Raw genomic sequence first — 57,671 nt, forward strand, 5'->3', positions numbered from 1 at the left:
ACTATATTCAACTAAGTATACGCATATAAAAATGAAATGAAACTGAAAAAAGTTCCTTCCTCCATTATTGTATTCCATACTTCGATAAGAGTTGAAGTTTTTCCTGTCTATAATGTTCTTAAACATAGAAATAGGGGGACAAATAATGAATATTTATAAATTTACAGCATTGTTAGTTTTAACGACCTTTTTAATGGGATCTTCGTTTGCCATTGTTAAATTGGGATTGCCTTATGCATCTCCACTGTTATTGGCTGCACTCCGCTTTCTACTGGCAGGGATTTTGATGGCTGTCGTCGTATTAGCGTTAAAAAGACCTCATCCTACTTCAAAAGAAGGCTGGATGAAAATTTTAACGATTGGAGCATTTCAAACTGCGGGTGTAATGGGCTGTATTTTTTTAAGCTTACGGACAATTACAGCAAGTGAATCTTCTATTCTAACGTTTACGAATCCTTTGCTTGTAGTTATATTCGCTACAATATTTACGAAAGCACGTTACCGATTGTATCAATGGTGTGGTGTTTTCTTGGGGTTAATTGGTGTTACGATTACAATGGGTATACAGATTGAAGGTGAAATCGGCATTCTTTTTGGTTTTCTTTCAGCTGTTTTTTGGGCAATTGCGACATTACTAGCTAAAAAGTGGGGAGTATCATTTGATACATGGGTGCTTTCAGCCTATCAAATGCTTTTTGGTGGTTTACTACTTTTAATGGCAAGTTTCGTGTTAGAACAACCATTTTTTACTGTGAATGTTCATTCAGTATCCATTTTATTATGGCTTAGCATTTTCTCGTCAATTGTTCAATTTGCCGGCTGGTATTATCTTTTACAAAATAGTGATCCTGGAAAAACGAGTGCCTTTTTGTTTTTAGCTCCTTTTTTCGGCGTGATAACAGGCTGGATACTATTAAATGAACCATTAAAACCATCGCTAGTCGTAGGAGGGCTGTTTATAATTGTCGGTATTTATTTGGTGAACCGTAACTTTACGGCTAACGCAAAAAAAATATCCGCGGGGAGTCGAATATAGACTGTCCGCGGAAAGTAGGCAGAGCCCTGTGCTAGTTTATACATCTAACTGAAAAACGTCTTTAAAGCCAGCCCTTCCTTTTTCAGTCACTTTAATGGCACGAATAGACGGGACACGAGTCACCCAACCCAAACTTAAAAAATGTGTAAGCATTCCTTGACCAAGAGCACCAGCTAGATGATAACGTCGTTCACTCCAATCCAAACATGCATGGGAAAATGATCGACGCTTTCTTTTTAAATCATCTAAATCAAGACCGAAATCTATAAAAAATTGTGCACCTTCAGCTGTTATGAGAAACTGCTTTTCTTCTAGTTTTAGATAGCCTGCGTTAACCAAAGAGTCTGTTAATTGAACACCTAGTTTACCAGCTAAATGGTCATAGCAAGTTCTTGCACCTTGTAGTAATTTCATTTGGCTTGATTGTTTTAATGAGCGTACTTCAGGTGGTGGAGAAATCGCTAGGAAGGATTCTAGTAAATGAGCAATTTCTTCGTCTGCTAATTGAAAATATCGATGACGGCCTTGTTTCTCTACTTTCACAAGTTTACCGTCTACTAACTTTGCAAGATGAAAGCTAGCTGTCTGGGGTTTAATGGCAGCCATATAAGCTAATTCACTTGCTGTATGAAAACGACCATCCATCATACTAGCTAGCATCGTAGCTCTTGAAGTTTCTCCAAGGAGAGAAGCAATTTCAGCCATATTTGGATTAATACTCATTTGTCACAATCCTTTCTGCATTCCATATTTCGATTTTCATAAAAGTATTTATCGTTTACAATAATACATAAAAAGGTGGGAGTAAATAGCTATGGAAACATATTATGCTGTAATTTTTACATCACAAAGAACAGATGAGGATGGGGAAGGCTATGCCAAGATGGCAGAAGTGATGGACGAACTAGCACAAAAGCAACCTGGATTTCTTCGTGTAGAAAGTGCTAGAGATGCTGAAGGGAAAGGAATTACTGTATCCTATTGGGAGTCACTAGAGGCCATCCAAGCATGGAAAGAAAATTCAAAACATCTAGTTGCACAGCAATTCGGAAAAGAAAAATGGTACATGGAATATAACGTGGAAATTTGTACAGTCATAAAAGATTATTCTTTTACAATGTAATCGGGAAACGTCAAAACCAAATTTAGGAGAATTTAATATATGACTATTTTAGAAGAATGGCATGAACAAAGAAGAAATTTTAATCCTTCTGATCCAGCCAGTATTAATCAAATGCATGAGTTTAAGGAAAAAGTGAAACTTCAAGAGCAAACTGAAGGTAATTTTAGGATACTCGCAGACATCTACTGTATGCTTAGGATGTATTCGGATGCCTATAAGATTTTCACTTTAGTTATGGATGTAGGGAACAAGAAAGATCAGAAAAAATTTGGATCAATAAAATATTACATAGATAATCCGAATTGTGTGAAACCTTTGTATCCTTGTAAAATTAGAGAGGATAAAATAATTAAAACAATAATACCTAAATTTAAGTATTTGCCAGACCCATTAAAATCTAAAATCTTTGAAGCGGAAGAAGATGTAACTTGTGATTGCTGCGAACAGGAAGTAGATGTTTATTATACTGGAAGTATTTATGCTGTTGAAGAGGTTGATTATCTCTGTCCTACATGTATACATAGTGGTGCAGCTGCTAAAAAATACGACGGTTCTTTCCAGCAGGACTTACTAAATGATGAGAATGTTATAAATTCCAGTTTTACTGAGGAAGTAATGTGTAGAACACCTGGTTTTATTAGTTGGCAAGGTAATAATTGGATGGCTCATTGCTCAGATTATTGTGCATTTATTGGCTATGTTGGCTGGAGTGAGTTAGTGGAGTTGGGCATTACAGAACAATTTGAAAATTATACTGGTTTTTCTATTGAAGAGTTATCAGAATCACTTATGAATAATGGGCATCATCAAGGGTATTTATTTCGATGCTTAGAATGTGGTCGCTATGTCCTTTATTCTGATTTTAGTTAAACGTGAAAAACAGTATATCTTCATTCAGTAGAAGACTCCTACCTCTTAAAGTGGTGAGATGAATGAGGATGTGGTTTCTTTTCAAGGTGTCCAAACATCTACTGAAATAGAGGAACTCAGTCTAAGAACGCCACGTCCTGTGGCAACGACTGAGTGACCAACATCGTATTGGCCTAAAGCCTCCGGTGGATGTTACGGATTTTTTAAAGGAATGAATAAAGGAAGTTAGCCTAAAACCTTCGCATCCAGCTAAAACGGCTAACTGACCTGCATCGGTAAAAACACCACGTCCTGTGGTATTACCGAAATGACCGACATCGTGTCGGCCCTCGTGCAGGCCTGGGCACAATTCAAAATCCTAACGCAATTACGCCGAGGCGAAATTGATCTGATGAGGGGGAGGAGAATTGGACAATTTTTTTCAACGTTATATAGATTCATGGCGTTTTAATGGTTGGTTTATCCACGATATCTTTTTAGGCATTGTCATTGGCGTTGGGCTTTTATTAGTATTGTATGCTTTGTTCAAACGCCGATTTAATTTTGCTCTTGTCATAACTTTTATCCTGTACGCTTTTTTAGGGAATCTTTTGATGATTGCCTTTGGTTTAGCTGGTCGAAGCTTCCCTATCAATTCAGAATCACCCATATATACAGATAATGCACAGAAAATTGCTGTCCAAATGGTTAAAGGATCTGAAAATAACGGTACAGGTAATGGCATTACGCAAATTATTTCACATCATCAAATTATTGCGATTAATTTGCAAACAGGTGAAAAACAGTGGACGAAATCTTCTTCAAGTAAAGAGACTTTAATAGGCAATTTTATGGGGGGACTTCTTGTTCATCATCGTGACGGTGAATACGGGAAACTTTCATTATTAGATATGAAAACGGGGAAAGAAAAGCTCTCTGAAAAAGAATTTACGGAAAAGCATAAACAGTTAATAGATGTTTTAGATATAGGTTCTCACAATATAGTTTTATTAGAGAATAATCTTTATTTAGAGGGTGTCGATGGGAACTTTTATCGCTTCGATGGCAAGAAATTAGCTGAAGATAACAAAGCTGAAAAATATCTTTCTACAAAATTTTTCATAGAATCCGATATTCCAGGTTATTTTGCTTCGCACAATCAACCGTTGGAGGATTATGAAGAGGTTCGAGAATTTAGCAGCAATGTATTAGCTGAACCTGCCATACAAGTATACAAGAATTTAGATCCTGCCGTATTAGATGTTGATTTGCAACAACAAACAGCTATTGTATCTTATCGACAAACGAAGCGAGAAAGTGCAGACAGTATCGTATTATTATATGACATGAAAAACCATCGCATTATTTGGGAAGAAAATATAGGTGTTGTTAACGCTGAGCAAAAAAATCCGGGTGTTCGTACATTAGAGAACTACTTTGCGATTCAAGCAGGAGATGAGTTTTTGTTGTTAGATAAGAACACGAAAAAAGAAATGTTCAGATATCAGCTACGTTGGAATCGCCCAGTTCAGTGAAAATTAAAGAGCGTAGAATTATTTATCCCCTCCAAGTAACGACTTGTGAGGGGGTTTTTTATAGAGTTGCTCTATATATCACAAAATGATATATTATTTAATGGTATATCATTTTGTGATATATTGGAGGTGTAGACAATGAAATCATTAGAGCAGTTAACAGATTCTGTTTTTTATATTATGGCTGCCTTAACGGAGCCTCGCCATGGTTATGCTGTCATGAGTTTAATAGAGGAGACAACAAAGGGGACTTTCGTAGTTGGTCCAGCATCCCTTTATACAATTATTAAAAAACTATTATCTGAACAACTTATTCAGCTACATGATGATTCGGATTCTCGGAGAAAGGTCTATGTCTTAACGGATAAAGGTCGAGAAATATTGCTCGAAGATATTGAAAGAAGAAAGGTCATGATTCAGTTGGCAGAGCAGGGACTACAAAGGGGGCAAAAATAGTGCGAAATAAGAGATATATGGCATCATATGGTTTAGCTTTTTTTGAGGAGCGCGATATGAAAGAATTAAGTGAAAAAGCGGCAAATGGGTGGCATTTAAAAAGATTTCGATGTGCTGGCTATGGGCTAGAGAAAGGTGAACCAGAAGACGTCATTTTTAGTATTGATTATCGTAAATTACCGAAGGATGAAGAAGAGGAGTATTTTGAGCTATTTGCTTACGGTGGCTGGACACATGTTTGTTCTAGTGCAGATATGCATATTTTTAAGGCAGCACCAGAAACTACACCCATATATAGTGACGCTGAGTCTTCTATTGATAAACTAGCGCGTCTTGCAAAGCCTGTAAACCTAGCTGCATCTATTTCTCTTGCTATAACGATGGTTTTGTGGATATTTATGATGTTTACCACTGGGACAATTCAACACGTTGCAGAGCAAGGATTTGAATATTCCTTTATTTTTACTGTTCCAGCAGTGATGACTTCTGGTGGAGTATACTATCATATGTGGAAGAACCTACGATTAAAATCAAAGCATATATAAAGAACGAACAGCTGAAGTTTATCAGCTGTTTTTTTCATGTTCGGTAAAATGAGGGGGTGGGTTTCTGTTTCAACTAGGCGATTTCGATGAGCCGCTTGGTCCAAGCGTAGTGTTATGAAGAAAAGATAAACTGAACCACAGGAAAAATTTGACTTCGTGCCGAAGTATTAGTATGTAGAATATAGATATCTAATTATTTCGAAAATAATTGGGGTGTTTTAGATCATTATATTACAATCTTGGCATGTCCAATGTTTGATGACAATATAATAGTACAGTTGCCTACATTAATTAGTAGTACACTTGCAAAGTAGGAAAACTATAACTAACTACTCAGTGAGAAAGGATAGGATGGAATGAATATTGGGAATAGTGTTGCGCTTATTGTAAGTCTGATTTTTTCAAGCATTTTGGTTCGGGCAATATATCGCGTTTTTGTGAAAAAGAAAGTACCTACTATGACCTATACACCATATGATGATGCCATGAATGGTAGAGGTAAACATGACAATTAAGTGAGTGGTTACAAACATCAAACAGTAAGCTGCAGGCTTCATGTAACTAATAGTATAAAATATGAGAATCTACTATTATTTCAATAAGAAATAATAGTAGATTATTTTTATTTTATCAATGATAAGATTTACGAAGGAATTTTATCCTGTATTTGGTATTATTTAATCAAGGGACAGTCAATAATTTTGTGTAAATGACAATCCAACCTTTTCGTATAGATCAAAGAATGATTTTGTTTTTAGGAAGGTTAGTTTCAGACATAGCCGAGGTTGATTATGTAGGTACAGCCCTTACTTTTCAAATGTGTATTGGTTTCTTACTTACTATATTTTCAATAAATCTAATCCCTATTATACTGAGGATCATTGGATGGGAGTGGATCTTTACAATATTAGCGATTGGACCTATTCTTGGAATTGGATTTATGTTCAAATATAGACGCTACGAAATAACTAATGAGAAAGTGTAATTGTAACTTTTAAGTATTATCTCTATCACAAAAAATGAATAGCCTCAAATAAAAAATCCAATCGTTTTGATTATTTCTTTCAAAACAATTGGATTATTTTAATGGTAAAACAATATTTTTTTTTAAGTGATGAAGCTCAGGCTTTCTTTTCTTTCGGGTATCCGATGAGGATAGCAATGGTTCCGCAAATTCCTATAAGGACTGGATAGAAAGAGTATTGCAGCATGCTCACTGGCGATATTCCGGCTACGCTTGCGGCTGCCAGGAATTGGGCTCCGTATGGCAGTAGACCTTGGATCGTACAGGAGAAAATATCTAATATACTTGCGGATTTTCTCGGCTCAATCTCATACTGTTCAGCAATATTTTTTGCAAGTGGACCAGCAATTAAAATAGCAATCGTATTATTGGCCGTAGATAAATTTGTTAAACCCACTAGGCCGGCAATGCCAAATTCAGCACCTTTTTTCGATTTAATCCTTTTTGTTGCAAGGTGAAGTAGAAAGTCAATCCCTCCGTTAAACTTAATAACCTCCACCATTCCAGCTATTAATATCGCAAGGAATGCCATTTCATACATGCCTGACATTCCTTCGCCGATCTTTTGAAAAAGGCTCATTAAGTGATAGCTGCCATCCGCTAAGCCAACAGCCCCGGCAAGAACAATCCCAGATGCCAGAACAAGGAAAACATTCATTCCAGCTAACGCTAAAATAATAACCAAAACATAGGGAACAATTTTTACCCAACTATAGCTTAAATGCTCCACTTGTGCAGTTTCACCCATTGTGATAACTCCTAAAATAAGGCTCGTTACAATAGCTGCCGGCAACACAATCCAAAAATTCACCTTAAATTTATCCTTCATTTGTGCACCTTGTGAACGAACGGCAGTAATTGTTGTATCTGAAATAAAAGATAAATTATCGCCAAACATCGAACCGCCAACAATCGCTGCCATTACTAAAGCCATGGAAAGGTCGATATGCTCGCTTATCCCAACTCCAATTGGAGCCAGTGCAACAATCGTTCCCACCGATGTACCCATTGATAGGGAGATAAAGCAGGCGATGATGAACAAGCCTACGACAAGTAAGTTTGGCGGAACGACCGATAAAGCAAAGTTTACAGTGGAGTCCACTGCCCCCATGCCTTTTGCTACCGCTGAAAAGGCACCAGCCAAGAGAAAAATAATGACCATCAGCATGACATTTAAGTTTCCTGCGCCTTTGCAAAAAATATCAACCTTTTGCGCAAACGATTCTTTTCGATTCATTGCCAAAGCCACAGCGCCTGAAATAGAAATGGCTACAATGACAGGGAAGGCGTAAAAATCACCTGTAATAACCCCTGAACCAATAAATAAAATTAAAAAAACAACAAATGGGATCAGCGCCCATGGATTCTCTTTCTTCATGTCTACCTCCAAAAAATAAAATTGGACACGTCTTTTGTCCATTCTTTTTACGATAAAAAGGCCTCTTCTTGTAACAACAAGAAGAGGCCTTATATCTATAAAACACTCCTCTTATCTATCAAGCCTTTGCCTGCTGGATTTGGCACAGTAACTTAAATCATAAGTTCCGCTGCCGAGATTTCATCGGGCCAGTCCCTCCATCTCTCTTGATAAGAAGCAAATATATTATTTTTTTCACAATAATAAATATTATAATAAAAAGTCGATTTTTGCAACATATTTTTAATCAAGCTTGGTTTAAAAGCTATATTAATTAAGGAAATTGAACAAGTAAGAGGTTTAGAGGATAGGAAAGCGTGAATTTTTGGTGTCGCTGTTTTTACGCAGCACAACTTGATTTAACAACTGAAAGGGGGAAAAAGGAGGCGCCCTTAGAATTGGAGGGGCGCCTCACCTAAAACATTTGTGGTAAAAATTCCGTCATAAAGCGTTGATTTTTACGTAGCCATATTTTTAAAATCATACGATGTGTTAGGAGGCGTTGTCTTTTTTGTGGTCTAGCCTTTGCTTCTATTAAACTTTGTAGTAGAGTGCAGGTTTCTGTTGCCAATCCTTGAGAATCAACGAGGACGTCAAGTTTATAATCAATTAACTGAGTAGCCTGAACCTTTGCAAGTAATTGTGCAAAGCGAGTATTCATTTCTGGAAAGTTTTCTTCTAGTTCTAAGTCGATTAAAGTATATAATGTTTGTTCAATTTCAGCTTCGAGCGCTTGTAATTGTTCAATGGACGGCTGTGTCAAAAAATCACCTCTAGTATTTCAAAAATGCTGCTACACAAGGACAAAGCCAAGTGCCGCGAAAAGTAAACCGAATAAAACTGTAGTGCATATATAAATAATCGCTTGCCTCCATTTTTTCTGCTCTAAGAGTTGCAAACATTCAAAACCAAATGTTGAAAAGGTCGTATATGCTCCTAAAAAACCAAGCCCTATAAACTGCCAAATCCAATCATTTGGATGTAATGCAAATAGAAAGCCAAGTGCAAAAGAACCCGTTATATTAATAAAAAATGTTGCCCATGGGTATGTATGGACAATCAATCTTCCTAGATAAAATCTTGTTAGTGCACCCAAAAATCCACCGATACCAATCATTATCATACGAAGCGCCCCTTTGCTAGTTTAAATCCTAGCCATGCACAAGCTAAACCGCCAAAAACACTTACAAAAATATAAAGAACGGCTTGTAGCCATTTACTATCCTGCAAAAGTAATAGCGTTTCTAAAGAAAATGTTGAAAAGGTTGTAAAAGCACCAAAAAAGCCAGTACCAATTCCTATAATAACAGGTGTTCGCTTTGTAAACGTTGTAAATAGCCATGCTAAACAAAAGCAGCCAATTAAGTTCATACAAAGTGTCGCAAATGGAAAACCACCGTTATTTGAAAGTACTAGACCAAGGCTATATCGACAGATGGCACCCAAAAATCCGCCGATTCCAACAGCTAAAAATGATTTCAAAGTAAAGACTCCTTATTAAAATGTCTATATTAAAAAGTGTATCATGAGATACCCATTTTAGATAATAGTTAGGCGTTAAATTAAAGTTGGGTGATAAATTAAAAAAGTTAGGCGATAAATTTAAAAATTAGGGCGATAAACCTTGAAATTGTTCCGATAAATTGATTTGGACCCTATCGAACTAGCTTTGTTCGACAGGGTCTTCCAGCGATGTTTCAATAACATGTTTTAATTGAAAAATAGAAGATTGTTGACTTTCGCTCTTCTTGAAAATAAAGACAGTTTCTATTATTTCGTTTAACTGCGGCAAACCATAATAGTAAATGTTGGAGTAGTAGTAAAGGTTAATTAGTTAACACAGCCAATCGTATTGTCTATTTGTAGGAATCAAGGACACTTCTTACCGATTTTATTTCCTTCATCGTAAAAGGAACTTGATTCTTTTAGCCACTCTGCCATCGCACGTGTATACATATAGCATCTGCTTCACACAAGTAGTGTAACAGATGAACTTGTTTCTGCTGTTGCAATCATGTCATAATTTATTACTATGATTGATTATTAACATTGTCAATGACAGTATCGAAGTCTTTATTGGAATCGACACTTTCAGTTATTGTAAAAACATAACCATCTGGATCTTCTATCGTTAATTCTTTTGCATTCCATGGTTGAACTGTCGGCTGTTGAATGATTTTCGTTTTATTTTCTAGTGCAGCCAGATAAATACTATGAATATTATTAGAGAAAACATTAATAATGACAGAGTTAGAAGTGCTGACTTCTTCATCCTTTAATAACATTAAATCTTGATACTTGGCTCCTCTCAAATGTGTCATGGAAGTTGTTCCGTTCGCATCTGGGAAATCAAATACCGAATTGAAATTGAGTACGTTTGCATACCATTCCTTTGATTTTTCAATATTGCTTACTTTTAGCTTTACGAATAAGGGCATTTGATAAAATTCATTCATGTTTATTTCCTCCTTTAGGTTCATACAAACTAACCATAAAGGCTTACGTTGCGTTAAAGTCAATACAAAAAGTTATAGGTTTGAAATTCTAAATTTAAGGTGCCTAGTTTACTTTGTTCCAAGATTGTAATTGTAGTAATTCATTGCTTTAAAGCGTTAATTATTTCCTGAAAAACGTAAAAAATAACAGTTAGTTGGTTGACAAATATTTCTAAAGTGTGATAATCTTCAAGAACACTATAACAATCTTAAGTAGAGGAGGGCATGACGATGTTAATTTTACCAGTATCATATCAAAGCACAACTGCATACATTGTCCATGTCTTCTAACTTTTTTATTTTGCGTTGCAAATAAAGGGCATGGGTAACTCCTGACCTTTTATGAAGAGACACATGCTCTTTTTTTGGGTATGTGTCTTTTTTGTTGCAAAAAAGGGTTGTAGTGACAATGAAAAAGGAGTGCATGTGTATGCGAAACAAAGTACAAAAAATGATTTTCATCAAGGTATTTCTGGATAGTGGGTAGCACAGCTTTAACAGCACTAGAGAAAGAAGGTTATAACGTATGTTTGATGTTTTAAGTAAATTAGGCTGGTTTTTTAAGAAATATTGGAAGCAATATTCTATAGCTGTCGTGCTATTAATGATTGCGAGTGGCTTAGAAGTTGTTCCACCGTATTTACTAGGGTCAATTATTGATATATTGACTGCTGGAGAAATGACACCAGCTATTTTAACGAAGTATATTTTGATTTTCGTGTGTATCATTATTGGGGGTTATGCCCTTAATTTTGTGTGGCAATTCAGATTATTTGAAGGGGCTATTAACTTAGAGAAAATTTTACGTCGAAACCTTATGCAGCATTTTTTACGCATGACACCGACGTTTTATGAAAAAAATCGCACCGGGGATTTAATGGCACGTGCGACGAATGATTTAAACGCAGTGTCGTTGACCGCTGGTTTCGGGATTATGACATTGGTTGATTCCACAATCTACATGGGCTTTATTATTTTTGCCATGGGTTTTATGATTTCGTGGAAGCTTACTTTTTTTGCAATGCTGCCAGTACCGATCATGGCTATCCTTATTCAATATTTAGGGAAGATTGTGCACGAACGCTATATGAAGGCGCAGGATGTTTTTGGAGAGCTGAATGATAGTGTTCTAGAGTCGGTTGCAGGTGTGCGGGTTGTACGGGCATACGTACAAGAAAAAAAGGACGAAACAAATTTTGCAGAGATGAGCGAGATTGTGTATGAAAAAAATATGCATACCGCAAAAATTAACGCCTTATTTGGACCGATTACAAAGGTCGGTACGGGGATTAGTTATGTTGTAGCGCTTGGCTATGGTGCTCATTTAGTAGCAACAGAGGCTATGACAGTTGGGCAGCTTGTAACGTTCAATGTTTACTTGGGGCTAGCAGTTTGGCCAATATTTGCAATTGGGGAACTTATCAATGTGATGCAACAAGGTAACGCTTCTCTTGATCGTGTACAAGAAACGCTAAACTATGAGGCGGACGTTCGGAATATTGCGAATCCACGAATGATTTCGACACCAAGTGCAATTGGCTTTGATGATTTAACATTCCAATATCCAATGAGTCAGGTGAAAAATCTCCGGGAAATTTCGCTGTCATTGAAAAAGGGGCAAACACTTGGAATTGTTGGTAAAACAGGAGCGGGTAAAACGACCTTCTTACGACAATTATTACGCGAGTATCCAATCGGCGAAGGACAGCTATCGATTGATGGAGTCGATATTACTGCACAAACGAAGGAGCAGTTACTCGACTGGATTGGTTATGTTCCACAGGATCATGTTCTATTCTCACGTACTATTCGTGAAAATATTTTATTTGGGAAAGAGGATGCTACACAGTCTGAGTTGCAGCAGGCGGTTCGTGCAGCATACTTTGAAAAGGATTTAAAAAATTTACCAATGGGTCTTGAGACACTTGTTGGTGAAAAAGGTGTATCTCTTTCAGGTGGTCAAAAGCAACGTGTTTCAATTGCGCGTGCTCTTATTAAAGACCCTGAAATTTTAATGCTTGATGACTCGCTTTCTGCTGTAGACGCCAAAACAGAGGCAAGAATTATTGAGAATATACAGCGAGAACGACAAGACAAAACGACGATTATTACAACGCATCGTTTATCAGGAATTCAGCACGCCGATTTAATTATCGTGCTAGATGAAGGTCAAATTGTAGAGCAGGGAACACATGAGCAGCTTCTTTCACAACAAGGATGGTATAAAGAGCAATTTGACCGTCAGCAGCTAGAAGGAGGTGCCTCATGAGTACGAGTCAACGTTTAACACGCTATGCAATGTATTTTAAAAAACCGATACTACTTGGACTATTTTTCTTAACAATCGCCGTCTTTACGGAGCTTGTTGGGCCGTTTATTGCGAAGCATATCATTGATAATTACATGACAATTGGCCACATTGAATTAAAACCAATTACTTGGCTATTAGTTGTCTATTTACTTTTAGCAATAGCTACAGCTGTTTTACGCTATTTTATGTATATCTATTTACAAATGGGTGCCAACCGTGTTGTACAAAAATTACGTAAGGATGTATTTGAGCATATTCAAACATTGCCAATTCAATACTTCGATAATTTACCAGCAGGGAAAATTGTAGCCCGTGTCACGAATGATACCGAGGCTGTTCGTAATTTATATGTTCAAGTACTTTCAAACTTCGTTACGAGTTTAATTTCTATTGTAGGTGTTTATATCGCACTCTTCATTTTAAATTGGAAAATGGCATTCCTAGCGTTGACTATGGTACCAATCGTTTATTTATGGATGATTTTATACCGTAAAGTTGCTTCGAAATATAATGATGTTATTAGAACGAAAATAGCCGATATTAACGCAATGATTAATGAATCGATTCAAGGGATGACGATTATTCAAGCATTCCGCCGTGAACAGCAAATGACGAAGGAATTTGATGACATGAATAATGAGCATTATGCGTATGAACGCAAGCTGCTTTTCCTTGATTCGGCAACTTCCTTTAACCTTGTTAATGCATTAAGACTTACGATGTTTACTATTTTTATTATCTACTTTGGTACACAGTCATTTACGGCAACGGAAGTTATTTCTGCGGGGACATTATATGCCTTTGTTGATTATTTAACGAGATTATTTAATCCGATCACGAATATCGTCAATCAATTTTCTCAGCTTGAGCGCTCACTTGTAGCAGGAAAGCGTGTCTTTGAGGTGTTAGATATTAACGGGGAGCCGGTATCTGAAAAAAGTTTACCTCGATATAAAGGAAATGTGGTGTTTGAAGATGTTTCTTTTGCTTATAAAAATGATGAATACGTATTGAAAAACCTTTCATTTGAAGCACACCAAGGTGAAACCATTGCCTTAGTTGGTCATACAGGATCTGGGAAAAGTTCTATTATGAACTTATTGTTCCGTTTCTATGACCCATCTAAAGGGAAAATTACGATTGATGGAATTGATATCACTTCGGTTCCTCGTCAAACAATGCGTGAACATATGGGCATTGTTCTACAGGATCCATACTTATTTACAGGCACTATTGCTTCGAACGTTAGCCTGAATAATCCTAAAATTTCACGTGAAAAAATAGAAACCTCATTAAAAGCTGTTGGCGGGGAACGTGTTTTAGCGAACTTGCCAAATGGCTATGATGAGCCTGTTATTGAGAAGGGAAGCACACTATCGTCTGGGCAGCGTCAGTTAATTTCCTTTGCGCGTGCGCTTGCCTTTGACCCGGCTATTTTAATTTTAGATGAGGCTACTTCTAATATCGATACGGAAACAGAGGAGATTATTCAGCATGCGATGGATGTACTAAAAAAAGGACGTACAACATTCATTATCGCTCACCGACTTTCTACTATTAAAAATGCAGATCGTATTCTTGTCTTAGATCGAGGTAAGATTGTTGAGCGTGGCACACATGATGAGTTATTAGCGCAGGGCGGCATTTACGAAAAAATGTATCAAATGCAGGCGAATTCATTGCAATAAAATAAATGAAGCCCCACTCTATGAAAAAAGTGGGGCTTTCTATTTAAGATTTTACATTTTTAAAGACATTGACAACAAAGAACAGCACTGAAATTGCTACTGCGATACCGCCACCAGATACAAAGAGTTCAAATAACCAGCGCGGTACATCTATATAAACCATCATCATACCGACTAAGAGGAACGGCAATCCAATATTGTAAAACCAAAATTGTGCTTTGGCTAATCCTGTCTCGGCGGCATCTTTATATACGGAATAAATTAAACCGATTAAACCAGTTGTTAGCCAACCTACTACACCAATATGTGCATGTGTCGCCTTCCATTCGAGTTGAATTGTATAATGCATAAACAGTCCAAAGGCCAAAACAATCACTAAATATAAAACTGAAATCTTTATCCATTTAGCACCCATTTATAAAACAACTCCTTTCCCGAAATGATTTAGCTAGCTATTACAGTTTATTCTTGTCGAATAAAAAAGATGACACATTATTCTTTGTAAAATAAAAAAGTGTTTTATTGTAAAATGCTAATTTTTTCCGTAGAATAAAAGCGTGAAAAGTAGAAATTTGCCAATTGGAGGGTCTATGAAAAAGAAAATTAATTTTTTAATAATGATTTTAATGGTCTGTTACTCGACCATCATCTTTCCTGAGAAGGCAGGTGCTAGTGAGCAAATGATGACAACAAAAGTGAATAGCATTATTGCGAAGAATTGGAAGAACAACGAGTACAGCATTACCGTACGAGATATAGAAACAGGGAAAGTGCTCTACAATAATAATGGAGACAAAATGATACGTCCTGCTTCTACGCATAAGCTTTTAGTTAGTGCCGCTGCATTGGATTTATTAGGACCTGATTATCGCTTTGCTACGAAGACATATGTCGATGGATCAATTGAAGATGGTGTACTAAACGGTAATATTTATTTACAGGGCGGGGGAGATCCAACGCTTTTACCTAGTCATTTAGAGTCATTCGCCAATGGCCTGAAAAAAATGGGTATCTCTAAAATTACGGGTTCTTTAATCGGGGATGATACTTGGTTTGATGAAGATCGCTTACCGAAGGGTATTGTACCTCAAGAAGAGGATCAACCTTATGCTTCACGTATTTCAGCGTTAACGATTTCGCCAAATGATCAATATGATATTGCAAATGTGCAAGTGAAAGTGACAGGCTCAAAGGTTGGCACTACGGCTAATGTTCAGCTTGTTCCGTTTGCAAGTACTATCCCGGTTGTTAACAAAACAAAAATTGTTAAAAAGGGCGAGAAAAGTACTGTAAAAATTACAAGAGAATATGGTACAGATCGAATCATTGTAACGGGTAACTTACCAGCAGGTTCACAGAAAAGTACATATGTAACTGTCTTTAATCCAACCTTATATACACTCGATGTATTTCGGGAAAAATTAGTAGCAAAAGGTATCCAAACAATGCCTCTTGAAACAGGGAAGGTACCTGAAAATGCACAGCGAGTAGGTATTTCGTATTCAAAGCCATTAACTGATATTAACTTTAAATATTTAAAGTTAAGCATTAATGGCATGGGTGATATGTTGACAAAACAACTTGGACGAGAGCGACTCGGGGAAGGAAGCTGGTCGGCTGGCATCCAAGCAATTCGTACATATGGTAGTGATAATGGGCTTACTATGGATCAGTGGTATTTTGAAGACGGTTCAGGTTTAAGTCATCAAAATCGAGTTAATAGTATGCAAGAAAGTCTATTATTATATAAAGTTCGAAGTAAATCCTGGTATAACTCATATTTAGATGCATTACCGCATGCAGGAAGAAAGGGTAGCCTTGTTGGTGCGACTTTAGAAAATCGTATGAAGGGCTATAGTGTATCTGCTAAAACAGGCTATATTTCTGGAACATATTCTTTAAGTGGTTATGTAAAAGGAAAAAGTGGCAAGTGGTATATCTTTAGTATTTTGACACAGGCCAATAAAACTTCAGCTATCCCAACTATTGATGAAATTGTTAAACAGATTGCAAATGAAATGTAAGCTTAATTACTTGTATTAGCATGTGCAAAGACGATAAAGGTAAAAATCTCGGTAGTTCGCTTTTGTGATGATGAAAAAGCTATTCTACAAAACAATAAGCTATTTTTAAGAGGCTGGGACAAATGTGTTTCAGCCAACAAAAATACCGAACTATCCAATGAAACTCTCATGAAGTGTTTCGGAATAGTTCGGTTTTTCTATTTATCGTGTTTTGTTAATTTAGAGATTATTCGGCTTTATGAAGGAACCATTTAGTTATGTCCCAGCCCCTTTTACGATACAGGTTAGTTCAATATTTATGATTTGCATTGTTCTAGAAAAAGATTAATCATATAGATCAGACCTCACTCTATTTTGTTATAATTAACAAAAAAGGGGATATTATATGAAATTAACCGTTTTAGTAGATAATAACACTTTCATTGATCGCTATTTTTTAGGGGAACCTGGGCTTTCTTTTTTTATTGAAGAGGATGATAAACGTATCCTTTTTGATACTGGATATTCTGATGTCTTTATAAAGAATGCAGATAAAATGAGAATTGATTTAAGAAATCTCGATTATGTTGTTTTGTCGCATGGACATGTGGATCATACATGGGGACTGACGCATTTAATTAGACTACATATGGAAGCAAAAAATGAAGAAATACGCCACAATACGCCTAAGATTATTGGGCATCCATTGGTTTTTAACACTAAATTATTTGATCCTGTAGGAGAGATAGGGAGTATCTTATCTCATGAAAAGTTAAGTAGACACTTTCCAGTCCGACTAACTAAAGAACCATTATGGCTAACAGATCGACTAGTATTTCTAGGGGAAATTAAAAGAGTATTTGATTTTGAAGGAAAAGATTCTATAGGGCAAGTTGTGACAGATCAAGGGAGTGTTAACGACTTCGTTTTGGATGACACAGCAATCGTTTATAAATCTTCGGAAGGGTTAGTTATTATCGTTGGATGTGCACATTCTGGGATATGTAACATTATAGAATATGCCAAAGAGGTATGTCAGGAAGAGAGAGTATTTGATATTATTGGAGGATTTCACCTATTAAATCCGACGAAAGAGCAGTTAGATAATACAGTTCATTATATAAAAAATCTTAAACCTGCTAAGCTTCATGCTTGCCATTGTACAGATTTACACTCTAAAATAGCTCTTTCGACAGTTGCTAATTTAGGAGAAGTTGGAGTAGGATTACAACTTTCATATCTATAGTTTTAACTTAGTTAGCTAATAAAAGCATGAGTTAAGATACAGCTACTTAAGTCAAATTTACTTATTAAAAGAGGGCTATTCTCGACTTTTCGACAATCCACACAATACTCCATCACACACAATCTAAGAGCTTGTGCGCAAAAACACACAAGCTCTTTTGTTATGCTTCACCTACATTTATCCTTCTTTATCGTAAGTGTTCCTTGTAAGATTGATCTTTGGCATATAAGTACCTCCACCTGCTACCATTTTCTTTGTTTCAACATCATAAATTGCATATCTACCTCTAAATTCTTTGTCTGTGTCTTTAAAGGAATAAAAGAAATAAACTTGCCGATCAGGGCTAACAGTCTGCTGGTAGTTAATATCTATATCAGGGTAGGGCCGAAGAATATTTCCATCAAAAGTTATATAATTTAATCCTTCTATCTCATTAAACAATAACTTTTTTCTAATATTTACAGATGCATCAGGCATTTCTTTAAAAAGAGCAGTATCCAAATCTCTTTGCTGTTGCTGTTGCTTGGGCTTCTGCTTAAATCTTTGATAAAACTCCTGATGTACAGGATACTTTAGATCTCTTAATGCCTGGTAAAATTCATCTACAGTTTCATCAAAAACTTTTTCCTTATTTGCAGGATGTAAATATTCAATTTTATCTGAAGATGTAGTTTGTGAATAAACAGGATTTCCTAATAACATGGAAAGACTGAACGAAAATATAAACGTATACAAACTAATTAAGAATAGATTTTTCATTTAGGGTACGTTACTCCTTTTTAGAAGTAACGTACCCTAAATCTTCTTTAACTATCCTGCGCCGTTAGTAAAAAAGCGTTTCAATTTATTATAGAAACGCCTGTTAATTTAACAATACATTATTCATTTGGATTAAATTCAATTGATTTTGCTTGATACATTTTATCCTTAAACATATACGTAATTTGAATACCCCCTATACTCCCTCCAGCTGGGGAAATTTGACCTCCAATTTTCGCAATAAGTTGATTGTCATTTATTTCAAAATTGATAAGATTGCCAAAGTATATATCAGGAAATAAATGTTCAGGTTCAATTTTTAAAGGTTTAACATTAATTGTGAATTTTTTCTCTCCGATACTAATAATGGCTTTGTTAGGTGATAACTCAGTCTTTACGTTTTTTAACACTATAGCAATCGGGTTATCAACAAGCACTTCAACTGGTACTTCAACAAGCTCGTTTTTTATTCTTTGATTCTGGATATGGAAAACGTGAACTTCTCGTTCTAATATTCCAGTACCAGTACCCTTGGTCAAAATTATGATTAACTCATTTTTTCCATCTTTATTGATATCCTCATAGATAATTTGAGGTGACCAAGTAGGACTTGTTGTATTTATCCAATAAGGTCTTGTAAGGACACCACCTTTAAAAATAATTTTAAAATCTGTATATGCTTCATTCATCTTTTTAGCACAGAGGGTAATATCTGCTTTATCAGATTTTGTAATTTCCTCATATTCATTTATCATCGCTTTAGTTTTTGATAAAACGGCAAAAAGAGAAGTGGCAATAATTAATATAAGAACTTTCTTCATTAGGAAAACACCTCATATTAGTGTTCTCTATAACTGACTGTTCATTCCACGAAACAGAAAAAGGCTCTACCCCTTATTGAAGTAAAGCCCTCGTTGGTTGAATAAAAAATTTTAAATCTTTAGCTTTAAACCTTCGTGCGTTGCTTTAAAACCTAACCGTTCATAAAACCTTAACGCATCTGGTCTTTTTTTATCAGTTGTCAGTTGTACCAAATGACAACCACGTTCTTCTGCACGTTGAATTGCCCATTTTATTAGTTCAGTACCTACACCCATTCCTCTTACAGAAGCAGCTGTTCTCACTCCTTCAATAGTAGCTCTCCATCCACCTTGATGTGTTATATAAGGAGTAAAAGTAATTTGTTGTACCCCAATCACTTCATTGCCGTCACAAGCCACTACTAACTCATTATTGGGGTCAGATGTTATAGCCTCAAATGCTTTTATGTAACTATTAGGAAGTGGATGCTCATAACGCTCACGTTTACTTCCCAAAACATCATCTGCAAGCATTGCAATAATGCAATCTAAATCTTTTTCAGTAGCCATTCTGAACCTTATTTCTGTATTCATTCAAATCCTCCTCTTATTAGTAAACCTTTTATTAATTTCAATGCTAACTGAATCCGCAACATAAGAAAAGCCGAACTAATCAAAATTAGTTCAGCTTAAAAATAGCATATTATAATTTTGCACATTGTATACAGGATCATGAAATATTAATTGCATCACTTTAACTCTTGACTTTTAATACAATGTAAAGCTGTCTTGAGCCTTTAATATTGTTATTTTATTTCTTTAGCAAATGTTTTGTAACGAAAGTGAAATGTCAGCTACAAAAGTTTCCATCTTGTATAAAAGAATCAAATAAGGTTTATTGTCATATGCTGACACTAAATAAATGAGGGGGTATGTACAATTAAAGGAATAGAATGTCGTGCATTTAGTAAATACTAGTGTACGTCTTTTTTTCGTCCAATATGCATATAATTAGACTATATTAACTTTTTTCCAACTTCAAACGTCAAATGTAGGGGTAAATTTTTTGGCAAGAGAGGACATAATGTATGGAAAAAAATATGAAACGCTCTAAGGAAAAAAAGAGCAAGAAGAAAATTTGGCTATGGATAGTAGGTAGTTTATTAACAATTTTTTTAATTTTTATAGGTACTGCTTATTATACAATCCAAAAAACGATGAATAAAATAAATACACCCTTAATTGAAACGACAGGTGATGAAAATAAAGAACAAAAAATAGTTACGAAAAAAGATCCGTTTTCTGTGTTAATGCTTGGGGTGGATGAACGTAAAAATGATAGTGGCCGTTCAGACACGATGATAGTCATTACCGTGAATCCTGAAGAACACACGATGAAGATGCTCAGCATACCTCGAGATACTCGTACAGAAATTATTGGACATAATTCCGTCGATAAAATCAACCATGCCTATGCATTTGGAGGCGTTCCAATGGCGGTGAATACGGTGGAGCATTTTTTAGATATACCAATCGATTATTATGTGTTTGTTAATATGGAAGGCTTCCTGCAAATTATAGACACGATTGGTGGGGTTACAATTGATAACGACATGGATTTAACTTATAACGCCTACCATTATCCGAAGGGTGAGATCACTTTAGACGGTGATAAGGCACTGATTTTTTCACGTATTCGTTATGAAGATCCCCGTGGGGATTTTGGTCGTCAAATTCGACAACGTCAAATTATTGAAGCGGTTCTGAAAAAAGCCTCTTCGACACCTTCTATATTATTAAAGGCTACAGATATGCTTGATGTAGTAGGAGATAATGTTCGTATGAATTTTACGATGAAGGACTTAATCCAATTACAAAGTATTTATAAAAAAATGGATGGTAATATTGATCAGTTATCATTTAAAGAGGGAAATGGCAAAAAGATTGACCATATATGGTATTTCATCCCTGAAGAGACAGAGCTAGAAAAAATAAAATCGGAATTAAAAGCCAGTTTGCAATAAATACTTTGGAGTGACCAGTTGAGTAAGATAGCTGTGAATTTATTGACAATGAAGGGAGGGAGATCAATGAATGGGAGGACCCAGGTGCTTAGGTATACAGCTCTAAACGATTGCATGCAAAGCTATGTGCCTAAGCGTAAGGTTCAAAAAAGTCGAGTCAGTTCAGCTATGCGACATTTACAACTATTGTGTTTAAAAATTTTTATGTAAAAAATAAAAAAATCATTCAGGTAGGGTGCATGCCTAGTTGAATGGTTTTTTTAATTTTTTCAGTAGGTGTCCAAACACGCTGAAATAGAGGAACTCAGTTTAAGAACGACATCGTGTATGCCCTCATGTAGCCTGAACACAAAGCCGATTCCGGACGTGTATGCCGCGGCATAATTGATTTCGGACCACATGTTTGAAAAGTCAGAAAATTGATGTATAATTTTATTAGAAATGGTTGAGGGAGTGATTGTGTTGATTATAGGCACACTTTTATTAGTAGTTACCTTACGTGCAGGTATTGGTTTAGCGGTCGACTTAATTAATAGCAGCATCACTCTACTACGCAAAGTAACCATTCATACTCGAAAAACAAAAGAATAGGATGCATCTAGGCAAAGTTATAAAGTAACTTTGTCTATTTTTGTGGCACATAATCAAATTTAGGGATGGCATTTGTTAAAACGTAGGAGCTTATTTAGGACCGACCGGATTTGTTTCTTTTGGACCTATGCAGATCTTGTGTTGACCTGATCAGTTTTCTATTTAACCTAAGCGTTTCCTTTTTACATGGACTACAGCGTCATAGATGAGGAGCTCAAGAGAAGTAGATCTTCCGATGCCCCTGGGAAAGCCTCCAGTTCGAACAGAAATCAACCTCACGTTATGCCGATGAGTCATTTTGGTGAACTTGGAACAATTTATGTGATTAATTCGTCATTATACTGTAGAAAATGTTATACTATAAAAAAACAGTATCGGGGAATGAGCATGCAAGAAGAGAAATCAAGTTTCAAAAAAGAATTAATATCTTATCTTAAAATTATTGTGATTACAGCTATAGTTGTTTTGGGCTGTAAGCAATTCTTATTTGCACCGATTAAAGTGCAAGGTGCTTCTATGTACCCAACTTATCATGATAAAGATATTATTATTGTAAGTAAAATGAGCAAAATTGAACGCTTTGATCAAATTGTTTTTCAATCACCAACAGAAGATGAACTTTATATTAAACGAGTGATTGGCCTGCCAGGTGATACAGTTGAAATGAAAGACGATATTTTGTATGTAAATGGCAAAGCTTATAAAGAAGATTATGTGAATCGTCAAACAGATGATCCTAATCAATTACGTATTACAGAGAATTTCACGTTAGAGCAATTATTAAATGAAAAAAAGGTTCCTGAGGGTATGTATTTTGTACTGGGGGACAACCGTTTGAAAAGTTCTGATAGCCGCCATTATGGCTTAATTTCTAAAGATGCCATCTATGGTGAAGCTAAATTAACAATATATCCGTTTAGTCGTTTCCATATCGGTCCAAAATAAAATAAATTGGAATTTCAGTGAAAAAAGAGGCAGCCTTGAGTTGCATCTTTTTTCACTTTTTTAGTTGGCTGATAATTCTTTACAAACTTTATAAGCGGGGTAATAGACACAAACTGTTGAATTTTCAACTGTTTCTCTTATGGGGATTTGCTGTTTGCTGAGACTAGGAGAAATGATTGCTTGTTTATCGAGTGAGAGCTCTTCTATTACTGGTTCTACACCATAAAACAACAATAAAAAATAGCATACTAAACCTAATATACGCAAACAATCACCTCGCAATGTTCTGTTATATTAGTATGTATGGTCAAACTTAAAAAAATATAAGTAAAATCTAAAATTTCTCTCTTTTGAAATGATTTTTTATTCGGTAAGCGTTTGCATTTCAATGATTGAAAGGTTATAGTGAACCGATTTTATGAAATAAATGTTGTCATGCAAAATTCAATATGCTACTATAGCTAACGTAAATATTTGATCTGTATAACCTCAATGATATGGATTGAGGGTCTCTACCAGGAACCATAAAATCCTGACTACAAAAATTTTGCTTTATTTTTGTAGTCAGGATTTTTTTTATTCTCCCTACAAAAATGAAAGTGTAACAGAAGGGTGATTACTATGAATTGGAGAGTATATATTCTTGCCGTTACTACCTTTGCGGTAGGATTGGTGGAATTAATTGTAGGTGGTATATTACCAACAATTGCAGAGGATTTAAATGTGTCCTTAGCAACTGCAGGACAATTAATTACAATTTTTGCTCTTGTCTATGCAATATCTGCGCCTGTCCTTTTATCATTAACCGCAAAAGTGGAAAGGAAGCGCCTTTATCTTATTTCTTTATTTATTTTTACTTTAGGGAATCTGATGACTTATTTTAGTACGACATTCTCGATCGTCATGATTGCTAGAATTTTCACAGCAATGAGTACTGCATTGGTCATCGTTTTATCCTTAACGATTACAACAAAAATTGTTGAACCAAGACATCGTGCAAAAGCTTTAGGGCTTGTGTTCATGGGTGTCAGTTCTGCACTTGTCATCGGTGTGCCAATGGGGATATTTGTGGCAGAAGCATTTGGATGGCGAGCTGTGTTCTTAGGAATAGCGCTTCTTTCAACTGTATCTATGATTCTTATTGCGTTACTACTGGAAAAAATGCCAGTTGTAGAAGTTGTCCCATTAAAGGCTCAAATGAAATCATTAGCCAATTTAAAAATCTTAAGTGCACAATTGATAACACTATTTATGCTGGCTGGTCACTATATGCTTTACGCATATTTAACACCATTTTTAGTAGAAGCATTTGATATGAGTGCCTCTTGGATTAGTATCTGTTATCTAATCTTCGGAATAGCGTCTGTCAGTGGGAATGCTCTAGGTGGTTGGCTAGGTGACAAAATTGGTACTGGTAAAGCCATTCTATTGATTGTATCTACCTTCGCCGTTGTATTATTGAGTATTCCTTACACGATTGTTGCGTTGCCACTCTTTTTAGTCGTAACAATTTTATGGGGTGCACTTAGCTGGGCTCTTACACCTCCATTACAAAATTATTTAATACAAACTGATCCAAAAACATCTGATATTCAACAAAGCTTAAATACGGCTGCATTACAAATCGGTATATCTATAGGTTCAGCTGTTGGTGGAGCTATGTTTACTGTTACAGGATCTGCTATGCATTTATCTAGCTTCGGTGTCATTTTAGTTTTATGTGCGCTAGGCTGTGCTATTTTCTCTCTAAAAAGAGCGCCAGTTTCAAATGAGGCTGAGCTAGAGCTGAAATCGGCTCACAACAACTCATAGTCTAGAGTGGCTCATCGGATGCCCCCAGGAAGCTCTGCTCTGCGCGAAAGCGAAGCGTCAGTGGCAAAGCGCCCAGCCGGAACGGAAATCAGCCACTCCTTATGGTGATGAACTTTTAGAATGGGGTTTTTTGGTTGAATATCCAGGAAATGCTGCTGAAAAAGAAGGACAATTATATAGGGAGATAGAATGTAAGTTTAGAGGAGGTTGGTAAATACATGCAGATAGATTTAACAGAATTCAAAGGATCAAATGTGAAAGTTGTCGCAACGATTGACCAGACGCTTTACCGAAATGTGGGTGCTATTATTTTATATGAAGAGGATTCACACACTTTATCTGTACGAAAACTAAAACGAAAAATCGCTGATCAATATATACCAACAGATGAACTCGAAAACTTTATGTTTGATTCTCAAGCGGATGCTATAAAATTTACTCATAAGCTTACTAGAATGAGTGCACTCGATTATTTGTTAGTCGCAAATAAAACAATAAAATAATGGCAAGACTGGTCTATTGGAGTCTATGCATATGACGAAGGGCATTTGGAGTAGCCATACTCCAAATGTCTTTTTTTGTGCTCACATTGGCCTTAATGGTCATCACGAATTCCTACAGTGCAGATGAAGAAGCCCCACTGATTCAAGCTTAACTTTATATTATATTTTCACCTATAAACAAATATTTAATTTCTATATCGATTATTATCATACTGGAATAGGGCAAGGAATAGATTGTTGTAGTTAAAGTATTTTAGGGGCTCGAGTAGATAGAGAGTCTGATGATTCAATACTATTTTTAGGATATATAAGTTTCTCTCTGCCTAAGATAGATAATTCAAAGGGGTCTACTGTTGGGAATCTAACTTATTAACTAATAACAGTATTTTCTCCTGAATTCAGTCAGTGAGAAGGAATTCGGGACAGGGTGGCTGCTGTGAGTTACTTAATAATTTCAAATGGAGGGGGAATCGAATGTCAGACTATCATCAACAATCATCAGCTGAAGTTATGAAAAATTTGAACGTGACAGATCAAGGATTGAGTGATTATGACGTTCAAAAGAGGCAAGAAGTATACGGCTATAATGTATTAAAGGAAGGAAAAAAAACAAGTGCATTCGCCGTTTTCTTTGGTCAGTTTAAAGATTTATTGGTCATTATTTTAATCATCGCTGCTTTCGTTTCATTTCTATTAGGGGAAGTAGGAAGCACGATTGTGATTATGGTTGTCGTTATATTGAACGCTATCCTAGGTACTGTACAGCATATCAAGGCAGAACAGTCTTTGGATAATTTAAAAGCCTTAACCTCTCCGATTGCCAAAGTAATGCGAAATAATCAGCTCATAGAGATTTCTTCAGAAGATATAGTCGTTGGAGATCTTCTGTATTTGGAGTCTGGCGATTATATAAATGCAGATGGTAGATTATTAGAAAGCCATAATTTGCATATCAATGAAAGCTCGCTGACAGGTGAATCAATCGCTGTAGCGAAAAGTATCGATCCTATTAAGGAAGGCAATGTAACGGTTGCTGATAAAAGGAATATGGTGTACTCTGGAAGCTTTGTGACAACAGGTCGTGGTATTGTCATGGTTACAGCTATCGGGATGCAAACGGAAATCGGCAAAATTGCAAATTTACTCGATACTGCGAAAGAGAAGAAAACACCTTTACAAGTAAGTTTGGATCAGTTCGGAGAAAAATTAGCTTTAGGGATTACGTTAGTCTGTTTAGCCATTTTCGTGATTGACCTTGTTAGAGGGCGTGCGCTAGTAGAATCGTTTATGTTTGCTGTTTCACTTGCCGTCGCAGCAATTCCAGAAGCATTAAGTTCCATTGTTACCATTGTGCTAGCTTTTGGAACACAAAAAATGGCAAAGGAAAATGCCATTATTCGAAAGCTTTATGCTGTTGAAAGTCTTGGCAGTGTATCTGTCATTTGTTCAGATAAAACAGGAACATTAACTGAAAATAAAATGGTTGTACAAGAGTTATATGTGGATGAAAAAGTGATTCCACATGATCGGCTATACACTGGAAATGCAGTTGAGAAAGATCTTATGTTAAAGGCAATATTATGTAATGATGCTGTAGAAAGGGACGATAAGGAAATCGGTGATCCCACTGAGATTGCACTCGTAAAACTAGGGAAGCAATATGGTTTTGACGAATTACAGATAAGAGATCATTATCCAAGAGTGGCCGAAATCCCTTTTGATTCAGATAGAAAGCTCATGAGTACTGTAAATAATATCAATCAGCAATCCATCATGATTACAAAAGGAGCATTAGATGTCCTTCTCCCTAAAATTATAAAAATAAAAACTTCAAAAGGTATAGTTAATATTACAAAACAACAACGCCAAAAAATCGAAGCGGTAAATCGTGATTTTTCTATGAATGGGTTAAGGGTGCTAGTAGTTGCCTACAAAGAGGTAAAGGGAAATCAAGCAATTGATGCAAGAGCTGAAAAAGATTTAATCTTTGTTGGTTTAGTTGCGATGATGGATCCGCCAAGAGAAGAATCTAAAGGTGCGGTTGAAAAATGTATAAAAGCTGGGATCAAACCGGTGATGATTACAGGGGATCATAAAATTACGGCAACGGCTATTGCCAATCAAATCGGGATTTTAAATGATCCTTCTGAAGCGATTGAAGGGCATGAAATAGAAGGCCTAACAGATCAGCAGCTTCAAGAAAAGGTTAATGATTTTTCTGTTTATGCCCGAGTAACACCAGCTCAAAAAATTCGTATCGTTAAAGCGTGGCAGGAAAAAGGACATGTCGTCGCCATGACAGGAGATGGTGTTAATGATGGACCTGCCCTAAAACAGGCCGACATTGGCGTGGCAATGGGCGTTACTGGCACAGAGGTCGCTAAGGATGCCTCCTCTATGATACTAACAGATGATAATTTTTCAACGATTGTTAAGGCTATTGCAAACGGTAGGAGTATCTATACGAATATTAAAAACGCTATTTTGTTCTTATTATCTGGGAATGCAGGTGCCATTTTTGTTGTTTTATATGCAACAATTTTAGGTCTACCAGTTCCTTTTGCGGCTGTGCATCTATTATTTATTAACTTACTAACGGATAGTTTACCGGCGATTGCAATCGGTCTAGAGCCGAATAATAAAAAAACAATGAAGGACAAGCCCCGAAATATTCATACACCATTATTAAATAAAGCATTTACTACTCAAGTAGTACTCGAGGGATTACTAATTGCAATTTCGACAACTATTGCCTTTGAAATCGGATTGTCAACGGGAGATACTTTAACGGCGAGCACTATGGCATTTACAACATTATGCTTGTCACGATTAGTGCATGGCTTCAACTCTAGAGCTAAAGAATCGATCTTCGCCATTGGATTATTTTCGAATAAATATACTTGGCTTGCATTCTTAATCGGTTTTTTAAGTTTACACGCAGTACTGTTTATTCCAATGCTTACAAGTGTGTTTGAGGTTGCCACATTAAGTACCGCACAATTAGGCTTTATTTATAGCTTGTCTGTGCTACCGTTCCTTGTGAATCAGTGGTACAAGCTGTTGTTCGTAAGAAGGCGATAAGAAGGAAAAAACATAGAAGCTCTCGCTTTCAAACGAGAGCTTTTTAACATTACAGATTTCGCCTTTGGTAGCAAGAATCCCACTGACGTTAGTCAGCTTGCCCCTTTAGAGGGGAGTGTCAAAGTGTAGTAGGAGCTAGTAGCCAGCCTTTGTCGTTACTGAGTCGCACTAGCTTTGCGCCAAGTGTGGCATACCTCATATGAAGTTCTCCATATTTTGCAGTATGCTTCTTCTTAACAGATATTTCTAAAGCTTGACTAACTGAAATAAGTGAAGAAGCTATATTCATCGATAAAATGGTGCTAATTTCCGTATCATTAATAGCTTTTTTTCCTCGGATATTACCCATTTTCAACTGTCTGTAGTCGATTGATGTAGTAGGGGCAAGCACCCCATTTTCCTTTAATAACACCGTTAGATGTTTATTTTCCTCTTTTAAACATTGCACAAAATCCACGATAATAGCTTTCAATTTTTTATCAATGGCGTGCTTAAAAAATGCATGATTTGAAGCTATATAGCCATGATTAACGCCGATCTGTGTCCATATCTTAAAAATTTCCTTATAGCGTAATGATGTTAGATTTCCATTCACCAATTCCATTGTTACACATCCTAACTCTCGTTCATTAATTATGAGATTAGGATGTGCTAATAAATGAAATTCTAATCATTTTTTACAATAAAAGGGTTGATGACGGTGAGTCGCTTCGTTTGCGCTCCAGGGTCTCATCTGTGACGCTGTAGTCCATGTGAAAACGATTAGCCAAGGACACGCTTAGGCCCAAGAGAAAACTGCTCGGGTCGATTCAAGATCTGCTTAGGTCTAAGAGAAAACTGATCAGGTGTGGCCACCAATATCCGCTTTTTAACAAACATCATCCCAAACTTTGGGTGGTGAACTAGTGAAAGGTTTATTCCTTTAATTTCTTGCTTTTAAAGCTATTAATAGTTGTTTTTAATGCAGCAAAATTCCCAATAGCTGCATAACCATAAAAAAAGCCCATAAATATTCCTGCAATAAGATTATGTCTATGGCTAATAAAAATAGAAATAACCAAGCCAATAACAAGGGCGATCGCGGGAACATATTTAGGCTTAACATGCATAAACACCTTAATTAGCTGTGTAATAAGTAACACAGCTGGAACGGCTATTACAGCATCCCAAAAATTTGTATGGATCACTGGAAATAATTCCATTTTCTACACCTCTTTTAGTAATAACGAAGCTATGACTTAAAATATAGATTTTCCTTTTTATTTATTTTTATGCGATGAAAGGTGTAGAGCTTATGATGTCGAGTCATACACTCGTATGAACGATTACGATTTCCGTTTTTTTACTATTGCTTAATAATATGTGCCATAAGGATTTGGGCCATAAGGATTCATATATGGATTCATATTTGGATATTGATATGGCGGATATGGGTTCATAAATCGTGAAGGTCTATACTTATTTTTATGTTTATGATGAGGATCGTTTTGCTCCGTTTGATCTTTTTGCTTTTCAGAAGTTGATTTTACACGGTTGCAGTCTTTAGGTGGACCAATATATGTTGACGGTACAATAGGCGCGGTTGTTTTCTTCCACTGATTTTCATCTAAACAATACGTGTGAGCCATAACATTGGAAGGTGTAAATTTCAATATATCTGAACCTAAAATAACTTCAGGTATTGGAGCATTAAAAATAGCTAGTAAATGCGTGTCATTCTCAGTAGCTATTTCATAATGCCACCATCCTTGCGGTACATTGGCGACTTGGCCAGGCTCGATAGGATAGTTTTTAAGCTCTTTTGTAAAGGGATTAAATATAGAAACAATTGCAGCACCAGAAATACAATAAACAAGTTCTGCTGCATTTTGATGATAGTGAGGCTCTATCACCTTATTCTTACTTAGAAAAATATCAAGCAAAGATATATTTTCTAACGTATTTAATTGTTCTACACCTAGAATATTTATAAAATTCCGATCATCTTTTTTAAAAAGAGTGCTGTCATTTACATCAAAAGTGAACTGGGTTGATGGTGAAGTATAGTCAATATTTGAACTAATAATTACATCCTTTCTAATAAATTTTCAATACATGTCTTAAGCACAGAATATGTACAAAGCTATTGTAGGCTTACACGAACGCCCACTATCCTCATTCAGCAATGTTTTCTGTGCGAAAGCGAAGCGACAACAGCAACAACAACAATTACGCCAAGGCGAAATGGATTTATTTATCCTCTAAATACTCCTTAAGAATTAGCTGAAATTCCCTCTTCTAATTAGGAACGTACGTGCGTATAATAATAACACAAACGTTTGTTCTGTTTTTAAAAACGGCTCTGTCGTGCTCACTGCATATAAACAGGGCTAGTGAAAAGGAGCACCGAGGATGAAAGAACAGTTAATAAAAGCAATGCAGCGTCAACAAGTAGTTAGCATGATCTATGTAGCCAAGTCTGGTGTTATTACGAAAAGGCGTGTGAAAATCATAAAGATTGTTGGTGATTCCTTTACAGCATTTTGCTTTACGAGGCAGGCAAAGCGTACATTTATTATTAACAATGTTCTAGCAATAATGCCTGCTACACACTGGAAGCGTGAGGTAATATGAATTACGACAATCTGCCGAACAAGGACAATTTTTATTGACATGAAATGCTTTTACGCAAGCTGTATGGCAATGCTAGAAGGTTTAGATGTCTTGAAAGATCCCATTGCAGTTATAGGCAACTTTGAGCAACCGGTAGTATCGTACTGGCAGCCTCACCAATGATGAAGGAAAAATTTAAAATCAAAACGGGAAATAGACGTTTATGTTCGTGTTTTAGGAGATATAGTAAACCAAACCTTAAGGACTGACGATTTTGACTAAATCGAGATACAATGTATGAAGAAAATAAACATTGGAAATTGTATGTGGAAGTTAACAAGGCTCTTACAATATCGGCTAAATCATCTTTCAGTAAACCTGGATTAGATAATAATGCATATAGCATTTGTGATTTGTGTATTTGCATTTGTTGCAGACCTTGCTAGACTATTAGTTAATAATGAGAATCATTATTAACTAATAGTCTTCTAGTGGTAATATCTGATTAGAGTACTTCATGGGACAAAACTATTTTTACTATATAGAAAGGGGTGGCAATATTGACTGTGTGGATCCCCAACAAATAACGGTTAGGCTGATATCTCGAGAAATAGATTTGTTGTTTGGCATTAATGAAAGTAACCCAGATGTACAATGTTTGGATAGGGAGCAGGTGCATTATCATGATAGATTTGGATAAATTAGCCGAGATATTTGCTAGAGGTTTCTATGATATAGAAGGTGTTCACCGTTTAGTCATCCAGCCGAAAAGTATACTAAGTGAATTTAGGGCTGTCCGGCATGGATTTCTTTTTGTAATTCGTGGAGAGGCTAGAATGAGTGTGAATGAAACTGTCTATGAATTACATCCAGGCTCAGTAATTCATGTGGCTCCAGGCATGCAACTGGACGCGCAAGTTTTAAGTCAATCAGAGTACGAGTACTATTTACTGTTTTATAGATTTGACAAGTTAGACAAAGTATATAGCGGTCATGAATGCGACTCTCATTTCAAACTGGAAGCGGGAGCAAATCCAAGAGTGCTAGAATTACTTATCATGCTTCATCAGAATGCCAATACACTTAGAGGTATTGGGAAGCTTCGTGTCAAGGAGTTATTTTTAAGTGTCATGCATCAAGTTTTGGTGGGGTGTAAGCATCGAGAGAGTGGTAGTTCTCCAAGTGAAAGGGTGATAGAGGAGGCTATTGCATACATACACCGGCATTATATGAATCCGTTGACACTCGACGAATTGGCGGAGCTGCATGCAATGAGTCCCAAACGCTTCTCCTATTTCTTTCACAAACATACTGGATTTCGTCCAATCGACTATCTTATCAATTATCGTATGGAAAGAGCGAGTGACTTACTTAAAGTAAGCAATTTTCCCATTCACGATATTGCTATTAGTGTTGGTTATACCAATCCGCTATATTTCAGTAGAGTGTTTAAAAAGAAATTTGGTGTGTCTCCCTCTGTATACATACATAATTTAGATAATCATATAAATTGAGTTACTGATTTATATATTACGCCTGCAACTGGTGATGAACCGGGAGTGCAGGCTTTTTCCCTTTTGTCTCATTCTTTCCTTCCAGCTCTATCTTGCATGTCGGCTAAATCATCATTCAGTAAACCTAGATTAGATAATAATGCATATAGTATTTGTGATTTGTGTATTTGCATTTGTTGAAGACCTTGCTACACTGTATTTGATAATGAGAATCATTATTAATTATAGCCTTTTAGAGGTAACATCTGATCAGAGTATTTCGTGGGCGCAAAACTATTTTTAATAGGAAGGATTGATAATATTGACTGTAAATGGACAATTATGTATTGGGTTAGTCTTATCTGCTTGGTTGAAAGGAGGCGACTGGCGGCGCCCAGACAGCGGTGTGGAAAAAATGGGTTCAATTGACCCTTACATTGATTTGGCAAAGATGGCGGAGAGGTCAAAGCTCGATTTTCTTTTCAGGGCGGATTATCTTTTTGTTAGTCCACAGATGCTTGGCGATTCCGCTAATTTCGGTAGTCCTGACCCTACTATGATATTTGCAGCGATTGCTCGTGAAACAGAGCGGATCGGGTTAGTTACGACTATTTCTACGACTTTTAATCCACCGTATGTTGTTGCTAGACAGCTTCAGTCTTTGCATTGGCTAAGCAATGGACGTGCTGGCTGGAATATTGTCACTTCTATTGAAGGTGCCGAAAATTTCGGTGAGTCACCTATGCCTTCATCACAAGAAAGATATGCGAAAGCAATTGAATTTACTGAGGTCGTACGCAAACTCTGGGGAAGTTTTCCGAATGAAGCCATCGTTATTGACCGTGAGTCAGGTATGTTTTCTGATATGGATAAGATTTCTCCAATTAATCATTCAGGTGAGTTTTTTAGTGTTAAGGGACCACTTACTTTGCCTGCCCATAAATCAGGACCGATTCCTTTATTTCAAGCAGGTGCGTCGGATACAGGACGAAATTTTGCCTCTTCAATAGCAGATGCTATTTTTGCAGCGATGCCAGACCTTGAATCGGGAGTGGAATTGCGAAATGATCTGAGAAGAAGAGCTATCGAGTATGGGCGCGATCCGGACGCCATAAAAGTTTTGCCAGGTTTATATTTTTTCTTGGCCGAAACTCGCGAGGAAGCCCATGAATTACATAAGGCCGCACACGCACATTTGACTATTGAGCGCAGACATGCATCGCTTAAATCAGTACTGGGTCTTGATTTGAGTAGCTTTGCTTTGGATCGTCAAGTAACTTCGGATATGCTACCTGATCCGAATCAGCCAGTTCGCAGCCGAACACATGCTGAGCTGTTGCGCCGGTATATTACAAACCATCAGCCTACAGTGGAAGAGGTATTAACAAGGTCAGAGGTTGTCGGGTCTGCTCACTGGGTTTCAGTTGGAACGGTTGAAGACGTATTGAACGATATAATTGAGCGATTTGAGGCTGGAGCTATTGACGGATTTATAGCTATTCCGGGTGGTTCAGAAAAATCTTTGAAACTATTTTTTGAAAAGCTGATGCCGCAATTGGTTGAAAGAGGTTTGTTCAGAAGTGAATATACGGGTGTCACCTTGCGTGAGCATTTAGGGATTAATATTACTGATCATTATAGGGATACTGTTTGAAAGGGGTTCAGGTGAAGAATGAATAAAAAGTTTATACTAGTTGGTTTGATAGCATCATTCATGATTGTTTTGGCTGCATGTGGAGGAGGAGACAAACAGAGCAAATCAAACTCAACCTCCGGCAGCATCGGAGATTCAGCGCAATCTCAAGTGGACAATACAGGAACAAGCGAAACAAGAACGATTGAGTATCTCGGTGAAAAGTATACCGTTCCACAAAAAGCAGAAAAAATTGTGATTACTGGGGCTATGGAAGCGATGGAAGATGCAGTAATGCTTGACGTTCATCCAGTAGGGGCAATATCGGTGGGCGGAAAGTTTCCAGAAATGTTTGCTTCGGTAACGGGCAAGGCGGAATCAATTGGTGAAAAAAGACAACCTAACTTTGAGAAGATATTGCAATTAGAGCCAGACGTTATTTTAGGTTCAACCAAGTTCCCAAAAGGGGCAGTGGAGAAATTGCAAAAAATTGCTCCCACTATTTTGGTGTCGCACGTTTCTACAAACTGGGAAGACAATTTGAAATTAATGGCTGAATTAACTGGGAAGCAAGGTGAGGCAGAAAAAATTCTATCCCAATATAAAACAGATACACAAGCAGTAAAAGCATCATTAAAAGAAAAGCTTCAAGGTAAAAAAGTGGCCGCTGTTCGTATACGCGGAGGGCAAACTTACATTTTTGCGAAAAATGTAGACTTTAACCCCTTTTTATACAATGACATTGGTTTAGAAATGCCAGATCAGATAGGCATGGCTAAATTGCAAGATGCAATCTCTGCCGAGCAATTGGCAGAAATGAACCCAGACTATTTGTTTGTGCAATTCTCTACGAATGATAACAAAGATGCGGAAAATGCATTCGAAGACTTGAAGAAGAATCCAATTATCCGAAATATTAATGCCTTTAAACACGATCACGTTTATGTCAATGTGGTTGATCCGCTCATGGAAGGAGGTCCTGTTTATAGTCGAATCAAGTTTTTAGAAAGTGTGCAAAAGCATCTGAACAAGTAATGGAATGGATCAAGAAGGAATGAAATCGTTATTAAGCCATAAGTTTGTTTTAATTGTCATATTATGCATTCTGTTCAGTGTGACAATAATCGTATCTCTTTTCTATGGTTCGAAATCAATGAGTTATGAAATGATGTGACAGGAGCTTTTTCATTTTGATTCAGAGAATATGGATCATTTAATCATTCAAACATCGCGCCTTCCGCGTGTGATAGGGGCGCTATTGGTTGGTGCCTTCATGGCGGTTTCAGGAGTTTTAATGAAGGGGATGACAAGAAATTATCTTGCATCCCCTTCGACTATGGGCGTGGCCGATGTTTAGTAGGGAGCGCCTTTAGTTCAGGTTTTAGGGCCATTACTCTTTATATTTCATTAAAGATGGACCCACAAGATTTTGAAATGGCGACTGTCTGGTTATCAGGCAGCCTTTATAGTACGACTAGGATTCATATATTAGCGTATTCCATGGATAATAATTTTAACGCCAATCATTTGATGGAAATCGCACAGACTTAACCTATTAAATTTGGATGAGGTATTAGCCATAGGAATAGGCTTAAAGAAAGACCGGGAAAGAATGTTTTTTCTTTTATGCTGCGTCGGGTTAGTTAGCGCATGTTTATCTGTAGCAGGAAGTGTTGGATTTATTGGCTTAATTGCCCCTCATAGTGGCTAGAAGACTAGTCGGTATTCATTATAAATATGTAATATCGGAAAGATGATCTTTGCTCCAGCTGAACTGCCTGTAGGCATTTGTGATCTACATTATCGATGTTCCTTATTTCGTGTATCTGCTGTTTAAAAAAGAAAGTAGAGTAAGAGAGAAGGAAGCAACTCGTTGTACAAAAAAAGAAGTGCAGAAGAAATTGCCATTAAAATTAATCTGCTAAGACTAACGACAAGCTTATAACAAAATAAAATTTTAGGTGGATTATTTATGTCATTAACAGTAGAAACACAACAAACAAAAGTGATTAAAACTACTCCAATATTAATTTCTTTCTTAATTGCTGGTTTCATTGGATTGTTCAGTGAAACGGCTTTAAACATGGCTCTCGGGGATTTAATACAAGTATTTTCTATTAGTTCTTCCACGGTTCAATGGCTGACAACAGGTTATTTATTGACCTTAGGGATATTAGTTCCTGTCTCGGGTCTCTTACTTCAATGGTTTAGTACACGTCAAATATTTATTGTGTCATTGATTTTTTCAATTATTGGGACACTAGTCGCAGCTCTTGCACCAAGCTTCGAAGTATTAATGTTTTCTCGAGTGATTCAAGCTATAGGTACGGGATTATTGCTACCTCTGATGTTTAATTCGATCTTATTGATTTTTCCAGTCAATAAGAGAGGTGCAACAATGGGACTAATAGGGTTAGTCATTATGTTTGCACCCGCAGTTGGACCCTCAATCTCAGGATTAATTCTTGAAAAACTGACTTGGCATTGGATTTTCTGGGTTTGTTTGCCTTTTCTGATTCTTGCGTTGGTATCGGGTATAGTGTATATGCAGAATGTATCAACCATAACTAAACCCAAAATTGATATATTATCTATTCTTCTATCTTCGATTGGTTTTGGAGGAATTGTCTATGGCTTTAGCAGCGCGGGTGAGAATGGCTGGGGAAGTACGATTGTGATCACGATGATTATTATAGGTCTTGCTGCACTTACCTTGTTTTCTTTGCGACAATTAAAAATGGATAAACCTATGCTTGATTTACGTGTATTAAAATATCCAATGTTTACTCTAGGTTTATTGGCCGTATTTATTTGCTTCACGGTAATAATGTCCACGATGATTTTGTTGCCATTATATTTGCAAACAGGACTAGCATTGACTGCATTTACCGCGGGGCTTGTTTTGTTGCCAGGTGGTGTGCTGAATGGATTAATGTCCCCAATCACAGGTCGTATCTTTGACAAATTCGGACCAAGAGGACTTGTTATACCTGGATTTGCAATCATGTTTATCATGTTATGGATCATGTCAAACGTTACCATTGAAACGCCGGTTAGTATGGTGATTGTGATGCACTCCATTCTATTTTTAGGTGTATCGATGGTTTTGATGCCTGCTCAGACAAATGGACTAAACCAATTACCTAAAAATCTTTACCCAGATGGTACTGCTTTAATGAATACATTACAGCAAATGTCGGGAGCAATTGGCACTGCAGTTGCGATTACGATTATGTCCGCTTCTCAGAAAAGATATATGAACAATATGACTGATCTATCTGACCCTTCTTCAATTAGAGCTTCATTAACAGCGGGAGTACAGGACTCCTTTATATTCACTCTAATTATAGCTATGGTTGGTTTAATTATTTCCTTCTTCATTAAATCTTCTCGCGTTAAATAGTAGCTGACATCATAATGCAAGGATAAAAATAGAAAAACATCTGCAAATTCTGTATTGTTGTAAGTCCTAACCAAACAAAATCTTTGGTGAATCTGTTATAAGGCTAATCAATTATGCAGTTAATTCAACATGTAAGTCCTAAAAATTTACAATACCATTTGTATTAGAAAGAATTAGAGCTGTAGGAATCCATTGAGAAACTTCCACGATATTGGGGAATTACAGGACTTTAAATCAGCTTCAGATCAATTAAAAAGACTGATCTAAAAATTACCACTTCTAAAACAGAACGTTTGTGCGTATAATATATACAAACAAACGTTCTGTTTTGCGTGGGGAGATTAAAAACAATGAAAGATCAGTTAATAAAAGGGATGCAACACAATCAGTTAGTAAATAGGATGTACAGTACAAAGTCTGGAGTCATCACGTGTGTCAAAATAATTAAGATAGTCAATAGCGTACTTTTAATTATTGTTCCATGTCTATAAAGAGCGAGGGATCATTTAATGGATGAAAATCTGCCTGAACGTTCCATTATATGTATTGATATGAAAAGCTTTTACGCTAGTTGCATGGCAATGCTTGAAGGTTTAGATGTCATGACAACCCCAATCGCCATCATAGCTAATTTCACTCAACCTGGTAGCGTTGTCTTAGCTGCATCGCCACCTATGAAGGAGCGATTTAAGATAAAAACAGGAAATCGTCGTTTTGAAATACCAAAGCATCCAGACATAAAACTTTTTGAACCGAAGATGAGTTTCTTCATTGAAATGTCTATGGCTATCACTCGCCTTATTTCAAAGTATGTGCCATCAGAGTGCATACATGTTTATAGTGTCGATGAAAGTTGGGTGGACCTAACTGGAACAGAAAGGCTTTGGGGACCTCCTGAGGATACAGCAAAGGAAATTCAAAAAGCGATATATGATCAATTTCGTATTCCAAGTGCTATTGGGATGGGGCCGAACATGTTGATGGCAAAACTTGCTTTAGACCTTGAAGCTAAAAAGTCAGGTTTTGCAAAGTGGACTTACGAAGATGTGCCAACGAAACTTTGGCCTGTGCGTCCTTTATCTGAGATGTGGGGTATCGGAAAACAGATGGAAGCCAAGTTAAATGCAATGGGGATAGTAACAGTCGGTGGATTAGCAAAAGCTGATTTAAATGAATTAGAAAAAAAATTCGGCATCATGGGTAATCAACTGTACCACCATGCGCATGGCATTGATCTTTCCACGCTTGGAGAGCCTCTAGTTAAAAACTCAGCTCTAAGCTTTGGGAAAGGCCAGATGTTAATGCGTGACTACCATACAAGAAAAGAAATATCCGTGGCGTTACTAGAAATGTGTGAGGACGTGATGAGGCGAACGCGCGAAGCAGGTTATGTCGGTCGGACAATTACATTAGGTTTGTCTTATAGTCGTAGTGCTATGACAAAAGGTTTCCAACGCTCTAGAACGATTGCAGTGCCAACAAGTGAAACGCTAGTGATGTATAAAACTTGTCTAGAATTACTGGATGAGCACTTTGCAGGCGAGCCAGCGCGTCAATTGTCAGTTAGAATAACGAACCTAGAACCAGCGTGCAGTATCCAATTGGATTTATTTGATGAGCGCAAGGAGCAACGACAAGTAATTGGCCACGTTATGGATGCTATTCGAAGAAAATATGGCGCTGTAGCCTTATTAAGGGCGGCTTCTTATACAAAGGCTGGCACAGCTATTACACGTAATCGCTTAGTAGGCGGGCACTTAGCGTAAGGGGGGAATGAGATAAGACGAGATAGAAGAACGATTAAGAATTCGAGGAGTGTTTAGATGATACGTGACCGTGGATCAATGAAGTGGACGGCGATGATGCTTCCTGAGCATCTTGGCCTCATTAAAGTATGGAAGCAAGAGCAATTTTACGATAAAAAGCGAGAATTAACCGAGTGGGAGTTAGAGGAAATAGAACAGACTATACAACGCGCTTTTAAAATGCAAAAACTGATTACGTTAACGCTGTGGAGCAACAATAATTTGCATGACGAGACAGGGCTAGTTACAGGAACTGATACAATTAAAAAGGAATTGTTACTTGAGACGGATGTAGCCATCAAACGTATTGCATTTGATACAATCCAAGACGCAAAGATGGTGGACGTTGATGATTAATGGTGAGGATCGTAGTGTTTTGTATGAGTTTATAAAATTAGATATGGCCATCAGGTCATTACAACAAGACTATTCATCGCTCGAAAAGTTAAAAATGTCCAAAATCTACATCCATATTGTAGAAGATTTATTAAAAGATATAAGACATGATTTCTACAATAAAAGGCGAGTTCTAGCTAAGAAAAATATTGCCGTTGTAAAGTGGGTCAAAATTGATGAATATTTCAGCGATGTAATCATCAAAACAGCAGGCGAAGATGAAGTGCTACGTTATGCCAATCAAGCTCTAAAAGCACAGGTAGAGGAGCTCATTCATAGCCGTTTGAATAAATGTGTGTAGAATATCAAATTTGCATGTAAGGAATCTTATGTATTTGAGTGATCAGCACCGTACATTCTTCTTAGTAAAAATTAGTACACATAGGAACAACTAAATTAGCCAACCTAAATTTATGTCAAATTTCAGGAGGTTACCATGGCTAATTCAAGACACTCAAAACCAGATGATAGATCCAATAACGTTGAACGAATCCGTGATATCGTTAAAAACACTGAAGAAAAACTTCATGAAGCGGAAATTAGTTTGGAGTTTGCAGACCCTATGCAAAGTGAAATGATTAAAGAAAAAAATAAGCGACGTCAAAAGTCAATTGAAGGATTAAAAGAAGAAATGAAAGATGAAATGGCGGCTCGTAAAAAAGGAGAAGTGTAGGATTGAAGACTTATGAAGAGGAACTAACTTCTCTCCATTCTTTTTAATGATAAAAAAGTGCTTGCCTATAAAAGCAGATGGCTTAGAAGTTCTGTAATGGACCTCTACATAGCCATCTGCTTTTATTATGAGGTTGTAAATGACTTATTACAGCCCATTTTACTACCTCTTTTTTGGGAGGTATAGCTGCAAATGACGGTGGGGGACAGCAATGTTCCCAATCAGTTTAAACTTACCTGTTCGAACCTAACTGAAATGGGAGAGCATTCGAGAGAAATTGAGCACCAAAGAGTTTCATTTCAAATAAAAAGGTATTGATGTTAATGTGGAAATATGAAACAAATAGGTAATTTTATTGAAAATGCTATGAAGTGCTTTTCGTATGCAGGATAGGAAAGGAGATCAAGATAAATGAAAATTACCATGCGATATGGGGTAGACGCTCCATTTTTTTGAAATTTTACGTCAATAATCGACAATTGATTGGTCTCATTGCAAAACTTTGTAAATTAATAGTGCATATTGTTACTACCTTGTGAATATAATAGCCACATGCAATTTAAGCTTTTAATTGATTTATTAAGGAATTAGGATGAAACGAAGGAGTGTGAAATTGTCGATTTCAAATCCTCAATACGCATTTTTAGAGGTTGATTTTCATAATCCTAATTTAACTCAAGCAGAACTGAAGGTTGAGAATATTTCAGAAGGGGGTACGGAAAAATAATGAACTCGTAGGAAATACAAAAATAACATTGAAAATAATACCATCTAATGTATATATAAAATTAAACTGGATGATAGGTTGGCTCTTATGGATACCAGTAGATATTTATTGTGCCGCAGCTTTGGTAGTAGCTAAATTCTTATCATAAGTGAAGACGTTTTTTTACTAACCAAGCAGAAAAGTTCAAGAAAAAATATTAGTGAAAATGTTTGTTGTGAAAGAAAAAGTAATGGATAGGGGTTAACCCGATGAGTACGATTGATCGTTTACTCTGAATAACCATCAACTGTAAGCTAAAGCACTGTTGTCTTAGGTTATTCTTAAGATCGAATGCGAAAGCGAGACAGTGTGTCATGAAGGAAAAAAGTAAGTGGTAATCAGCCCGGAATTATTTCCGGTTTTTTTGTACTTTAAGAAATCGAAAGAGATGGATCTAGGTGATGTTTACACAATAAGAAAAGCCCCAATACACACCTTCTTCTAAGGTGAATATTGGGAGTTAGTTTATCACAATTAACGTTTATTTTCATTTTGAATACTACTGAAATCTACTTCCTCACCGAACTCTTCTCTGTTTTCATTTTTACGCTCTCTGTTAGCATTTTGATTTTGATTCTGCTGTTTTTTGTTGTCTTGAGTTTTATTATTTTTATGTTTATTACTACCCATGATCATCTCACCTCCACCATTAGTGTGAGAGAAAGATGATTATTTATCCGCATAACTTACAATTAATGAATGAAGTATATGTGATGAAACAAAATGTATGGATAAAGTAACATTTTCACCTCCACAACACTAACCACGAGTTTAAATTTAACGGATTAATTTAAAAACTTCATACGGAATGGAAGCAAGAGAGCTACCACGGTAGATATTTATTGTGCCGCAACTTTGGTGATAGCTAAATTTATATCATAATAAAAAGTTAAAACCACTATCCATCATAACAATGAAGGTGTTCTGTGGTTAGATTATATAATTGTAACGAGTGGATAGATAACGCGAAAATTCTATAAGAATTTTCGCGTTATCTAATGTTATAATCATGCATACATAGGCATTTGAGAAGTAGATATACCCATAAACATCTCATGTTTCATACACACCGTACATTGCGAGGCTGTTGCTTGGTTGGAGTTAGTATAATAAAAATTTGGAAGACCAAATCCTAATAAAAGGGATTTTGTTTTTTTTAGAAAATATTTAGAGAGCTAGTATTTAAGATGTAAAGTTGGTCGTATGAAAATAATTAATTAGGAGTGAAGTAAAGATTGCGAAAGGAAAGGATTCACTGACTGAAAGCGGTAAGGTGTGAATGTTAAAGGTACTAAGATTCCGGCTTTGAAAAATTGTAGTAGATATGTTTCCGCATACCTGTTAAAACAATAAAAAACGGTTGACCTGTTCCCTATAACCAAGAGATTAATAATGGCAACTAAAGTCGTAGAAGTGGTTGGAGTTAGTTTAATAATAAAGAAATGATAAAAGAACGGATTCCCAGTAGTAGATTTTTTTGTTACACAAAGGATTGAAGATATTTTCGAAGAAATTATATAATGAAGCATGTGTTAAAATTTTTTATGGAGGCGGACTATGAAGACGGAAATGATTATAACCGTAGTTTTAATTATAGGAATGGTAATCTTAATAGAAAAAATATACGACAAAATTAATATAGAAAATTATTCTCCTATTTGGGAGTATTTTTCTAAAGCAATTCTCTATGGGTTTATTGCTAGCATTACATTACTCTATGGAAAGGAAACGCTAAGAGATGTTAATCCACTAGAATGGGCCATCATTGCAGTTTCAGCAATAGAAGGAACAGGGAACTATATTAATTATGTAAAAGAATCAAAAAGAAGAAAAGAAGAAAAAAGAAAGACTTGAGGTAATCAAACTTAGATACATAATGAAATAATTCTTCAACTTAATAGAGTCGCTGATCAAAAAGGGATTGATGCTCTTTTTGTAAGTGAAAGTAGAAAATACAGTAAGTTGGTATTTCGCTAAAGTAGAGCAGAGTCATTTTTTAATTTAATTTAACCCACCAGCACCCATATGTTGCCACATACACTCCGCACATGTAGAGTGTGTCTCGCAACTTATTTTAAAAGAAGGCAACTAACCATGGTTAGTTGCCCTGCTAAAAAGTGTTTCGGTTTACCACAAACCTCCCCTAACAATACCCCACATCCTTCTTCGGTGAGCTGAGTTTAGAGGATCAACTCCACAATTCATAAGCCAGTGTGCTGCATTATCTCTCTGATCTCTTGTTATAGGTACTCCACAGCAGTCAGATAGACGATCAACAAGACCATATGCACCTGCGGGACTTCTTAACTGATGATAGTTGCATGATCTAAGAGCTCCACATACACGACCGAAACAATGAGGGTTTCTAATTCTTTGTCGGAAAACACGCATTAAATTAGGATCAATATTGCCCATTGACAAAAACCTCCTTTCAAATAAAAGTAAATTACAGAAAAGATAGGAACAATATAGTATATGAGATGAAAAAGGAGGGGGGTAGATAGATTAACTATTTTTTTTTTTAAAACTCCAATAATGAACTAATTGTATTTTTTTAGGTAATGGCTCAATGTAACCAAAGGCCATACGTATTGATAGCTGTGATAGTGTATATAAAAGTGTCCTGGTAAACCTGCACCTGTAGGATAAGTAATCCGACTAGTTTCTGTATTTTGCCATTCTAAAATTCTTATAATTCCTTCTGTGATTTCTTTTGTAGGAAACTCAGAGATAGAAATTAATGCATCAACTGCCCAACAAGTTTGTACTAATGTAGAATAGGGTAAAGGAATATATTCTCTATGAAAATCACTCTGGCATGATTCACCCCAGCCTCCGTCAGATTGTCTTCTATTTAACAACCAATCTGTTGCTTTCTGAATAGTTGGATGATCAGATGGAATTCCAACTGCCTTTAAGCCCGTGACAGCAGCCCATGTACCATAAATGTAAGATATCCCCCAACGTCCGTACCATGAACCATCATTAGTTTGATTCTTTATTAGCCATTTTACACTGTTCAATACACGAGGATGCTGCATAGTCAAATTTAAATGATTCCCTAGAAATTCCAATGTCCTGCCGGTGAGGTCAGCAGCAGAAGGATCTATAGCAGTGTCTTCAAAACTCTGTATGGGGAAAAGCCATTTAATGTATGAAGGACTATTTTTTTTAAATGCTCCCCAGCCTCCGTCATTGTTTTGCATGTTTAATAACCAATCAACTCCCGAATTCCAGGCCATACGAAATTCAGAATGACTACATGTGAAATTAGATAGTGCCCTTAATGCCGCTTGTGTATCATCAACATCAGGATTAATGGAGTTGCTTTCTGAAAAACCCCATCCTTTATTAGAGTGTTTGTGTTGTAATTCCATTAAGAAGTTCGAAGCTAATTGGATAGCTGGATCCTTAATGGTAAGACCCGATTCTTGTAAGGAATAAGAAATTAGCGCAGTGTCCCAAACAGTCGAAGGAGAGTTTTGAATATGAAAAACATCTCCTTTTTCGTATAAAAAAGATCTAATACCTCCAATAGCATTTTGAATAATAGGAGAAGATTTTTTATAACCTAGAGAAAGTAGTGCATAAATCATAAGAAATGTAGAACTTGCGTAACTATATAATGTCCCATCCTTTTCAATGCAATTCAATATATGTTGTTCAGCTTTTAGCCTCGTAGATTCTTTATAAGTAGGCAATATCTTTTTAAATAAACTAAACCATCTTTTTTTCTTTTTAAGTGAATTATATTTCTTTTGAGATAAAAATAAATGCTGTAAATCAGGCGTCCATTTATTAGTAACTACAAATTTATCGTGTCCTAATATTAAGATAGGAAGAAAGTGTGCTTGTACGTATGAGCTAAAATGAAAAAAATTAAATGTTAGAAACTTTGGTATATTCATGATGCTAAGTGGGATAGGAAATAGTCTTGGCCAAGGGTATAAGTTGGTAATAGCTAGTAAACACTTAGTAGAAATATGACTTTTTTCAAGTCCTCCATTCTCCACAATAAATTGTTCACTTAATTTCATCGACGGATCATCTTTATTCAAATGTCCAGAAAATAAAAGAGCTGTATATGCTTCAATTGTTGCAGATAAATTTCCTTTTTCATCATCATAAAGCTTCCAAGCACCGTTATTTTGCTGTTGCTGAAGCAGACGTGCAACAAGTTTCTTTATAAGATTCTCATCATCATAATCTAATACTCTTAACATGATAATCATATTTGCATCGGTCGTTGGGCCATTTTCAAAACAATATCTCCACGAACCGTCAATATATTGGTCTTGCTTCAGATTTTTAATAATTTGTTGTATTTTTTGGTTAATCTCATTTATTAGATTCATTTAAGTTTTTACCACCTCTCCTGTTGTATTTGTAAAAATGAATTGCAATTAAGATATTTTATGATGAGAGTTATAAAGGTAAATAGACAGGTGCGGAGAATTGAGGAGGGGGAGAGTTGGAATTACATAAATTACCCAGAATTCTATTTTTAATGAGATTAGCTCATATAAACTAATAATCTATCTTATCCATAACGGGGGTGGCATTTCACTTGAAATGAGTGATTCTTTAAATATTAAACATATAACCTTAATTATGTATGTAGATGGTAAAGAAGTATTTGCGAAAATGTTATTAATGCAATTAATAGTACTTTTGACAAAGGAGATGTCATCTGGTTTGTTGTTTCATCTTTTGAAACGGGGGAAAGCCGGAGATAACGTCAAAGGCTTACCTATTACTACAATAAGCGTCTCTTTTCTTCTTCAACGCTACCATGAGAACTTACCAAATAGGGGAACATTTTATTTATTGAATAAAAATATTATGTAAACTATTAGAAGGAACTTGAAGATTTGATATGAAGTGGAATAATTCAATTAGAACATCCAAAAGAGTATGTAATCCTTACATATGACGTTGGCATTTTTTCTTTAAATAGCCGATTGTCAAAACAGTCTATCTGCACTGACAATTATATGTGTAGGCACCATCAGTAAAAGGGAGAACAGAAAAAAATCACCCATGTCATAAAGAGTGATTTTTGAAAATCATACCTATAAAAAAGTCTCAAATTTAAGCTGCTATGTTTAGATAGTTAAAATACCTCGAATTGTGATGGTAGCAGCTCCTGCAACTTTGATGACTGGTTTTAATTCATTCGGAATAACAGTCACATAAAGCGTTCCAGGTCTTCCTATTGCATCTCCTTGAGCGATTTTAAGATGTGTTATGTCACCTTGAGGAATAACGCCTTCTAAATAGAAGAAGCCCGCTAATGCACCATTTGCTGCACCAGTTACAGGATCCTCTGGTATGCCAATCCCTGGCGCAAAATCTCTTGTATATAGTTCATATTCTTGCAAATTAGTAAAAGTATAAAGATGTGTCGTACTGATATTATGTTCTTTATTATGTTTTGCTAACGCTGCTAAGTCTGGCACTGCATTGTCGATATCGATTTGATCTTTTATTGGAACGAGTAAATGCCAGACACCAGTATTCGCTAGTTTGATTGGATAGGTTAAATCAATGCTTTTGGAATTGACGCCGATTAGTCGACTAAGCTCTTCCACATCAATATCGATATCTTGTGTTTTTGGCGTTACTTGCGTCATTTCCACATCGATAACTTTTCCGTTTTCCTTATGCCATACAACCGGTACTCTACCGATATTCGTTTCTAGCACTATACCTTCCTTTTTCTCAGCAAGACCAAACTCACTCGCCAAAAGCCATGTTAACCCAACAGTTGCATGTCCGCAAAAGTTGATTTCTTCAGTGGGAGTGAAATATTTTACTTTATAATCTATATCTTCATTATTGGAAGGTAGTAAAAATACGCTTTCCGGCAAATTTAATTCTTTTGCGATACTTTGCATCTCATCTTCGGATAATTTTTCAGCATCTAGCACGACGCCAGCAGTATTACCTCCAAATTTTTCTGTTGTAAATGCATCTACATGATAAACTCTAATAACTCTCATCATAATAACTCCTTTCTAACTTTTATTGTTCCCTCCATACAGTGATTTACTAGTTTTTTTTGAATTTTCGAGTTTATTATATAGTAAGAATACTAAATAATGCAATTTATTAAAGGGTGAACTTTTTGTTAATTGTAGAATTCTAATCGGAATTAACGTTATAGCTTAATTTTGTCGAACAAACCACCTATAGGTGTTATTTGTTGTGCAAAGATTAGAATTTTTAGCATCGTTGATTTCTCGCGCTTCTTGGATTTTTTGAATACTTAGATATGACTGAAGAACAAGCACGGATAAAAGCTATTATCGGAGAAGCGGAAGTTTAAGTATTGTATTAACTGGTGCTTTACGAACAAGAGGGTTTCTATATTGACGGATTTAATAGAAATGGCACTAATAGAATCCACTATGACTCAAAATCGTGTTCCTTTGGAGTGTCGGTTCGACCCCGACCACCGCTATCGTTAGAAGTTTTTTAGTCAAGATAAGAAATACTTGAAAGCCCATAAACCTTTATATATCAAGGTTTATGGGCTTTCTCCGTTTTTTGAGAAAACGATAGAAAACGATAAGAATTGAATTCATTTTACACAATAAAAGGCCTTGATAATACAGCTTTCTTTAGCAGTAAGAAATATAATTTTTTGTACAAATTGTTCTCAAAGCCTTTATGAGCATCAATTATTTATCTGTATTAAAAATAAAAAACGCATACCTGAAATTCAGATATGCATAAAAATGATGTATAATTCTAAGAAGAGAGCAAGATAGCGAATATAGCCGTTGTCGACTTAGATTCTTCTGCATGTAATTCCTGTGTAACGTGTGCATAATGTTATGAGTTGTTTCAATATCTTTATGGCCTAATCGTTCACATACATAGTAAATGGATATCTTTTTGTACAGCAACACACATGCATGGGTGTGTCTTAATCCATGTATGGTAATTGGCTCGATTCCAAGATCAACTAGTATCTTCTTCAAGAGTTTATTTGCATGTGTGTTAAAACATAAATCCTGATTTTAGTATGCAATTTTTGTTAAATCCCCTTATAATAGGATGACATATTGTGAAAATTTAGCGGACTTTAGGAGGAAATGTGTATGGCTGATTGTAGAACGCAATTCGATAAATTTCACGAGAATATCAAACTTAAAGAAGAAAATGAGATTTTAAAAGACAAGAGAGATATCATAATTAAAAAGCTAAATGAAAAATTGCCACAGCAAACAGATTATGAATTCAGCGTTTTTAACCAGGGTTCTTATGCTATGCATACCGAAAGTCTTTTTCTAGGAGAATTACGATGAAATTAGATTGTTTAATTGTTGATGATGAGATCGCTTTAGCTGAAACAACTTGTGAATATTTTAATATGTTCGAAGTAAAAACGGCTTTTGTGGCAAGTGCAGAAGAGTGCGAGTTATTTTTGGAAGAACATGAACCATCATTGCTTCTTCTAGACATCAATCTCGGTAGTGAATCGGGGTTTGATTTATGTAAAAAATTGCGTAAAACTACGCAGATTCCGATTCTATTTATAAGCGCTCGTTCCAGCGATGACGACGTTCTAATCGCACTTAACATAGGTGGGGACGATTACATTCAAAAACCATATACACTAAGCGTATTATTAGCAAAAGTAAAAGCAGTACTCAAAAGATATGGCAGTGGTTCTAACCAACAAGAGGTTTTAGAGTTTGGTCAAATCCAAATTGATACAAAACTTCATCGTGTTCGAGTAAAGGGTATTGATATTCGTCTAAAAACGATGGAATATAAGCTTCTGTATTATTTGGTGAATAATAAAAACCGTATCATTACTAAAGATGAATTGTTTCAAAATGTATGGGGAGATTCTTTTGTAGGGGATGGGACACTAAATGTACATATTCGGCATTTACGTGAGAAAATTGAAGAAAATCCAAAGGACCCGCAATTTATAAAAACGATATGGGGAACAGGATATGTGTTAGAGGACACTAAGCAATGAGAATAAAATTGCTTAGTGTCCTGCTTCTGGTTATTTTTGTTGCAGGAATTACTTTCCCAATAATTATGATTAACAATAAAAATATTTCAGAAATGAATATAGTAGCCATTAATGAATTAGTTAAAACGGTCGAAAAAAATTGGGGACAAATTAATAATGAAACATTTGATAACAGCGGCTTTCAACAACCACTTATGATTATAGATAATTTAGAAAATGTAATTTATCAAACACCGGGTATTCAGTTTATTAATATATATGACGCCATCAAAAATAGGGATTCGATTATTGATGTGAAGCAAAATGATGAGGTCGTAGGGAAAATTATTATCCGCAATAACGATCATGAAATAGTGCAAAAAATGAAAAAGGAACTGGTTACATCTTTCAGTTTAATAGTTGGTTTAGTAATGATTGTTAGTATTATTTACAATGTCTATATTTATAGAACGTTACTAAAACCTTTTATGCAGCTTCAACATTTCGCGGCGAATGTTGCTAGAGGTAATTTAGATATTCCTTTAAATATGGATAAAGACAATTATTTTGGTGCATTCACGGAAAGTTTTGATTTATTACGTGAAGAACTCTATGCTGCTCGTCAAAGAGAGTATGAATCCAACCGTAGTAAGAAAGAGCTTGTGGCCACATTAAGTCATGATATTAAGACGCCTGTTGCTTCAATAAAGGCAGTTAGTGAATTGATGCTTCTGCAGGCAAAGGATGAAAAGGTCATTAAGCAAGTGAATACAATCTATTCGAAAGCAGAGCAAATTGACTTACTTGTTACAGATATGTTTCATGCCACTTTAGAAGAACTGCAACAGTTACAGATAACGGTAACCGAAGAATCGAGCGAGGTACTTGTTGATATGATTGAAAATGTAAATTATGACAATCAGATCGTCTATGATTCAATTCCACGATGTATTATTTTAACGGATTCTGTACGTATGCAGCAGGTAATAGACAATATTATCAGTAATTCATATAAATATGCAGGAACTAAGGTCACTATTAAGTCACAAATCAAACAGGGTTATCTTGAACTCCACATCATGGACTTAGGGTCAGGAATTAGCGAAGAAGAATTGCCTCTACTGTTCAATAAATATTATCGAGGAACAAATATCGGAGGCAAGAATGGTTCAGGACTTGGTCTCTATATATCGAAGTATTTCATGGGAAATATGTATGGCCAGATTAGCTGTTACAATGGGCAAGATGGCTTTACCGTAGTATTGAAAATCAAGCTTGCATGATAATTAAGGATTAGTTAATAATTGCACAAAGATTTAATAAGAATTCATTTTGTATGATAAGACTGTAATCTTCATTACGGTCTTTTTTCTTTGATTTGCAAATTCAAACATGAGCTTAATAAAGGGAGAGTGCTAAAAACATGACAAAGACGATTATCAAAACGGAGAAGCTGTGTAAAACCTTTTCGAGCGGTGGAATTCAACAGCATGTATTAAAAAATCTAGATATCAGTTTAATAGAAGGGGATTTTACAATCATAATGGGTAGTTCAGGGTCTGGGAAGTCCACTCTACTTTACGCAATGAGTGGAATGGATAAACCGACATTAGGCGAAATCGATTTTGCTGGTAAAAACTTAGCTAAATTAAACAACGACCAACTGGCAATATTTAGAAGGAATAATTGTGGTTTTGTATTCCAACAAATTTATTTACTGGATAATATGAGCGTACTCGATAATGTACTGGCAAGTGGTCTTTTAGTAAATAAGAATAAGCGTGAACTCGTAAAAAAAGCGAAAGAACTATTAATACAAGTAGGGATCAATGAAAACGCATGGTCTAAATTTCCGACACAGCTTTCTGGTGGTGAGGCTCAACGAGTTGGGATTGTTCGAGCATTAATTAACAATCCGAGAATACTTTTTGCCGATGAACCAACTGGTGCATTAAACTCTGCATCTAGTGATAGTGTGTTAGATGTTTTAACAAATGTAAATCGAAATGGGCAAAGCATAGTCATGGTCACTCATGATATGAAAACAGCATTGCGTGGAAACCGAATTTTATATTTGCGAGATGGCGTAATTTGCGGTGACTTGCAGTTAGGCGCGTTCAGTGAGGAAGAGAATTTCGAGCGTCATGAAAAGCTCGGGGCTTTCCTTGCAGAAATGGGGTGGTAAGGTGAAAATCATGAATTTAGCCCTCGCTAATATTAGAAGAAGTAAATCTGCAACAGCTTCCTTATTTACATTTATTTTAGTTGCTGCGCTACTTCTGAATATAGGTCTAATGGTCATTACTCAAATCAATACATTTTTTGATAGTAAAGCGGAACAATTAAAAGATCCTCACGCAATAATTATGATGGATTATGCAAGTTATAATTCAAGCTATGGAGAATTTATAACGAAATATCCAGGGGTGACAGAGTCAGAAACAGAAGAAATTATCAATATGGACATTGCCAAATTTAATTTTGGTGATAATGAATTAGCTAGTCGTACCGCTATTTTTAATGCGGATGATCATCGTAATATCGGGGCGTTGAAGTTGGTTGAAAAACTAAACACTTCAAGTGCAAATGATATTTTTATTCCTTACACTTTTAAAACAAATGGTGGTTATGAGTTAGGTGAAGATTTTACCATCACATATCAAAACAAGGACTATAAGTATCGAATTGCTGGATTTTTTGAAACAACAATGATGGGTACGACCAACATTGGATTCATGAAATTCATGCTACCAGCAATTGCTTATCAAACGTTAGCTGATGAACTAGACAAAGGATTGATCATATCTGCAGTGATGGAAGACAAAACACAATCTACAAAGTTAGTAAATGATTTTATTAAGGAGTTTCCTCAATCAACAGTAGGTGAGCCGACTTCATCTATTGGGACGTTAGATATTGAGATGGTGAAAAGTGTGAGCACGTTGACCATTAACATCATAGCTATGATTTTAGTAGCTTTTGCAGCCATTATCGTGCTTGTTTCACTAATTGTCATTAAGTATCGTGTATCAAATAGCATTGAAGACGGGATGACGAATATAGGAGTACTTAAAGCAATTGGTTATACAGGTAGACAAATCCTATCGTCAAATATTTTACAGTTTGTTTTAATTGCTTTTAGTGCAAGTGTTGTAGGGGTTGCATTGTCATATTGTCTTATGCCTATCATAGGAAACATTATTTCATCTCTATCTGGATTAATATGGTATCAGAGATTCAATATGATTATTAATTTAGCCAATATATTCATTATTGCTTTTTGTGTTGTAATTGTTACATTAATTTCCGCCTTCCGTGTTCGAAAAATTCAACCTATCATGGCACTTCGGGGAGGTATTCAAACGCATAGTTTTAGAAAAAATTATTTTCCATTGGAGAATACGGGAGGGGGGCTTCATTTTTTACTTGCAATTAAATCGATGCTGTCAAATGTAAAACAAAACATCATGATACTTTTAATTATTGTTGCATTAACATTCGCATCAGTTTTTTCAGTGGTACTTTTTTACAACATTGCTTCAGACAAAACCGCATTTGTTAACTTATTTGGCGTAGAACCGGCAAATGTGATGATATCTGTTAGGCAAGATGCAGATACAACAGAACTTTTGAGTCACATTAAACAAATGGACCATGTAAGTAAGGTAAATATTTTTGATTTTATTACAACAAAAATTGATAATCAAACTGTAAATACGAATGTTACGGATAATTATAATCAGTTAGAAAATAATATTGTCTACGAAGGCCGTCAGCCAAAATATGATAATGAAATATCCATCTCCTGGGTTGTATCAAATCAAATTAATAAAGGAATTGGCGATACGGTTGAAGTAGAATATGGGACTAAAACAGCTAGTTTTCTAGTAACTGGCCTTAGCCAATCAATCGGCAATTTAGGGCAAATAGCCTCATTAACGATGGATGGAATTCAGCGATTACAGTCAGATTATAAAGGCACGACCCTTTATGTATATCTAGATGGTATATCAAACCAAAACTTTATTGAAAACGTTCACGAACAGTACGGAGATTATATAGTAGAAACGATAGACATAGATAAAAATGTAGAGAGCCAAACAGGTATGTATACAGCTGCAGTGTTTGCAGTTATGATAATGGTTCTGACAATTACCGTTCTAGTTGTTGTAATGATTCTGTATCTGATCATCAAAACGATGATTATTAAGCGTAAGAAAGAGTTTGGCGTAATGAAAGCAATAGGCTACTCAACAATTCAATTGATGCATCAAATTTCCATCAGCTTTGTGCCCGTGATTATTACTGGAGTGGCCATTGGAGGTGTACTAGGATATTTTTATACGAACCCTATGCTTTCTGTATTACTTTCAAGTGCAGGGGTGAAACGTTTAGACTTTATCGTTCATTTACCGATTATTCTAATGCTATGTGTAGGCATTCTTATTTTAGCCTACATTGACTCAATGTTCGTATCCTTAAAAATTAAGAAAGTTTCTGCTTACGGTTTAATTTCAGAATAATCATGCATAGTTTAGTATTAAAAATAGGCTAGATTCCAATGAAATAGAAACCGAGACTATATAATTAAACCCACCAGCACCCATGTGTTGCCACATAAACTCACCATAGGAGGAATGTGTGAATAGATGCTAACATTTTGTTAACGCAATCAAGTGAAAAGCAATAAATTTCCTTTTTATATTTTTTACTCACTAAGAGGCTGGGACAAAACTGGTCAGAACCTTAAAAAGCACAAGAAATCAATTTTTGACGTTGATTTCTAGCGCTTTTCTTTTGTGGATATTTTTTAATTTTGCTTTATAAAAATACTTATGTCCAGCCTCTTTTATGTATCTAACAAAAAATGAATTGATCCAATTCCTAACAGACAAAATGACAAATAAAGATATAGCAGGGGGTCTCAGGATCAATCTAACCTACGAAAAATATACGCAATGGTTTAAAAAGATTTACTGGTGAATATTAGGTTGGTTGTTTTAATCTTCATTATTTGAAGGTAGTAAAAATACAGACTCTGATAAATTTAGTTCTTTTGCGATACTTTGCATCTCATTTTCGGATAATTTTTCAGCATCTAGCACGACGCCAGCTATATTACCTCCAAATTTTTCTGTTGTAAATGCATCCACATGATAAACTCTAATATCTCTCATCTTATTAACCCCTTTCTAACTTTTATTGTTCCCCCCATACTAATACACTTAATGAAACCCTCATTTAGATTGGTTAGATACTGTAAACCATACCATAATACAACATTTTAAGGGAATATTACACTATAAAAGAGATGATTTACTAAAACTTGCGAAATTTTCATATCTATTATATAGTAAAAAGACTATTTTAAAAAAGGGTGAACTTTTTGTTAATTGTAGAATTCTAATCTGAATCAACGTTATAGCTTATTTTGTCGAACAAACCACCTATTTAAGGGTGTTATTTGTTGTGCAAAAAAGCAAGATTAGAATTAGTTAGCTTCGTATAAACGTTTAGCGCGACTAGTTTTAGTCGCGCTTTTTCTATTCGTTGATTTAGACAATTTTAATTTTTTTCTTATTAAAATTGAGAGGACGAATCTACAATGCAAAAACAATTACAACAAATTACAGCTGATATGCAGCTTGAAGAACACTATCATACATTAGAAAAAGCTCTACTTGCTTTATATTTCCACGAAAATTGTACAACTAAATCTTTAGCTCATACGACAGACTTACCAATACCTATCGTTTCAGCAATGAAGAAAGAATTTGCCAAGCAAGGTTGGGGTAAACATAGCTTAACAAAAAAGGGCCAGCTCGCTATCTCACAATATTTTCAACTCTCAGGTGCGGATGCTAAACTGTATCTTCAGTTAACGACAGATGATGCATTTCGTACAGAATGGATCACACAAAATATTAGCGAATTAAGCACTATTTATGAAGATAGACCTTCTGCTGACGTGGCAATCGATCAAGCAAAATGTACAGTTGAGACAGCCTTAAAACGTGCATTGCTCGCACTTGACTATACGATGCTACTCAATAAGCGTATTTTGTGTTTAGGTGATGATGATTTCATCAGTGTTGCATTAGCGTTTTTACTAAAGAAAATTGCTCCAAACTCTACCACTAAAATTGTTGTGTTAGATATTGATAGACGAATTTTATGTACGATTAGCAAAATAGCTAAGGACTATGAGCTTCCGATTAAAACAGATTATTATAACGTTCAGGAGCCTTTGCCTAAAACATACGCCCACCAGTTTGATTGCGTATACACAGACACACCGTATACCTTGACTGGCGCACAGCTTTTTTTATCACGTGCGATTAACGCATTAAAGCCTGAAGCAATGCGACATGTGTTTTTTTCCTATGCTAAACGTAGCTACCAAAAGCAGTGGCAACTACAGCAAAGCTTATATTCTATGGGCTTCGTGATTGGCAGTATCCAATACGACTTAAACACCTATGAAGGTGCGCAGATTTTAGGTGCTACAAGCCAATTATTCGTATTACAAACAACAGAGCAAATGACTCCTTATATTCCTAATCAGCGTAAATTTACGCGACCCATTTACACAGGAGAAATAGAGAGAAAATCCGTCGTTTATCAGTGTAGCCATTGTCAGCACGCCCTTACAGTCGGAGCTGGCTATCAATACAGCACGATTGCTCAACTTCAAGCCAGTGGTTGCCCAGATTGCAAAAATAACAAGTTTTCACAAATGAAGAGAACAGTACAAAAATCACAATCCAAGCATGCATTAGGGCATCATATTTTATTAGAGTTGCACGATTGCAATGACGCATTACTCAATGACGTGCAACAAATTAAAAAGATTATGTGTCAAGCCGCTCATAAAGCAAAGGCAACGATTGTAACCGAACATTTCCATCATTTTTCACCGTATGGGGTTAGCGGTGTAGTCATTATTCAAGAATCCCATTTAACGATTCATACGTGGCCGGAGTACGGTTATGCGGCAATAGATGTTTTCACGTGTAACAGTAAATTAGCTCTACAAGACGCTGTTCAATATATTACTGAGCGATTTAATGCAGGGAATGCCACACAACATTACCTGCATCGAGGTAGACCATAAAACTTAAAATGAAACAGGAAAAGAAAGACAAATCGTTTTCTTTTCCTGTTTTTATGTTTTCACTTGATGAGAGTTACCATATGTGTCTTGCAAAATAAGAGCTAGTAGTATTGATAAAAATATTATGTTTACTAAATGAAAAGACTCAACTATTGGCAATAGAACGGAATAATTCAATCAATTAATCAGGACACCAAAAAGGGGCTTACAAGTTGTCATTAGATTTTAGAAAAGGGGAGAACAAAAAAATCACCCATGTCATGACGAGTGATTTTTGAAAATCCATTAAATGTTTAGGGTCATAACAATTTGCTCGCCAATACGTCCTATTCTTCTTTCCCCATTATCGACAAAGCCAACTTTTAAATATAAATTTTGAGCCGGAATATTTTTTTGATTAACGACTAAAACGACTTCATTATATTCTTTAAATTCCCTCTTCATAAATTCAGACAATGCTAGCATCCCTTTTTTGGCGTACCCATTTCCTTGTTGTTTATGATCAATAGATAATGCAGTAAGCAGCATAGCTTTTGGATTATTAGAATACTCTTTTACTCTTTCTGTTGCGTGCAGGACAAAAAATCCTACAGGTACATGATCACTCAAAATAACAATCGGATATTGTCCAACCGTTTCTATAGAAATCTCTTTTGGAAGGGCAGTAAATTGACTTTGTTCTTCTGGAAGGTCAAAGTCATTTAAACTATCCACGTACTCTTCTGAGAAATGTACTAATTCGATGGTGTTCGTTTTTTGCATAAAATTGCCTCCTTTTTTCATTATTCTAATACCGGAACAAACGTTCGTCAAGAGGCTTGATTTATAAATGGTGAATAATGATAAAAATGATGCCGGCTAGAAACAATAAATGAGAGGATGTGATAGAACAATAAGGACGAAAGGGGTCACTAGACGACAGTAATCCTCGGTGTCAATATAGGAGATCACAATTGTTAATCAACAGGCGTGATAATCTTTAGAAGAAATGAAGGATATTTCAAACCCCACAATAAAAATGATTAGGGCACAAAAAATGAATAAAGAAAAAAATAAAAAAATTGTTGTAACGAATCAACAAATTTTTGGATATATAGATGATTGGCTTTCAAAAGACTTGATTCAGAATAGCAAAATTCTCATTAGAAAGGAGGTAAATCGTGGATAAAGAAAATATATATCAAGAATATGGGGATTTTATTTTTAGGTATTTATTAACCCTTACATATGATGGTCAATCTGCTGAAGAATTAACGCAAGAGACGTTCTATCAAGCCATTAAGTCCATTGAAAACTTTCATAATAACGGAAAAGCAAAATTTTCAACGTGGTTATGTTCAATCGCGAAAAACGTGTGGTTACAAGAAATGAATCGCGAAAAAAACAAGCACCAGTTAGTGAACTCACTAAGTGATGAAACTCCTATATTTTATAATTTAGAAGATGAATATTTTAGAAATGAAGACAAAATTAATTTTTATAAAAAAGCTCAACAACTGAGTGAGATAAACCGTGAAATACTTTATCTCAGATTATTAGGTGATTTATCTTTTAAAGAGATTGGCTCCATTTTGGGAA

At 35.9% G+C, this 57,671-nt stretch carries 55 protein-coding genes, 3 pseudogenes and 2 riboswitches (1 of these 60 running past the window's edge); of the genes and pseudogenes, 39 read left to right on the plus strand and 19 right to left on the minus strand.

The window, feature by feature from the left end:
• Positions 1-145 precede the first annotated feature (145 nt).
• The gene (locus ACQKOG_RS04125; protein ID WP_370083398.1) at positions 146-1,036 is read left to right on the plus strand and encodes a DMT family transporter; all 891 of its coding nucleotides are present in this window, start codon (positions 146-148) and stop codon (positions 1,034-1,036) included.
• Positions 1,037-1,072: 36 nt separating this feature from the next.
• Here the strand turns inward: ACQKOG_RS04125 and ACQKOG_RS04130 are convergent, their stop codons facing one another.
• Positions 1,073-1,759 (minus strand): ArsR/SmtB family transcription factor, encoded by a 687-nt coding sequence (locus tag ACQKOG_RS04130; RefSeq protein ID WP_370083399.1) that lies wholly within the window; start codon positions 1,757-1,759, stop codon positions 1,073-1,075.
• A gap of 91 nt (positions 1,760-1,850) precedes the next feature.
• On the opposite strand from ACQKOG_RS04130, the gene ACQKOG_RS04135 reads away from it, so the two are divergent.
• From ACQKOG_RS04135 to ACQKOG_RS04160, 6 genes are all read left to right on the plus strand, one after another.
• Positions 1,851-2,159 carry an antibiotic biosynthesis monooxygenase family protein gene (locus ACQKOG_RS04135; protein WP_370083400.1) on the plus strand — a complete coding sequence of 103 codons (309 nt, stop codon included), beginning with the start codon at positions 1,851-1,853 and terminating at the stop codon, positions 2,157-2,159.
• 39 nt (positions 2,160-2,198) lie between these two features.
• Positions 2,199-3,029, plus strand: coding sequence for a CbrC family protein (locus tag ACQKOG_RS04140; protein WP_402870464.1), 831 nt, complete (start codon positions 2,199-2,201; stop codon positions 3,027-3,029).
• 407 nt (positions 3,030-3,436) lie between these two features.
• On the plus strand, positions 3,437-4,543 hold the full coding sequence (locus ACQKOG_RS04145; RefSeq protein WP_370083402.1) for a PA2928 family protein: 1,107 nt from the start codon (positions 3,437-3,439) through the stop codon (positions 4,541-4,543).
• Positions 4,544-4,681: 138 nt separating this feature from the next.
• Positions 4,682-4,999, plus strand: coding sequence for a PadR family transcriptional regulator (locus tag ACQKOG_RS04150; protein WP_370083403.1), 318 nt, complete (start codon positions 4,682-4,684; stop codon positions 4,997-4,999).
• Complete coding sequence (locus tag ACQKOG_RS04155) at positions 4,999-5,544, plus strand: DUF2812 domain-containing protein (RefSeq protein ID WP_370083404.1); 546 nt, start codon at positions 4,999-5,001, stop codon at positions 5,542-5,544. The genes ACQKOG_RS04150 and ACQKOG_RS04155 overlap by 1 nt, the downstream gene beginning before the upstream one ends.
• A 356-nt stretch (positions 5,545-5,900) precedes the next feature.
• On the plus strand, positions 5,901-6,059 hold the full coding sequence (locus ACQKOG_RS04160) for a DUF3951 domain-containing protein (RefSeq protein ID WP_370083405.1): 159 nt from the start codon (positions 5,901-5,903) through the stop codon (positions 6,057-6,059).
• Positions 6,060-6,665: 606 nt separating this feature from the next.
• Here the strand turns inward: ACQKOG_RS04160 and ACQKOG_RS04165 are convergent.
• The 5 genes from ACQKOG_RS04165 to ACQKOG_RS04185 all read right to left on the minus strand — a co-directional run bounded on the left by ACQKOG_RS04165 (position 6,666) and on the right by ACQKOG_RS04185 (position 10,441).
• Complete coding sequence (locus ACQKOG_RS04165) at positions 6,666-7,946, minus strand: Na+/H+ antiporter NhaC family protein (RefSeq protein ID WP_370083406.1); 1,281 nt, start codon at positions 7,944-7,946, stop codon at positions 6,666-6,668.
• A 108-nt stretch (positions 7,947-8,054) separates the two neighbouring features.
• Positions 8,055-8,162, minus strand: a riboswitch (SAM riboswitch).
• A gap of 238 nt (positions 8,163-8,400) precedes the next feature.
• The gene (locus ACQKOG_RS04170; protein WP_427445199.1) at positions 8,401-8,748 is read right to left on the minus strand and encodes a hypothetical protein; all 348 of its coding nucleotides are present in this window, start codon (positions 8,746-8,748) and stop codon (positions 8,401-8,403) included.
• 30 nt (positions 8,749-8,778) lie between these two features.
• On the minus strand, positions 8,779-9,108 hold the full coding sequence (gene crcB / locus ACQKOG_RS04175; protein ID WP_370083408.1) for a fluoride efflux transporter CrcB: 330 nt from the start codon (positions 9,106-9,108) through the stop codon (positions 8,779-8,781).
• The gene (gene crcB / locus ACQKOG_RS04180) at positions 9,105-9,467 is read right to left on the minus strand and encodes a fluoride efflux transporter CrcB (RefSeq protein ID WP_370083409.1); all 363 of its coding nucleotides are present in this window, start codon (positions 9,465-9,467) and stop codon (positions 9,105-9,107) included. Before crcB (ACQKOG_RS04180) ends, crcB (ACQKOG_RS04175) begins: the two co-directional genes overlap by 4 nt.
• Positions 9,468-10,015: 548 nt before the next feature.
• On the minus strand, positions 10,016-10,441 hold the full coding sequence (locus tag ACQKOG_RS04185) for a VOC family protein (RefSeq protein ID WP_370083410.1): 426 nt from the start codon (positions 10,439-10,441) through the stop codon (positions 10,016-10,018).
• 565 nt (positions 10,442-11,006) lie between these two features.
• Between ACQKOG_RS04185 and ACQKOG_RS04190 the strand changes: the two genes are divergently transcribed.
• A complete protein-coding gene (locus ACQKOG_RS04190; protein ID WP_427445207.1) occupies positions 11,007-12,749 on the plus strand; it encodes an ABC transporter ATP-binding protein in 1,743 nt (580 codons plus the stop codon).
• On the plus strand, positions 12,746-14,479 hold the full coding sequence (locus ACQKOG_RS04195; protein ID WP_370083412.1) for an ABC transporter ATP-binding protein: 1,734 nt from the start codon (positions 12,746-12,748) through the stop codon (positions 14,477-14,479). Before ACQKOG_RS04190 ends, ACQKOG_RS04195 begins: the two co-directional genes overlap by 4 nt.
• Positions 14,480-14,522: 43 nt before the next feature.
• On the opposite strand, the gene ACQKOG_RS04200 is transcribed toward ACQKOG_RS04195, so the two are convergent.
• A complete protein-coding gene (locus ACQKOG_RS04200) occupies positions 14,523-14,894 on the minus strand; it encodes a hypothetical protein (protein WP_370083413.1) in 372 nt (123 codons plus the stop codon).
• Positions 14,895-15,069: 175 nt separating this feature from the next.
• Between ACQKOG_RS04200 and dacB the strand changes: the two genes are divergently transcribed.
• Positions 15,070-16,503, plus strand: a complete 1,434-nt coding sequence (gene dacB, locus ACQKOG_RS04205) for a D-alanyl-D-alanine carboxypeptidase/D-alanyl-D-alanine endopeptidase (protein ID WP_370083414.1) — start codon at positions 15,070-15,072, stop codon at positions 16,501-16,503.
• Between the two features lie 385 nt (positions 16,504-16,888).
• Complete coding sequence (locus ACQKOG_RS04210; protein ID WP_427445211.1) at positions 16,889-17,728, plus strand: MBL fold metallo-hydrolase; 840 nt, start codon at positions 16,889-16,891, stop codon at positions 17,726-17,728.
• A gap of 177 nt (positions 17,729-17,905) precedes the next feature.
• Here ACQKOG_RS04210 and ACQKOG_RS04215 read toward each other — a convergent pair whose 3' ends face one another.
• From ACQKOG_RS04215 to ACQKOG_RS04225, 3 genes are all read right to left on the minus strand, one after another.
• The gene (locus tag ACQKOG_RS04215; protein WP_402870479.1) at positions 17,906-18,487 is read right to left on the minus strand and encodes a hypothetical protein; all 582 of its coding nucleotides are present in this window, start codon (positions 18,485-18,487) and stop codon (positions 17,906-17,908) included.
• Positions 18,488-18,606: 119 nt separating this feature from the next.
• Positions 18,607-19,308, minus strand: coding sequence for a hypothetical protein (locus ACQKOG_RS04220; RefSeq protein WP_427445214.1), 702 nt, complete (start codon positions 19,306-19,308; stop codon positions 18,607-18,609).
• Positions 19,309-19,419: 111 nt separating this feature from the next.
• Entirely contained in the window at positions 19,420-19,881 is a 462-nt protein-coding gene (locus ACQKOG_RS04225; protein WP_370081059.1) for a GNAT family N-acetyltransferase, read from the minus strand.
• A 494-nt stretch (positions 19,882-20,375) separates the two neighbouring features.
• Here ACQKOG_RS04225 and ACQKOG_RS04230 point away from each other — a divergent pair, with 494 nt between their 5' ends.
• The 6 genes from ACQKOG_RS04230 (at position 20,376) to ACQKOG_RS04255 (ending at position 28,243) form a co-directional block, all read left to right on the plus strand.
• Positions 20,376-21,311, plus strand: coding sequence for an LCP family protein (locus ACQKOG_RS04230; RefSeq protein WP_370081061.1), 936 nt, complete (start codon positions 20,376-20,378; stop codon positions 21,309-21,311).
• A 462-nt stretch (positions 21,312-21,773) separates the two neighbouring features.
• Positions 21,774-21,902 (plus strand): hypothetical protein, encoded by a 129-nt coding sequence (locus tag ACQKOG_RS04235; RefSeq protein ID WP_370081063.1) that lies wholly within the window; start codon positions 21,774-21,776, stop codon positions 21,900-21,902.
• Between the two features lie 387 nt (positions 21,903-22,289).
• Positions 22,290-22,847, plus strand: coding sequence for a signal peptidase I (lepB, locus tag ACQKOG_RS04240; protein WP_370081065.1), 558 nt, complete (start codon positions 22,290-22,292; stop codon positions 22,845-22,847).
• Between the two features lie 459 nt (positions 22,848-23,306).
• Positions 23,307-23,406, plus strand: a riboswitch (purine riboswitch).
• A 62-nt stretch (positions 23,407-23,468) separates the two neighbouring features.
• Entirely contained in the window at positions 23,469-24,659 is a 1,191-nt protein-coding gene (locus ACQKOG_RS04245) for an MFS transporter (RefSeq protein ID WP_370081069.1), read from the plus strand.
• A 218-nt stretch (positions 24,660-24,877) separates the two neighbouring features.
• Positions 24,878-25,162 (plus strand): hypothetical protein, encoded by a 285-nt coding sequence (locus ACQKOG_RS04250; RefSeq protein ID WP_370081071.1) that lies wholly within the window; start codon positions 24,878-24,880, stop codon positions 25,160-25,162.
• A gap of 474 nt (positions 25,163-25,636) precedes the next feature.
• Positions 25,637-28,243, plus strand: coding sequence for a cation-translocating P-type ATPase (locus ACQKOG_RS04255; RefSeq protein WP_427445221.1), 2,607 nt, complete (start codon positions 25,637-25,639; stop codon positions 28,241-28,243).
• A gap of 118 nt (positions 28,244-28,361) precedes the next feature.
• On the opposite strand, the gene ACQKOG_RS04260 is transcribed toward ACQKOG_RS04255, so the two are convergent.
• The 3 genes from ACQKOG_RS04260 to ACQKOG_RS04270 all read right to left on the minus strand — a co-directional run bounded on the left by ACQKOG_RS04260 (position 28,362) and on the right by ACQKOG_RS04270 (position 30,306).
• Complete coding sequence (locus ACQKOG_RS04260) at positions 28,362-28,847, minus strand: DUF3231 family protein (protein WP_415732465.1); 486 nt, start codon at positions 28,845-28,847, stop codon at positions 28,362-28,364.
• Between the two features lie 310 nt (positions 28,848-29,157).
• A complete protein-coding gene (locus ACQKOG_RS04265) occupies positions 29,158-29,445 on the minus strand; it encodes a hypothetical protein (protein ID WP_370081077.1) in 288 nt (95 codons plus the stop codon).
• A gap of 150 nt (positions 29,446-29,595) precedes the next feature.
• The gene (locus ACQKOG_RS04270; protein ID WP_370081207.1) at positions 29,596-30,306 is read right to left on the minus strand and encodes a cupin domain-containing protein; all 711 of its coding nucleotides are present in this window, start codon (positions 30,304-30,306) and stop codon (positions 29,596-29,598) included.
• A 328-nt stretch (positions 30,307-30,634) separates the two neighbouring features.
• Here ACQKOG_RS04270 and ACQKOG_RS04275 point away from each other — a divergent pair, with 328 nt between their 5' ends.
• From ACQKOG_RS04275 to tlp, 12 genes and pseudogenes are all read left to right on the plus strand, one after another.
• Positions 30,635-30,856 carry a transcriptional regulator gene (locus ACQKOG_RS04275; protein ID WP_402870492.1) on the plus strand — a complete coding sequence of 74 codons (222 nt, stop codon included), beginning with the start codon at positions 30,635-30,637 and terminating at the stop codon, positions 30,854-30,856.
• Positions 30,853-31,056, plus strand: a pseudogene (locus tag ACQKOG_RS04280) (UV damage repair protein UvrX); the annotation flags it as partial. The gene ACQKOG_RS04275 and the pseudogene ACQKOG_RS04280, both read left to right, overlap by 4 nt.
• A 462-nt stretch (positions 31,057-31,518) precedes the next feature.
• Positions 31,519-32,349, plus strand: a complete 831-nt coding sequence (locus ACQKOG_RS04285; protein WP_402870495.1) for an AraC family transcriptional regulator — start codon at positions 31,519-31,521, stop codon at positions 32,347-32,349.
• Positions 32,350-32,650: 301 nt separating this feature from the next.
• Positions 32,651-33,982, plus strand: coding sequence for an NtaA/DmoA family FMN-dependent monooxygenase (locus ACQKOG_RS04290; protein ID WP_402870498.1), 1,332 nt, complete (start codon positions 32,651-32,653; stop codon positions 33,980-33,982).
• A gap of 18 nt (positions 33,983-34,000) precedes the next feature.
• Positions 34,001-34,996 carry an ABC transporter substrate-binding protein gene (locus ACQKOG_RS04295; protein ID WP_427445227.1) on the plus strand — a complete coding sequence of 332 codons (996 nt, stop codon included), beginning with the start codon at positions 34,001-34,003 and terminating at the stop codon, positions 34,994-34,996.
• 118 nt (positions 34,997-35,114) lie between these two features.
• Positions 35,115-35,312 (plus strand): annotated as a pseudogene (locus tag ACQKOG_RS04300) (iron chelate uptake ABC transporter family permease subunit); the annotation flags it as partial.
• Positions 35,313-35,522: 210 nt separating this feature from the next.
• Positions 35,523-35,672, plus strand: coding sequence for an iron chelate uptake ABC transporter family permease subunit (locus ACQKOG_RS04305; RefSeq protein WP_402870504.1), 150 nt, complete (start codon positions 35,523-35,525; stop codon positions 35,670-35,672).
• A gap of 261 nt (positions 35,673-35,933) precedes the next feature.
• Entirely contained in the window at positions 35,934-37,364 is a 1,431-nt protein-coding gene (locus ACQKOG_RS04310; RefSeq protein ID WP_370081088.1) for a DHA2 family efflux MFS transporter permease subunit, read from the plus strand.
• Between the two features lie 509 nt (positions 37,365-37,873).
• Positions 37,874-39,130 carry a DNA polymerase thumb domain-containing protein gene (locus ACQKOG_RS04315; protein WP_370081090.1) on the plus strand — a complete coding sequence of 419 codons (1,257 nt, stop codon included), beginning with the start codon at positions 37,874-37,876 and terminating at the stop codon, positions 39,128-39,130.
• Positions 39,131-39,187: 57 nt separating this feature from the next.
• The gene (locus ACQKOG_RS04320; RefSeq protein WP_370081092.1) at positions 39,188-39,526 is read left to right on the plus strand and encodes a YolD-like family protein; all 339 of its coding nucleotides are present in this window, start codon (positions 39,188-39,190) and stop codon (positions 39,524-39,526) included.
• The gene (locus tag ACQKOG_RS04325; RefSeq protein ID WP_370081094.1) at positions 39,519-39,866 is read left to right on the plus strand and encodes an aconitate hydratase; all 348 of its coding nucleotides are present in this window, start codon (positions 39,519-39,521) and stop codon (positions 39,864-39,866) included. Before ACQKOG_RS04320 ends, ACQKOG_RS04325 begins: the two co-directional genes overlap by 8 nt.
• A 135-nt stretch (positions 39,867-40,001) precedes the next feature.
• A complete protein-coding gene (gene tlp, locus ACQKOG_RS04330) occupies positions 40,002-40,238 on the plus strand; it encodes a small acid-soluble spore protein Tlp (RefSeq protein WP_053595505.1) in 237 nt (78 codons plus the stop codon).
• A 1,240-nt stretch (positions 40,239-41,478) separates the two neighbouring features.
• Here the strand turns inward: tlp and ACQKOG_RS04335 are convergent.
• Entirely contained in the window at positions 41,479-41,634 is a 156-nt protein-coding gene (locus ACQKOG_RS04335) for a hypothetical protein (protein WP_370081096.1), read from the minus strand.
• Between the two features lie 927 nt (positions 41,635-42,561).
• On the opposite strand from ACQKOG_RS04335, the gene ACQKOG_RS04340 reads away from it, so the two are divergent.
• Positions 42,562-42,858 carry a hypothetical protein gene (locus tag ACQKOG_RS04340; RefSeq protein ID WP_370081098.1) on the plus strand — a complete coding sequence of 99 codons (297 nt, stop codon included), beginning with the start codon at positions 42,562-42,564 and terminating at the stop codon, positions 42,856-42,858.
• Between the two features lie 686 nt (positions 42,859-43,544).
• Here ACQKOG_RS04340 and ACQKOG_RS04345 read toward each other — a convergent pair.
• Positions 43,545-45,359: a terpene cyclase/mutase family protein gene (locus ACQKOG_RS04345; RefSeq protein ID WP_370081100.1), complete on the minus strand. Its 1,815-nt coding sequence runs from the start codon at positions 45,357-45,359 to the stop codon at positions 43,545-43,547.
• A gap of 217 nt (positions 45,360-45,576) precedes the next feature.
• Between ACQKOG_RS04345 and ACQKOG_RS04350 the strand changes: the two genes are divergently transcribed.
• The gene (locus tag ACQKOG_RS04350) at positions 45,577-45,852 is read left to right on the plus strand and encodes a hypothetical protein (RefSeq protein ID WP_370081102.1); all 276 of its coding nucleotides are present in this window, start codon (positions 45,577-45,579) and stop codon (positions 45,850-45,852) included.
• Positions 45,853-46,109: 257 nt separating this feature from the next.
• Here the strand turns inward: ACQKOG_RS04350 and ACQKOG_RS04355 are convergent, their stop codons facing one another.
• Together ACQKOG_RS04355 and ACQKOG_RS04360 are read right to left on the minus strand one after the other, a co-directional pair.
• Positions 46,110-47,006 (minus strand): PhzF family phenazine biosynthesis protein, encoded by an 897-nt coding sequence (locus tag ACQKOG_RS04355; protein WP_427445237.1) that lies wholly within the window; start codon positions 47,004-47,006, stop codon positions 46,110-46,112.
• Between the two features lie 681 nt (positions 47,007-47,687).
• Positions 47,688-47,990: a tyrosine-type recombinase/integrase gene (locus tag ACQKOG_RS04360; protein ID WP_370081106.1), complete on the minus strand. Its 303-nt coding sequence runs from the start codon at positions 47,988-47,990 to the stop codon at positions 47,688-47,690.
• Positions 47,991-48,110: 120 nt separating this feature from the next.
• Between ACQKOG_RS04360 and ACQKOG_RS04365 the strand changes: the two genes are divergently transcribed.
• From ACQKOG_RS04365 to ACQKOG_RS04385, 5 genes are all read left to right on the plus strand, one after another.
• A complete protein-coding gene (locus tag ACQKOG_RS04365; RefSeq protein WP_370081108.1) occupies positions 48,111-48,317 on the plus strand; it encodes a hypothetical protein in 207 nt (68 codons plus the stop codon).
• Positions 48,314-49,000, plus strand: a complete 687-nt coding sequence (locus tag ACQKOG_RS04370) for a response regulator transcription factor (protein ID WP_427445242.1) — start codon at positions 48,314-48,316, stop codon at positions 48,998-49,000. Before ACQKOG_RS04365 ends, ACQKOG_RS04370 begins: the two co-directional genes overlap by 4 nt.
• Positions 48,997-50,262 (plus strand): sensor histidine kinase, encoded by a 1,266-nt coding sequence (locus tag ACQKOG_RS04375; RefSeq protein ID WP_370081112.1) that lies wholly within the window; start codon positions 48,997-48,999, stop codon positions 50,260-50,262. The genes ACQKOG_RS04370 and ACQKOG_RS04375 overlap by 4 nt, the downstream gene beginning before the upstream one ends.
• A 140-nt stretch (positions 50,263-50,402) precedes the next feature.
• On the plus strand, positions 50,403-51,164 hold the full coding sequence (locus tag ACQKOG_RS04380) for an ABC transporter ATP-binding protein (RefSeq protein WP_370081114.1): 762 nt from the start codon (positions 50,403-50,405) through the stop codon (positions 51,162-51,164).
• Positions 51,165-51,174: 10 nt separating this feature from the next.
• A complete protein-coding gene (locus tag ACQKOG_RS04385) occupies positions 51,175-53,502 on the plus strand; it encodes an ABC transporter permease (protein WP_427445326.1) in 2,328 nt (775 codons plus the stop codon).
• Between the two features lie 483 nt (positions 53,503-53,985).
• Here ACQKOG_RS04385 and ACQKOG_RS04390 read toward each other — a convergent pair.
• Positions 53,986-54,156, minus strand: a pseudogene (locus ACQKOG_RS04390) (PhzF family phenazine biosynthesis protein); the annotation flags it as partial.
• A gap of 428 nt (positions 54,157-54,584) precedes the next feature.
• Here ACQKOG_RS04390 and speD point away from each other — a divergent pair.
• Positions 54,585-56,093 (plus strand): adenosylmethionine decarboxylase, encoded by a 1,509-nt coding sequence (gene speD, locus ACQKOG_RS04395; protein ID WP_427445247.1) that lies wholly within the window; start codon positions 54,585-54,587, stop codon positions 56,091-56,093.
• A gap of 285 nt (positions 56,094-56,378) precedes the next feature.
• On the opposite strand, the gene ACQKOG_RS04400 is transcribed toward speD, so the two are convergent.
• Positions 56,379-56,855: a GNAT family N-acetyltransferase gene (locus ACQKOG_RS04400; protein WP_402870533.1), complete on the minus strand. Its 477-nt coding sequence runs from the start codon at positions 56,853-56,855 to the stop codon at positions 56,379-56,381.
• A gap of 274 nt (positions 56,856-57,129) precedes the next feature.
• Here ACQKOG_RS04400 and ACQKOG_RS04405 point away from each other — a divergent pair, with 274 nt between their 5' ends.
• The gene (locus ACQKOG_RS04405; protein ID WP_255350012.1) at positions 57,130-57,261 is read left to right on the plus strand and encodes a hypothetical protein; all 132 of its coding nucleotides are present in this window, start codon (positions 57,130-57,132) and stop codon (positions 57,259-57,261) included.
• Positions 57,254-57,671 carry the 5' portion of an RNA polymerase sigma factor gene (locus tag ACQKOG_RS04410; protein ID WP_427445252.1) on the plus strand. 80 nt of this gene lie beyond the right edge of the window, so the window shows 418 of its 498 coding nt (coding positions 1-418); the start codon lies at positions 57,254-57,256; its stop codon lies beyond the right edge, outside the window. Before ACQKOG_RS04405 ends, ACQKOG_RS04410 begins: the two co-directional genes overlap by 8 nt.

It is taken from the genome of Lysinibacillus sp. NPDC093216, from assembly GCF_050280325.1.
Classification (GTDB): domain Bacteria; phylum Bacillota; class Bacilli; order Bacillales_A; family Planococcaceae; genus Lysinibacillus.

Excerpts from the sequence above, each read along its gene's own strand:
- ACQKOG_RS04200 (WP_370083413.1), bottom strand. The coding sequence starts at position 14,894 with ATGGGTGCTAAATGGATAAAGATTTCAGTTTTATATTTAGTGATTGTT.
- ACQKOG_RS04230 (WP_370081061.1), top strand. The coding sequence starts at position 20,376 with ATGGAAAAAAATATGAAACGCTCTAAGGAAAAAAAGAGCAAGAAGAAA.
- speD (WP_427445247.1), top strand. The coding sequence starts at position 54,585 with ATGCAAAAACAATTACAACAAATTACAGCTGATATGCAGCTTGAAGAA.
- ACQKOG_RS04370 (WP_427445242.1), top strand. The coding sequence starts at position 48,314 with ATGAAATTAGATTGTTTAATTGTTGATGATGAGATCGCTTTAGCTGAA.
- ACQKOG_RS04150 (WP_370083403.1), top strand. The coding sequence starts at position 4,682 with ATGAAATCATTAGAGCAGTTAACAGATTCTGTTTTTTATATTATGGCT.
- ACQKOG_RS04225 (WP_370081059.1), bottom strand. The coding sequence starts at position 19,881 with ATGAATACAGAAATAAGGTTCAGAATGGCTACTGAAAAAGATTTAGAT.
- ACQKOG_RS04220 (WP_427445214.1), bottom strand. The coding sequence starts at position 19,308 with ATGAAGAAAGTTCTTATATTAATTATTGCCACTTCTCTTTTTGCCGTT.
- ACQKOG_RS04345 (WP_370081100.1), bottom strand. The coding sequence starts at position 45,359 with ATGAATCTAATAAATGAGATTAACCAAAAAATACAACAAATTATTAAA.
- ACQKOG_RS04140 (WP_402870464.1), top strand. The coding sequence starts at position 2,199 with ATGACTATTTTAGAAGAATGGCATGAACAAAGAAGAAATTTTAATCCT.
- ACQKOG_RS04325 (WP_370081094.1), top strand. The coding sequence starts at position 39,519 with ATGATTAATGGTGAGGATCGTAGTGTTTTGTATGAGTTTATAAAATTA.
- ACQKOG_RS04375 (WP_370081112.1), top strand. The coding sequence starts at position 48,997 with ATGAGAATAAAATTGCTTAGTGTCCTGCTTCTGGTTATTTTTGTTGCA.
- ACQKOG_RS04285 (WP_402870495.1), top strand. The coding sequence starts at position 31,519 with ATGATAGATTTGGATAAATTAGCCGAGATATTTGCTAGAGGTTTCTAT.
- crcB (WP_370083408.1), bottom strand. The coding sequence starts at position 9,108 with ATGATAATGATTGGTATCGGTGGATTTTTGGGTGCACTAACAAGATTT.
- ACQKOG_RS04400 (WP_402870533.1), bottom strand. The coding sequence starts at position 56,855 with ATGCAAAAAACGAACACCATCGAATTAGTACATTTCTCAGAAGAGTAC.
- ACQKOG_RS04295 (WP_427445227.1), top strand. The coding sequence starts at position 34,001 with ATGAATAAAAAGTTTATACTAGTTGGTTTGATAGCATCATTCATGATT.
- ACQKOG_RS04160 (WP_370083405.1), top strand. The coding sequence starts at position 5,901 with ATGAATATTGGGAATAGTGTTGCGCTTATTGTAAGTCTGATTTTTTCA.
- ACQKOG_RS04265 (WP_370081077.1), bottom strand. The coding sequence starts at position 29,445 with ATGGAATTATTTCCAGTGATCCATACAAATTTTTGGGATGCTGTAATA.
- ACQKOG_RS04250 (WP_370081071.1), top strand. The coding sequence starts at position 24,878 with ATGCAGATAGATTTAACAGAATTCAAAGGATCAAATGTGAAAGTTGTC.
- ACQKOG_RS04405 (WP_255350012.1), top strand. The coding sequence starts at position 57,130 with ATGAATAAAGAAAAAAATAAAAAAATTGTTGTAACGAATCAACAAATT.
- ACQKOG_RS04335 (WP_370081096.1), bottom strand. The coding sequence starts at position 41,634 with ATGGGTAGTAATAAACATAAAAATAATAAAACTCAAGACAACAAAAAA.
- ACQKOG_RS04310 (WP_370081088.1), top strand. The coding sequence starts at position 35,934 with ATGTCATTAACAGTAGAAACACAACAAACAAAAGTGATTAAAACTACT.
- ACQKOG_RS04340 (WP_370081098.1), top strand. The coding sequence starts at position 42,562 with ATGAAGACGGAAATGATTATAACCGTAGTTTTAATTATAGGAATGGTA.
- ACQKOG_RS04125 (WP_370083398.1), top strand. The coding sequence starts at position 146 with ATGAATATTTATAAATTTACAGCATTGTTAGTTTTAACGACCTTTTTA.
- dacB (WP_370083414.1), top strand. The coding sequence starts at position 15,070 with ATGAAAAAGAAAATTAATTTTTTAATAATGATTTTAATGGTCTGTTAC.
- lepB (WP_370081065.1), top strand. The coding sequence starts at position 22,290 with ATGCAAGAAGAGAAATCAAGTTTCAAAAAAGAATTAATATCTTATCTT.
- ACQKOG_RS04320 (WP_370081092.1), top strand. The coding sequence starts at position 39,188 with ATGATACGTGACCGTGGATCAATGAAGTGGACGGCGATGATGCTTCCT.
- ACQKOG_RS04190 (WP_427445207.1), top strand. The coding sequence starts at position 11,007 with ATGTTTGATGTTTTAAGTAAATTAGGCTGGTTTTTTAAGAAATATTGG.
- ACQKOG_RS04315 (WP_370081090.1), top strand. The coding sequence starts at position 37,874 with ATGGATGAAAATCTGCCTGAACGTTCCATTATATGTATTGATATGAAA.
- ACQKOG_RS04350 (WP_370081102.1), top strand. The coding sequence starts at position 45,577 with ATGAGTGATTCTTTAAATATTAAACATATAACCTTAATTATGTATGTA.
- ACQKOG_RS04260 (WP_415732465.1), bottom strand. The coding sequence starts at position 28,847 with ATGGAATTGGTGAATGGAAATCTAACATCATTACGCTATAAGGAAATT.
- ACQKOG_RS04355 (WP_427445237.1), bottom strand. The coding sequence starts at position 47,006 with ATGAGAGTTATTAGAGTTTATCATGTAGATGCATTTACAACAGAAAAA.
- ACQKOG_RS04165 (WP_370083406.1), bottom strand. The coding sequence starts at position 7,946 with ATGAAGAAAGAGAATCCATGGGCGCTGATCCCATTTGTTGTTTTTTTA.
- ACQKOG_RS04255 (WP_427445221.1), top strand. The coding sequence starts at position 25,637 with ATGTCAGACTATCATCAACAATCATCAGCTGAAGTTATGAAAAATTTG.
- ACQKOG_RS04195 (WP_370083412.1), top strand. The coding sequence starts at position 12,746 with ATGAGTACGAGTCAACGTTTAACACGCTATGCAATGTATTTTAAAAAA.
- tlp (WP_053595505.1), top strand. The coding sequence starts at position 40,002 with ATGGCTAATTCAAGACACTCAAAACCAGATGATAGATCCAATAACGTT.
- ACQKOG_RS04365 (WP_370081108.1), top strand. The coding sequence starts at position 48,111 with ATGGCTGATTGTAGAACGCAATTCGATAAATTTCACGAGAATATCAAA.
- ACQKOG_RS04215 (WP_402870479.1), bottom strand. The coding sequence starts at position 18,487 with ATGAAAAATCTATTCTTAATTAGTTTGTATACGTTTATATTTTCGTTC.
- ACQKOG_RS04380 (WP_370081114.1), top strand. The coding sequence starts at position 50,403 with ATGACAAAGACGATTATCAAAACGGAGAAGCTGTGTAAAACCTTTTCG.
- ACQKOG_RS04135 (WP_370083400.1), top strand. The coding sequence starts at position 1,851 with ATGGAAACATATTATGCTGTAATTTTTACATCACAAAGAACAGATGAG.
- ACQKOG_RS04185 (WP_370083410.1), bottom strand. The coding sequence starts at position 10,441 with ATGAATGAATTTTATCAAATGCCCTTATTCGTAAAGCTAAAAGTAAGC.
- ACQKOG_RS04275 (WP_402870492.1), top strand. The coding sequence starts at position 30,635 with ATGAAAGAACAGTTAATAAAAGCAATGCAGCGTCAACAAGTAGTTAGC.
- ACQKOG_RS04385 (WP_427445326.1), top strand. The coding sequence starts at position 51,175 with ATGAATTTAGCCCTCGCTAATATTAGAAGAAGTAAATCTGCAACAGCT.
- ACQKOG_RS04245 (WP_370081069.1), top strand. The coding sequence starts at position 23,469 with ATGAATTGGAGAGTATATATTCTTGCCGTTACTACCTTTGCGGTAGGA.
- ACQKOG_RS04130 (WP_370083399.1), bottom strand. The coding sequence starts at position 1,759 with ATGAGTATTAATCCAAATATGGCTGAAATTGCTTCTCTCCTTGGAGAA.
- ACQKOG_RS04210 (WP_427445211.1), top strand. The coding sequence starts at position 16,889 with ATGAAATTAACCGTTTTAGTAGATAATAACACTTTCATTGATCGCTAT.